46 protein-coding genes and 2 pseudogenes are annotated in these 56,867 nt (G+C 70.1%); 8 read left to right on the forward strand and 40 right to left on the reverse strand.

Translation table 11 applies throughout. The features are described 5' to 3' along the window. Nucleotides 1–37: 37 nt before the first annotated feature. Both AOK01_RS15245 and AOK01_RS15250 read right to left on the reverse strand, forming a co-directional pair. Nucleotides 38–1,204, reverse strand: coding sequence for a glycerate kinase (locus AOK01_RS15245; protein WP_213862100.1), 1,167 nt, complete (start codon nt 1,202–1,204; stop codon nt 38–40). A gap of 143 nt (nt 1,205–1,347) precedes the next feature. Beyond that, complete coding sequence (locus AOK01_RS15250; RefSeq protein WP_055511826.1) at nt 1,348–1,614, reverse strand: hypothetical protein; 267 nt, start codon at nt 1,612–1,614, stop codon at nt 1,348–1,350. 183 nt (nt 1,615–1,797) lie between these two features. Between AOK01_RS15250 and AOK01_RS15255 the strand changes: the two genes are divergently transcribed. Further along, nucleotides 1,798–2,289 carry an NUDIX domain-containing protein gene (locus AOK01_RS15255; RefSeq protein ID WP_055511828.1) on the forward strand — a complete coding sequence of 164 codons (492 nt, stop codon included), beginning with the start codon at nt 1,798–1,800 and terminating at the stop codon, nt 2,287–2,289. Between the two features lie 427 nt (nt 2,290–2,716). Here AOK01_RS15255 and AOK01_RS45060 read toward each other — a convergent pair. From AOK01_RS45060 to AOK01_RS45065, 4 genes and pseudogenes are all read right to left on the reverse strand, one after another. Beyond that, nucleotides 2,717–2,905: pseudogene (locus tag AOK01_RS45060) on the reverse strand (FtsK/SpoIIIE domain-containing protein); the annotation flags it as partial. A gap of 84 nt (nt 2,906–2,989) precedes the next feature. After that, nucleotides 2,990–3,574: a hypothetical protein gene (locus AOK01_RS43560; protein WP_157871323.1), complete on the reverse strand. Its 585-nt coding sequence runs from the start codon at nt 3,572–3,574 to the stop codon at nt 2,990–2,992. Nucleotides 3,575–3,644: 70 nt separating this feature from the next. Continuing rightward, on the reverse strand, nt 3,645–4,601 hold the full coding sequence (locus AOK01_RS43565) for a hypothetical protein (protein WP_157871325.1): 957 nt from the start codon (nt 4,599–4,601) through the stop codon (nt 3,645–3,647). Between the two features lie 226 nt (nt 4,602–4,827). Continuing rightward, a complete protein-coding gene (locus AOK01_RS45065; RefSeq protein ID WP_245702265.1) occupies nt 4,828–5,244 on the reverse strand; it encodes a hypothetical protein in 417 nt (138 codons plus the stop codon). Nucleotides 5,245–5,657: 413 nt separating this feature from the next. Between AOK01_RS45065 and AOK01_RS45070 the strand changes: the two genes are divergently transcribed. After that, entirely contained in the window at nt 5,658–5,888 is a 231-nt protein-coding gene (locus AOK01_RS45070) for a hypothetical protein (protein ID WP_063792802.1), read from the forward strand. A 277-nt stretch (nt 5,889–6,165) separates the two neighbouring features. On the opposite strand, the gene AOK01_RS46550 is transcribed toward AOK01_RS45070, so the two are convergent. The 4 genes and pseudogenes from AOK01_RS46550 to AOK01_RS45075 form a co-directional block, all read right to left on the reverse strand. Continuing rightward, the gene (locus tag AOK01_RS46550; RefSeq protein WP_079103437.1) at nt 6,166–7,485 is read right to left on the reverse strand and encodes a caspase family protein; all 1,320 of its coding nucleotides are present in this window, start codon (nt 7,483–7,485) and stop codon (nt 6,166–6,168) included. Nucleotides 7,486–7,493: 8 nt separating this feature from the next. Beyond that, entirely contained in the window at nt 7,494–7,835 is a 342-nt protein-coding gene (locus tag AOK01_RS43575; RefSeq protein WP_157871329.1) for an effector-associated constant component EACC1, read from the reverse strand. 416 nt (nt 7,836–8,251) lie between these two features. Then, nucleotides 8,252–8,812, reverse strand: coding sequence for a DUF3885 domain-containing protein (locus AOK01_RS15270; protein WP_425424738.1), 561 nt, complete (start codon nt 8,810–8,812; stop codon nt 8,252–8,254). Between the two features lie 35 nt (nt 8,813–8,847). Beyond that, nucleotides 8,848–8,952 (reverse strand): annotated as a pseudogene (locus tag AOK01_RS45075) (peptide-methionine (S)-S-oxide reductase MsrA); the annotation flags it as partial. A 272-nt stretch (nt 8,953–9,224) separates the two neighbouring features. On the opposite strand from AOK01_RS45075, the gene AOK01_RS15275 reads away from it, so the two are divergent. Continuing rightward, nucleotides 9,225–9,911: an SIR2 family NAD-dependent protein deacylase gene (locus AOK01_RS15275; RefSeq protein ID WP_055511833.1), complete on the forward strand. Its 687-nt coding sequence runs from the start codon at nt 9,225–9,227 to the stop codon at nt 9,909–9,911. 4 nt (nt 9,912–9,915) lie between these two features. Here the strand turns inward: AOK01_RS15275 and AOK01_RS15280 are convergent, their stop codons facing one another. The 8 genes from AOK01_RS15280 to AOK01_RS15315 all read right to left on the reverse strand — a co-directional run bounded on the left by AOK01_RS15280 (nt 9,916) and on the right by AOK01_RS15315 (nt 22,085). Continuing rightward, the gene (locus AOK01_RS15280) at nt 9,916–10,461 is read right to left on the reverse strand and encodes a methylated-DNA--[protein]-cysteine S-methyltransferase (protein ID WP_079103439.1); all 546 of its coding nucleotides are present in this window, start codon (nt 10,459–10,461) and stop codon (nt 9,916–9,918) included. After that, entirely contained in the window at nt 10,458–12,017 is a 1,560-nt protein-coding gene (locus AOK01_RS15285; RefSeq protein ID WP_079103446.1) for an AlkA N-terminal domain-containing protein, read from the reverse strand. Before AOK01_RS15285 ends, AOK01_RS15280 begins: the two co-directional genes overlap by 4 nt. A 154-nt stretch (nt 12,018–12,171) precedes the next feature. Continuing rightward, nucleotides 12,172–16,137 (reverse strand): glycoside hydrolase family 2 TIM barrel-domain containing protein, encoded by a 3,966-nt coding sequence (locus tag AOK01_RS15290; RefSeq protein ID WP_055511835.1) that lies wholly within the window; start codon nt 16,135–16,137, stop codon nt 12,172–12,174. A gap of 279 nt (nt 16,138–16,416) precedes the next feature. Next, the gene (locus AOK01_RS15295; RefSeq protein ID WP_055511885.1) at nt 16,417–16,926 is read right to left on the reverse strand and encodes an O-acetyl-ADP-ribose deacetylase; all 510 of its coding nucleotides are present in this window, start codon (nt 16,924–16,926) and stop codon (nt 16,417–16,419) included. 5 nt (nt 16,927–16,931) lie between these two features. After that, nucleotides 16,932–18,341: a phytoene desaturase family protein gene (locus tag AOK01_RS15300; protein ID WP_055511887.1), complete on the reverse strand. Its 1,410-nt coding sequence runs from the start codon at nt 18,339–18,341 to the stop codon at nt 16,932–16,934. 98 nt (nt 18,342–18,439) lie between these two features. Further along, nucleotides 18,440–19,285, reverse strand: coding sequence for an inositol monophosphatase family protein (locus tag AOK01_RS15305; RefSeq protein WP_055511837.1), 846 nt, complete (start codon nt 19,283–19,285; stop codon nt 18,440–18,442). A gap of 87 nt (nt 19,286–19,372) precedes the next feature. Further along, complete coding sequence (locus AOK01_RS15310) at nt 19,373–21,280, reverse strand: gamma-glutamyltransferase family protein (protein ID WP_055511839.1); 1,908 nt, start codon at nt 21,278–21,280, stop codon at nt 19,373–19,375. Nucleotides 21,281–21,389: 109 nt separating this feature from the next. After that, nucleotides 21,390–22,085 carry a DUF4232 domain-containing protein gene (locus AOK01_RS15315; protein ID WP_079103440.1) on the reverse strand — a complete coding sequence of 232 codons (696 nt, stop codon included), beginning with the start codon at nt 22,083–22,085 and terminating at the stop codon, nt 21,390–21,392. Nucleotides 22,086–22,245: 160 nt separating this feature from the next. Here AOK01_RS15315 and AOK01_RS15320 point away from each other — a divergent pair, with 160 nt between their 5' ends. Continuing rightward, complete coding sequence (locus AOK01_RS15320) at nt 22,246–22,908, forward strand: hypothetical protein (protein ID WP_055511843.1); 663 nt, start codon at nt 22,246–22,248, stop codon at nt 22,906–22,908. A 32-nt stretch (nt 22,909–22,940) separates the two neighbouring features. Here AOK01_RS15320 and AOK01_RS15325 read toward each other — a convergent pair whose 3' ends face one another. The 7 genes from AOK01_RS15325 to ggt form a co-directional block, all read right to left on the reverse strand. After that, entirely contained in the window at nt 22,941–24,503 is a 1,563-nt protein-coding gene (locus tag AOK01_RS15325) for an NCS1 family nucleobase:cation symporter-1 (RefSeq protein ID WP_055511845.1), read from the reverse strand. A 94-nt stretch (nt 24,504–24,597) separates the two neighbouring features. Further along, complete coding sequence (locus AOK01_RS15330) at nt 24,598–25,617, reverse strand: TIGR03842 family LLM class F420-dependent oxidoreductase (protein ID WP_055511847.1); 1,020 nt, start codon at nt 25,615–25,617, stop codon at nt 24,598–24,600. Between the two features lie 71 nt (nt 25,618–25,688). Beyond that, complete coding sequence (gene hydA / locus AOK01_RS15335) at nt 25,689–27,080, reverse strand: dihydropyrimidinase (protein WP_055511849.1); 1,392 nt, start codon at nt 27,078–27,080, stop codon at nt 25,689–25,691. Between the two features lie 104 nt (nt 27,081–27,184). Further along, nucleotides 27,185–28,519 (reverse strand): aspartate aminotransferase family protein, encoded by a 1,335-nt coding sequence (locus AOK01_RS15340; RefSeq protein ID WP_245702267.1) that lies wholly within the window; start codon nt 28,517–28,519, stop codon nt 27,185–27,187. Continuing rightward, nucleotides 28,516–29,358: a nitrilase-related carbon-nitrogen hydrolase gene (locus AOK01_RS15345; RefSeq protein ID WP_055511851.1), complete on the reverse strand. Its 843-nt coding sequence runs from the start codon at nt 29,356–29,358 to the stop codon at nt 28,516–28,518. The genes AOK01_RS15340 and AOK01_RS15345 overlap by 4 nt, the downstream gene beginning before the upstream one ends. Nucleotides 29,359–29,502: 144 nt before the next feature. Further along, nucleotides 29,503–31,143 (reverse strand): hypothetical protein, encoded by a 1,641-nt coding sequence (locus AOK01_RS15350; RefSeq protein WP_055511853.1) that lies wholly within the window; start codon nt 31,141–31,143, stop codon nt 29,503–29,505. 394 nt (nt 31,144–31,537) lie between these two features. Further along, nucleotides 31,538–33,364: a gamma-glutamyltransferase gene (gene ggt, locus AOK01_RS15355; protein WP_079103441.1), complete on the reverse strand. Its 1,827-nt coding sequence runs from the start codon at nt 33,362–33,364 to the stop codon at nt 31,538–31,540. Nucleotides 33,365–33,468: 104 nt separating this feature from the next. Between ggt and AOK01_RS15360 the strand changes: the two genes are divergently transcribed. Continuing rightward, complete coding sequence (locus AOK01_RS15360; protein ID WP_213862101.1) at nt 33,469–34,227, forward strand: hypothetical protein; 759 nt, start codon at nt 33,469–33,471, stop codon at nt 34,225–34,227. 489 nt (nt 34,228–34,716) lie between these two features. Here AOK01_RS15360 and AOK01_RS15365 read toward each other — a convergent pair whose 3' ends face one another. Further along, nucleotides 34,717–35,460 carry an amino acid ABC transporter ATP-binding protein gene (locus AOK01_RS15365; protein WP_055511855.1) on the reverse strand — a complete coding sequence of 248 codons (744 nt, stop codon included), beginning with the start codon at nt 35,458–35,460 and terminating at the stop codon, nt 34,717–34,719. 127 nt (nt 35,461–35,587) lie between these two features. Beyond that, a complete protein-coding gene (locus AOK01_RS15370) occupies nt 35,588–36,028 on the reverse strand; it encodes a DUF6278 family protein (RefSeq protein WP_055511857.1) in 441 nt (146 codons plus the stop codon). A gap of 235 nt (nt 36,029–36,263) precedes the next feature. Between AOK01_RS15370 and AOK01_RS15375 the strand changes: the two genes are divergently transcribed. Continuing rightward, on the forward strand, nt 36,264–38,081 hold the full coding sequence (locus AOK01_RS15375; RefSeq protein ID WP_079103447.1) for an SGNH/GDSL hydrolase family protein: 1,818 nt from the start codon (nt 36,264–36,266) through the stop codon (nt 38,079–38,081). 114 nt (nt 38,082–38,195) lie between these two features. Here the strand turns inward: AOK01_RS15375 and AOK01_RS15380 are convergent, their stop codons facing one another. The 12 genes from AOK01_RS15380 to AOK01_RS15435 all read right to left on the reverse strand — a co-directional run bounded on the left by AOK01_RS15380 (nt 38,196) and on the right by AOK01_RS15435 (nt 53,905). After that, nucleotides 38,196–38,978, reverse strand: a complete 783-nt coding sequence (locus AOK01_RS15380; RefSeq protein ID WP_055511861.1) for an exodeoxyribonuclease III — start codon at nt 38,976–38,978, stop codon at nt 38,196–38,198. 30 nt (nt 38,979–39,008) lie between these two features. Beyond that, complete coding sequence (locus tag AOK01_RS15385) at nt 39,009–39,644, reverse strand: MBL fold metallo-hydrolase (RefSeq protein WP_055511863.1); 636 nt, start codon at nt 39,642–39,644, stop codon at nt 39,009–39,011. A gap of 66 nt (nt 39,645–39,710) precedes the next feature. Next, a complete protein-coding gene (gene pcaDC, locus AOK01_RS15390) occupies nt 39,711–41,009 on the reverse strand; it encodes a bifunctional 3-oxoadipate enol-lactonase/4-carboxymuconolactone decarboxylase PcaDC (RefSeq protein ID WP_055511865.1) in 1,299 nt (432 codons plus the stop codon). 206 nt (nt 41,010–41,215) lie between these two features. Beyond that, nucleotides 41,216–42,547, reverse strand: a complete 1,332-nt coding sequence (locus AOK01_RS15395) for a sulfite oxidase (protein ID WP_055511867.1) — start codon at nt 42,545–42,547, stop codon at nt 41,216–41,218. A gap of 326 nt (nt 42,548–42,873) precedes the next feature. Then, on the reverse strand, nt 42,874–44,862 hold the full coding sequence (locus AOK01_RS15400) for an SWIM zinc finger family protein (RefSeq protein WP_425424739.1): 1,989 nt from the start codon (nt 44,860–44,862) through the stop codon (nt 42,874–42,876). A 317-nt stretch (nt 44,863–45,179) separates the two neighbouring features. Then, nucleotides 45,180–48,116 carry a DEAD/DEAH box helicase gene (locus AOK01_RS15405; protein WP_079103443.1) on the reverse strand — a complete coding sequence of 979 codons (2,937 nt, stop codon included), beginning with the start codon at nt 48,114–48,116 and terminating at the stop codon, nt 45,180–45,182. Nucleotides 48,117–48,214: 98 nt separating this feature from the next. Beyond that, nucleotides 48,215–48,796: a hypothetical protein gene (locus AOK01_RS15410; RefSeq protein ID WP_055511869.1), complete on the reverse strand. Its 582-nt coding sequence runs from the start codon at nt 48,794–48,796 to the stop codon at nt 48,215–48,217. After that, on the reverse strand, nt 48,793–49,977 hold the full coding sequence (locus AOK01_RS15415) for an ROK family glucokinase (protein WP_055511870.1): 1,185 nt from the start codon (nt 49,975–49,977) through the stop codon (nt 48,793–48,795). Before AOK01_RS15415 ends, AOK01_RS15410 begins: the two co-directional genes overlap by 4 nt. A gap of 213 nt (nt 49,978–50,190) precedes the next feature. Beyond that, nucleotides 50,191–50,997: an ATP-binding cassette domain-containing protein gene (locus AOK01_RS15420; protein ID WP_055511871.1), complete on the reverse strand. Its 807-nt coding sequence runs from the start codon at nt 50,995–50,997 to the stop codon at nt 50,191–50,193. Continuing rightward, nucleotides 50,994–52,031, reverse strand: a complete 1,038-nt coding sequence (locus AOK01_RS15425) for an ABC transporter permease (protein WP_055511873.1) — start codon at nt 52,029–52,031, stop codon at nt 50,994–50,996. The genes AOK01_RS15420 and AOK01_RS15425 overlap by 4 nt, the downstream gene beginning before the upstream one ends. Continuing rightward, a complete protein-coding gene (locus AOK01_RS15430; protein WP_055511875.1) occupies nt 52,028–53,032 on the reverse strand; it encodes a sugar ABC transporter substrate-binding protein in 1,005 nt (334 codons plus the stop codon). Before AOK01_RS15430 ends, AOK01_RS15425 begins: the two co-directional genes overlap by 4 nt. A gap of 123 nt (nt 53,033–53,155) precedes the next feature. Then, nucleotides 53,156–53,905: a GntR family transcriptional regulator gene (locus AOK01_RS15435; protein WP_055511877.1), complete on the reverse strand. Its 750-nt coding sequence runs from the start codon at nt 53,903–53,905 to the stop codon at nt 53,156–53,158. 117 nt (nt 53,906–54,022) lie between these two features. Here AOK01_RS15435 and AOK01_RS15440 point away from each other — a divergent pair, with 117 nt between their 5' ends. Next, nucleotides 54,023–55,036, forward strand: coding sequence for a Gfo/Idh/MocA family protein (locus AOK01_RS15440; protein ID WP_055511879.1), 1,014 nt, complete (start codon nt 54,023–54,025; stop codon nt 55,034–55,036). 154 nt (nt 55,037–55,190) lie between these two features. On the opposite strand, the gene AOK01_RS15445 is transcribed toward AOK01_RS15440, so the two are convergent. After that, complete coding sequence (locus tag AOK01_RS15445; protein WP_055511881.1) at nt 55,191–55,820, reverse strand: dihydrofolate reductase family protein; 630 nt, start codon at nt 55,818–55,820, stop codon at nt 55,191–55,193. Nucleotides 55,821–55,994: 174 nt separating this feature from the next. Between AOK01_RS15445 and AOK01_RS15450 the strand changes: the two genes are divergently transcribed. Beyond that, on the forward strand, nt 55,995–56,729 hold the full coding sequence (locus AOK01_RS15450; RefSeq protein ID WP_055511883.1) for a 3-oxoacyl-ACP reductase family protein: 735 nt from the start codon (nt 55,995–55,997) through the stop codon (nt 56,727–56,729). The last annotated feature ends 138 nt before the right edge of the window (nt 56,730–56,867 follow it).

Raw genomic sequence — 56,867 nt, forward strand, 5'->3', positions numbered from 1 at the left:
GGACCGGGGGTTCGGGGGCGGCGGGGGCGGGAAACACTCAGGTGAGGAAGTCCTCCGCGATACGCCCCGCGAGCTCCTCCAGAATCGGCCCCGCCTCCGCCATGCACCGCCCGACATCGGGCTCGACATCCGTCAGCGGATACACCCGCCGAAACCCGGCCCTGCCGAGCGCCTCAGGAGCAAGCGACAACCGCCCGCACACAGCGATGACCTCCTTGCCCGCGGCCCGCGCGGCAGCGGCCACCCCCGCGGGAGCCTTCCCGTGGAGGGTCTGCTCGTCCAGGGACCCCTCCCCGGTGATGACCAGCGTCGCCCGCTCCAGCGCGGGCCCGAAGCCCAGCACATCGAGCATGACCTCGATCCCGGGCCGGAACCGCGCGCCGAGCCCCACGAGAGCCCCGTACCCGATACCACCGGCGGCCCCCGCACCGGGCGCGACGGCGTACTCCGCCGCCCTGCCCCCGATCGCCTTCTCCAGGACCGCGGCGAAGTGGACGAGCCCCGCGTCGAGCACCGCCACCTCGTCCGGAGAGGCACCCTTCTGCGGCCCGTACACCGCCGGCGCGCCCTTCGGCCCGGTCAGCGGATTGTCCACGTCACTGGCGAGGACCACGTCGACGGAGGCGAGCCGGGGGTCGAGACCGGTCAGGTCCGCCGTGGCTAGCTGCCCGAGGGAACCGCCGCCGGGCGGCACGGGCTCGCCGTCCTCGTCGAGGAACCGGGCGCCGAGCGCGGACAGCATCCCGGCCCCGCCGTCGGTGGTCGCGCTGCCGCCGACGCCGAACACGATCGTCCGCGCCCCGGCGTCGAGCGCGGCCCGCAGCAGCTCCCCGGACCCGTACGTGGACGACGTGAGCGGCGCGAAGACCCCGGCGGGCAGCCGCTGCAACCCGCTGGCCTCGGCCATCTCGACGACCGCGGTGCCGTCGCGGAGCGCGAACGCGGCGGCCACCTCGCTCCCGAGCGGCCCGGCGACCCGTATCTCGTGCCGCTCGAACCCGGCGGCGACCGCCGCGTCGACCGTGCCGTCGCCGCCGTCGGCCACCGGGAGCGCCTCGACCTCGGCCCGGGGCGCGACCCGGTGCAGTCCTGCCGTCACCCGCTCGGCCACCTGCACGGCCGTGAGCGAGCCCTTGAACTTGTCCGCGGCGATGAGTACCCGCTGGATCTGGCTGCCGGTCCGGTTCACTGCAGCGTCCGCCACCTTGCGTTCCCCTTGCTCCTCGGGCCTTGCACACGTCAAGGCAGTCGCGCCGCTGCGACCCTAACCGCAGGAGGGGGCCGCTGCCCAGGGCGGTTCTCAGGACCCGGACAGCGGTCGATCAGGCTCCGGAGGGCAGCGACCGGTCAGCCGGCGTCGGTCCCGCGCGAGTCGTAGAGCTGGTGCGTCAGCGGACCGGTGCTCCCGGACGGCACGCTGATGTGCTCCAGCACGTCCTCCAGGAGATCGAGGTCCCCGGTCCGCACGCCGACGTCCCCGGTGGTGACCAGAGGCTCAGCGGGAGCGGGAGCGGGAGCGGCGGAGGCGGCACCGGTGCCGGACAGGGTGGCGACGACCGCGGCGACCGCGACGCCACCGGCCGCGAGGACCGTCGTACGACTCAACGACTTCATGGGACTCCCCACACGTAATACTCAATACCCCATACGAATAAAACCCCACGATCCTCCCATGCGACACGACACCGTAAGCATATAAAGCGGATATAACCGGCAGCAGTTCGGCACACCGGGTGTATGCCCACCGGGAGTTGACGATCACGCGGACCGCTCCGTCGATCTCGCTAGGCTGCTCCGATGACGACTCTTGACTTCGACACCTACATCGCGGGCCTCCCCCGTGTGCTCCTCGGCGCCGCCGCGCTCTTCCGTGACACCGAGGGCCGGGTGCTGCTCGTCGAGCCCAACTACCGCGAGGGCTGGGCGCTGCCGGGCGGAACCGTCGAGTCGGACGCCGGCGAGACCCCGCGGCAGGGCGCCCACCGGGAGACCCTTGAGGAGATCGGCCTGGACCTCGCGCTCGGCAGGCTGCTCGCGGTGGACTGGGTGCCGGGTGCCGGGCATCCGCCGGGCGTCGCGTACCTGTATGACGGCGGCGTCCTGACCGAGGAGCAGTTCACGTCGATCCGCCTCCAGGAGTCGGAGCTGCTCTCCTGGCGACTGGTCCCGCGCGAGGAGCTGCCCCGGTACATGCCGGGCTCCCTGGGCCGCCGCGTGGCCGCCGCCCTGGACGTACTCGCGGAGGAAACAGGAACGGCGGAACTGGAGAACGGCCACCGGGTCCACTGAGAGTACTGAGACCACTGACCGAGGTGCGGGGGTGAGAGGGCTGCCGGAGCCCGCCGATAACGGTTCGCCCCGTCCGGGCGGGCGCTCTACTCTCGGCACATGAGCAAGCCTCTCGTCGCCCTTCTCAGTGGCGCAGGTGTCTCCACGGAACAGGGCATCGGCAGAAGTAACCTCGCGCCATGACGGATGACTTGGTACAGCGAGCACACTGGGGAGACTTAGACGGCCAGAACTGGGCGGGGTTGGTCCGTCTCTCCCTCGAAGCGGAGGACGAGGAGTTAACCGCGCGGGCTGCGCGCCCGACACCGGATCACCCCGCCGGCAGCGGCACGAAGTGGCGTCCGGCCACCGGCCGGGACATCAAGAGCAGGGAAGAGCAGGAGAAGGACGCGCGCCGTTTCGTCGAGAGTCGCGGGGGCCGGTACGTGTTGAGGTCGCCCAAGGTCATCTCTGCTGTGCCGGGGTCGTTCACGCGGTGGCAGATCCGGCCGCCGAGCTGGGCGCGCAGTGCGGTGACGCCGGGGCCGAGGTCGGAGCCGACGCGTTGGCCGGCGACGACCAGGTGCAGGCCGAGCGCGGCACCGAGCTGAGCCAGCCGCAGGAGGAGGACGGAGCACAGCCCTTTCGGGCACAGACACGCCCGAGGCTGGTAGTGCTATCTGAATTGATTAAATCGCAGCGCAACTATTCACAGAACGACTCAACTCTCCTGATTTTCCTTTTCGGGCAAGATGCCGATAGCGCCAGTAAATTTTAACCCCTCGTTGGCTAGTGGGTTCGTGTCGTCGAGGACGATCAATTGAATCAACTCTCCGAACAACAGGGCTAGGCGCACAAATCGAGCTAGAGCCAGCATGACGCCTGCTTCAAATAGCCAACTTCCGAGATCATCCGACTTGGTGCGACTGTCGAGTGCATACGCTACAAGAAAGAGAGCAGTAGCTAGAACGGAACCCAAGAACACCCCGCGCCATGCGCGAGCAAGATTCTCTGGATGCCGACGCTTCAGCTCCTCTACGCGATCTCCCCGGTTGGTTAGGTACTGCGCCACCGTCACGCTAGCGAGCGTGCCAGTCAGCGAAACCACGGTGGCTGTAGCGCCATATAGGCTCGGTCGTTTTTCTGTGGGAATGCTGTGTAGCAGCACTGGTGTCGACCAAAGGAAGTGCGCAGCTAGATGCACAAAGATAACGAAGATCACAGCCGCCAGATCGTAGCCGCTACGAGACAGCCAGTGGCGCCCAAAGCGAACGAATGGATGCATGATTTTCGAGAGAACGGTCATGGCCCCACCTCCCATGTAAGGCAGACCTTAGCGCCTCCCACTGACAGTGCTCCCCACCTGTACTTATCAGCTACGCGACGCCGTCTAGCTCGCTCCGCAACTCTTCCGCGGCAGCCATGATCGCTCTGACAGCCGATGAGTTGCGGATAGGCTCTCCATCATCCCCTGTCAGCGGTACAGATTTCTTCGCCGTAATCCTTTGAGAGATGAAATCTAATTCTTCTTGGTGCGATCGTGACTCTTCGTCATAGGTGACCAATGTGGCGGATACCGACTCAGCTGCGCTCGTAACGTTTTGCAGCCTCAATGCCTCATCTTTCAGTGCCCTTCGGGCTTGGTCGTAAGCCTTACCTCTAGGTACGCGCAGCGTAACTGTGACGAAAATATCACCGTACGTTCGCCTCAGGCGCTTAAGGGTGTCAGCCATGATTTCAGAACCGACATGCTCCAAGGCTTCTGCTTTTGATGTACTGATGCGCACCTTTGTCTCGGATACGCCGTCTGAAGCGTTGAGCTTCTTGCGTTGCCCTTTGGTGAGTGCGGCTTCCACCCGGACAAGCCCCTTGGGTTCGTCGAAGAGCTTTTGCCCATCGAGTCGCAAATTCTCCAGCCACTCACCGAGCGCGGTGTGTGTAGGCGAGGACGTTGAGCCGCGGATGATGCCGGCAATATTCTTCCTATCCAGGAATACTATTACCGTCGTTTCCACCAACTCGCCTATCGAATCTGGATTAACGGGTTCTGCGGCTTCCTCTTGCCTGAGTATTTCGAGCCATGAGTTCTCGTCGCGAGGTTCCATCAGTTTCAATGCATACGTCTCATCCACCGTGAGGACTTCGCCTATGAGTCGCCGAGCTGGTCCCTGGTAGGTGCGATCTACGACACTCCGCGAGGCCAGTTTTCCCAGGAAATCCTGCCAATCGGCGTTTGGAAGTCGCACAATATCTTTTGTCGCATCTAATTCTTTCACGATGCGAAAGAAGGAAACCGTGCGTCGGGCTGCTTTCTTCTTTGATCCGCTTGACATAGCCCGCTCCCGCTAGCTCGACCAGCTGCCATACTGTGGCGATTATTCGCTTAGGGCGGGGTTAGGGTATCACCAGTTGTTCATCTAGGCACAGCAAACAGTCATGTGGATCTTCCTATCTTCTCGCCTGCGCTGATAATCCACTTCAGGCGCTGCGCCGTCTGGACGGACTCGCAGTTGCGAAAGGCAGAGACACTGAGCCCTTGCCGCTTTGTGACCCGTTAGATCAGTGGACAACGACGCCAGGTATCAGCGCCACCAGTCCAGAGAGGAAGCTGCCTACTGCTGCGAGTGTGACGAGGGCTGCCTTGCCGTCCGAGAACAACCCGGAACAGAACTCACGCACTCGTCGCCGGAGGATAAGCATCTTGAGCTTCTGCCATCGGTGTTGATGGATGTGGCAGCCCATGAGGATGCCGGTCGCGTTGTTGCGGCACCCGTCGTCGCGTCCCCTGACTGGAGCCGCACAGGTCACCGGAGCTTGAAAGAATGACCAGAGGAGCACGGCGGCAGAGAGGGTGATGATCACCACTGGCCCTGCTGCCCTGTTGATCCACGCGGCGATGAGTAGTGCGCCGGCCAGGACGCCCCACCATTGCCCTAAACCACCGAACCGACCGCTCCTTGCCCCTGAAGTCGCCATGACTGTAATCGTGGCGAGGCGCTCTGCGAATCATGCCCGCAGCGAGGTTTGTGACCGAAAGGGGCTCAAGGAAGGCTGATGCATGGCGGAGTCAGATCGCCCAAACGGTGCACACAGCTCGCCATTGCGTCGTCGTCCTGAGCAAGCGTTGGCGGCACTGCAGGTTGGGGCAGATGCGAGCGTGGCGGGCTACCGCTCAGTGTCCTCCGGTGCCGGAGTGACGCCCGTCGGGCAAGACGCCCGTTACCTTCCTCGTAGATCCCGGTTCGCCCAACCCGCAGTACCCATCCAAGTTTTTGCTGTCTGAAAGATACTGCTGGTGGTAGGGCTCAACTGGGTAGAAGCTGCATCCCTTTCAGGGCACGTCGAGGACTGCCACAAAAGGTCTGGGAGCGCGGCTTGACGTGGGTCAAATGGACGCCTACCGCCTACTCGGAGACGACGAACGCGCCGCCACCCACGCCCGCTCAGTGATCCCCATCAGCACCGGCCCCGACGGCACCGAAATCTCCCCCATGCGTGTGGCAGAGGCCCGCCTCACACTCGGAGTCGCCGCAGCTCGAACCGGCGAGATAGAAGAGGCAATCGGCATGGGCACCAAAGCCCTCGAAGCCAACCGCAAGTCCCTCCTATCGTTGCTTTAGTCGCCGATGAACTGGACAAGAAACTTCGTTCCAAGTATACCCGCGAAACGTCCACGCGCGATTTCCACGAGAGGGTCATGATCATTAAGCGGGGCGCCGCTACACCCAAACTTCCGTTCTGAAGCTGCTGTACATAAACCGGGCCCAATTTCCGTTGAGAAACCGGGTTCTTTCAAGCCACCCACACCGGGCTTTCCAGGGTAAGTTCACTTGCGCCCAAGACAGGTGGCCACGATTGCGGGAGAGCCCACGATCTGGCTCGATGAGCGAAAGCGAGCTATTTCAACGACTCGCGGGAATCCAGTTTACTTACGTCTACCTCCCACGGGACCTTAAAAACTTCCCGAAGCACTTTTTCAAGTACCTCGTCACACCCTGAGGATAGATAGTTTTGCCTACTAGCGTCATTCGAGAACACCAATTCAAGCTTCTTGCCGTCGAAGCGAGTTACTTCGGCATACTGACTAAGGAGGATCCAGGCGAAGCGTCGCCGCTCCTTTACCGCCTCGAGGATTCTTGGCCATAGTTCATCAATTGATGTAACCCCAGGTGACGTCGCCTTCTGAGGAGGTTGCTTCACTTTCGGCCACCCCCCAGGGCGGCGTGCCGCAGGAGTAGTTGCTTCCGGGGCCGCAGGTGGTGCAACAGTGTCAGCTGGCGGCCAAGCGCCCGGCTGCTGGATCGCCGGGGTCACGGTCTCGGACGTGGTCGAGCTGGGCTTGACCGTCTTAGCCGTCGGCCACCCCCCAGGCCGGCGATCCAACGCTTTTGCCGATTCGCTAGCCACTACTTGAGCGGCTTGATCACTAGTGAGCGGTCGATAAGCCTGCTCCCCTGAAAGATGGGATGCATCAAACCAGCCGACCCATTGCCTGTTCCAGGCAAGCGTCAGACCTCCAGGAGAATTACGTACTCTCCTATGAGGGAGAGGGCGCGCTTTCGCACGTAGCGAGCTGCGCAGATGGGTAAATATCGTATCCAGGTCCATAAACTTCTTAGTGGTATCCGGCACCCCATCTCGAAGTAGGCGCACCAGTTCGCCTGTAAATGCGGTAAAGCCGCTACCATCCTCTGAAATTGCTGCTTGAGTTTCCCCCGAGGCGGCAATTAGATAAGTTCCCTCAACTATCGCGTCTTCAGCTACGGAATCGACAGGATCTGCCATTACGCCAAGGGCGCTAGCGGCGTAACAGCAGTCCAGAATAACGATTCGTCGATTCGCTGTGGATTCAATGAGCGCTTCTCGAATGTCGTCATAATCCGTCGAAGTGTGCGGAGCGCCCGCCCTGGAAGTGGAACGACTGAGGCGGAACTCGCCCCTATTTGCCCCTTTGAGTCCGTGGCCAGCGTAGTACACCAGCAACGTGTCGGTTGCCTCTTCGACACACCGAAGAATCGGATCTACCAATTCCTCTGGAGTCTTTGGGTTGTGGATCGTCACACAGTGCCGAGACGGGAGATTCCATGAGTACGAGCTTGTAAGGATTTCCCTCAAGGCAGCGACGTTATTTCTCACCGCCGGGAGTTTATGCAAGCTCGTGTACTCACTCACACCAATCAGCACAGCGCGAGTCCCATGGGGGTCAGGAAGGGTCACGGAATCCGCTACTCCTCGGTGAGTGCCTGAATGATGCGCTCGATCGTGTCGTTATCACTGCCCTCGACTGTTACGATTTTTCCATCGTGTTCAATGGTTACTCGAGGGGACTTGGCCCGCGTATTCCTCCATGCTGCATAACTCAGAGAAAAAGTCGCAATCTGCCAAAAATTATCCGTGATTAGCTGGAGCGTTTCGAGGGTTCCAGCCCCCATTTCTCCAGCATCGGGATCGACGGTTACCCATGAGATCTTGGCGTGGTTTCGAATATCGGGAGTTTCCAAAAGCCATGACCGGAATGAACGCAGTTCCCCATCAGCGCCCGGGCCATCCATGCTGATTCTCATCATGGCGTCCGTCCCCTCCATCCCCTGTGCTGGTTACGTCGCAGCACACAGCTTAGATGAGGCTCCGTCACCACAAACTGGATTGCTTGTGCGTTGGAGCTGTTGCCATCTCTGCGCGATCCACCTCAAGGTCGACTCGCGGCCGCGACCACGCTGGCCCGCCGCCTGTGTGCGCGGGATTTAACTGCGCAGGTACTGCTCACCGGATCAGAGCCGGTCAGCATCGCCCTCGGTAAGGATCTTGGAACCCGGGCTGGCAAGGACTCTCAGGCCTGGCAACTACAGGAAGGGGTTACGTTCGCACAGGTGCTGTGCGCGGCCCAGGTCATCCCGATGGCATTAGAAAGGGCTGTGAACGCGGCTTGACGTGAGTCATCAAGCCGCGTTGACAGACCACTGCGGGGGAGCCGTTGCGGCTCTCAGAGGCCGGCTGGGTGGCTGGAAAGCCAGTCTGTGTGTTGGACACGCACACGGTCACGCTCTGCAGGCGTCGCAAGGATGACGTCTGCGCCGCCGTCGTAGGGATGGTGGATGCGTCGCAGTTCCGTGTCGGCAACGAAGACTTCGACAAGCGCCTCGTCCGCGACGGCTCGCAGCAGCCCGTTTAGGCAGCCGCGGTTCCACCGGTGCCGGTCGGCGTACAGGCGTGTGTGGGTGTGGAACTCCGGGTCGGGATCGTCCTGCTCCGACTCTGTCCACCAGCGGATGCCGTCGGGATGCAGTGTCTGTCGTGGCGTCGGGTAGCCCGCGGGCCCGGTCGGTGTGTTCGACCAGTCCATGGTCACCACGAACACGTCCGTGCCCGCGAACAACTCGTCGAGGATCGTGTTGTATCGGTTCAGCACGATCGTGTACTCGTCCTCGGACGCCGGGTAGCGCTTCGAGTCGGGAAGGCTGTGGAAGCGCACCCAGCGATCCACGTACCTAGTGCGAAACGTGTGAGCGACGGGAGGGCCCGACGGATGGCGTTCCCTCCACAACGCCGCCAGGAGAGCAGGGTCGATGGCGGAACTCCTCCCTTGGCCGGAGCCATACCGATCGGACAGGAAACACCGGTCCCGCCGTGGCCGTTGATGTTGCGGTCAAGATACTGCTGGTGGTAGCCGTCCGCCGTGCGGAACGTGCAGTCCACCAAAGGAGGCAGGCCTTTTCCCCGATCCCGGGGATGCAGTCTGTGAGCGCGGCTTGACATGGATCAAGCCATTGTTCCTCGCCTGGGGACACCAGCCGTTCGTTGGGCCTGTCCGGTTGGACGGAGGTAGGTCCCAGTTTTCGGGGCCCTGCGGACACGAGCAGGTGGGGAACGACTGCTTGATCCACGTCACCCTGTCCCGCTGTCGAACGGTCAGGACCTGAACCGTTGTTGCCCAGCTCGCTGTGTTACATCAACCAATGCCTTGCGACTCCGGGATTCCCGACTATCGCGGCCCCAACGGTGTGTGGCGGCGGGATCCGGAAGCGCAGCAGCTCGTGACGTACGAGTACTACATGGGTGATCCGGAGATCCGGCGCCGCTCGTGGCAGATGCGCCGCAAGAACCGGACGCTGAACGCCGAGCCGAACGCGGCGCACCGGGCGGTGGCCGAGCTGGAGCGGGCCGGGGTGCCCGTCCGGGTGATCACGCAGAACGTGGACGGGCTGCATCAGCTCGCTGGTATGCCCGCCCGCAAGGTGCTCGAACTGCACGGCAGCGCCCGGAGTGTCGTGTGTACGAAGTGTCGTGCGCGCGGGCCGATGGAGGACGCCCTGGCCCGGGTCGAGGCCGGGGAGCCGGATCCGCCGTGCCTGGAGTGCGGCGGGATCCTCAAGTCTGCAACCGTCATGTTCGGTGAGCGGCTCGACCCGGAGGTACTGGGCGAGGCGCTCGCCATCGCCAAGGCGTGCCAGGTCTTCATCGCCGTCGGCACCAGCCTCCAGGTGCAGCCCGCCGCGGGGCTCGCCGGTGTCGCCGCCGATCACGAGGCCCGCCTCGTCATCGTCAACGCCGAGCCCACCCCGTACGACGACCGGGCCGACGAGGTGATCCGGGAGCCGATCGGCACGAGCCTGCCCCAGCTGCTGCGGGGCCTGGCCGCCTGACCTGTCAGAACAGTGCCAGGTCCTCTTCTCCTCGTGCCCCTCGTGCTCCTCCGGCTCCTCCGGCTCCTCGGGCTCCTCGGGCTCCTCGTTCGAAGTCCAGCAACCGCTGTTTGCGCTCCAGGCCGCCGCCGTAACCCGTAAGGCTGCCGTCCGCGCCCACCACTCGGTGGCAGGGCACGATGATCCCCAGCGGGTTCTTGCCGTTGGCGAGGCCCACCGCTCGGGAGGCCTTCGGGTTGCCGAGGGCGTCCGCGAGTTCGCCGTACGAGCGGGTCTCGCCGTACGGGATCCTCCGGAGCTGTTCCCAGACCGAGCGCTGGAACGGGGTTCCGTCCAGGCGGAGTTGTGTGGCGAAGTCCTTCAACTCGCCCGCGAAGTAGGCCCGTAGATCCTCGGTCGCCTCGGCGAAGGGCGTGTCGTCCGGTCGTCCGAAGGTCTCCTCCGGCGGGCGGTGGCGCTGGTCGGTCATGTAGAGCCCCGAGAGGACTCCGTCGGTGGCGACGAGTGTGAGCGGTCCGTACGGGCTGTCGATGACGGTGTGCTGTTTCACGGGATGTCCTTCGGTGCTTGGCGGCGGCGCTTGGCCGGTACTTGAGGTGTTGACGGCTGATGCGGCCTGTCCGGGAGGAAGTTGATCGGGTGCGTGCCCGTCGCCCACAGGTACTGGACCGCGTACGCCCGCCAGGGCCGCCAGTCCGCGGCACGCGCCGTCAGTGCGGCGGGGGTGGACGGCAGGCCCAACTCCTTTGCCGCGTAGCGGACTCCGAGGTCGGTGGTCGGGAAGGCGTCGGGGTCGCCGAGGGCACGCATGGCGATGACCTCCACGGTCCAGGGCCCGAACCCGGGCAGGGCGAGCAGCCTGGCCCTGGTCTCCGTCCAGTCGCCCTCGACGCCCAAGTGCACGGTGCCGTCGACCAGTTGGGTCACGAGTGTGGTCAGGGTGGTTCGGCGGGTGGCCGGCATGGCCAGGGCCTCGGGGTCGAGTGCCGCCAGGGCCTCGACCGACGGGAAGAGGTGGGTGAGGCCGCCCTCGGGGTCGTCGACCGGGTCCCCGTGGGCCGTGACCAGGCGTGCCGCGTGCGTACGGGCGGCGGCCGTGGACACCTGCTGGCCCAGTACGGCCCGTACGGCGAACTCGGCCTCGTCGACCGTACGGGGCACTCGGCGGCCCGGTGCCTTGTCGACGAGGGGCGCCAGTACGGGGTCCGTACGCAACTGGTCGTCGACCGCGACCGGATCGGCGTCCAGGTCGAGCATCCGGCGGCAGCGGCTGATGGCGACGGTCAGGTCGCGCAGGTCGCTGAGGGTGAGCCGGCAGCCGATGTGGTCGGGTCTCGGAGTGAGCGCGACGACACCGTGGCCGTACGGCAGCCGCAGCGTGCGCCGGTACGCGCCGTCGCGCCACTCCTCCACACCGGGTACGGCGGTGGCGACGAGGTGGCCGAAGAGGTTGTCGGGGTTGAGCGGGGCACGGAACGGGAGCCGTAGGTCCAACACCCCTGGTGTACCGGTCGAGTTGCTGCCGGTTGCGTTGGCGCCGTTCCTGGGGGCCCTGGTGCGTAGGTCGCTCGGTGCCAGGGCGAAGACCTCGCGGACCGTGTCGTTGAAGGCGCGGATCGAGGAGAAGCCCGCCGCGAAGGCGATCTCGGCCATCGGGAGTGGTGTCGTCTCGATGAGCAGGCGTGCGGTCTGGGCCCGCTGGGCACGGGCCAGGGCGAGCGGTCCCGCACCCAGTTCGGCGAGGAGCTGGCGTTCGATCTGCCGGGTGCTGTATCCGAGGCGGGTCGCGAGCCCCGGCACACCCTCGCGGTCCACGATCCCGTCACCGATCAGCCGCATGGCGCGGGCCACGAGGTCGGCCCGCCGGTTCCACTCGGGCGAGCCTGGGCTGGTGTCGGGGCGGCAGCGCTTGCAGGCCCGGAAACCGGCCTGCTGGCAGGCGGCGGCGCTCGGATAGAACGTCATGTTCTCCGGCTTCGGCGGCACGACGGGGCAGCTGGGCCGGCAGTAGATCCGGGTGGTCAGGACCGCCGTGAAGAACCATCCGTCGAAGCGGGCGTCCTTCGACTGGACAGCGCGCACGCAGCGCTCGGTCTCGGTGTGCATCCCGTTCTGCATGTCTCCCAGCATCGCCCTTGGTCACGGCGATGGCTGGCGGAAATACGACATCTGCCTGCGCCGGGCCGCCCACGCCCGGAGGGTGCCCCTCCGGGCGTGGGCGGGTCGCCAGGACCTAGCCGGAGAACCTATCCGGGAGAACCTATCCGGAGAAGTTTCCTGCCGTCGGCCGCCGGGAGGCCGCCATCGCCTTGTCGACGTCGGTCAGGGGACGCAGCCGGTAGGTGTAGGAGTAGTCCCGGTCGGCGAAGAGCTTGTACTCGTCGTGCGTGTGCGCGCCCCAGCTGTTGTCGCCGCCGACGCCCATCTGCCGGTGGTTCAGGCGCAGTACGACCTCGTCCCGCGGGGTCAGCTGGTAGTCGTGGCGCGTACCGACCGACAGGTCCTCGGGGGTGACGTGCGAGGCGTTGACCTCGATGAGCGGTTCACCGGAGACGAGCAGCCCGGCGCCGCCGCGGTCGGTCAGGGCGGCCCAGCGGACGTCGGTCTTGTTGCCGTTCTCCTGCGGGCGGATGTAGCGCGTCCACTGCCCGGAGACGGTCCCGGAGTACAGCCCCACGTCGGTGCCGTCGTTGCGGTCCCAGTGGTTCTCCTCGGGGCCGCGGCCGTAGTAGTGCAGGTACTCAAGGCGGCCCGGCAGGAAGAGCAGGGTGCCGACCTCCGGGATGTACGGCAGGCTCGCCGCGCCCGGGTGCAAGGTGTTGTCGACCTTGATCTCACCGTTGCCGAAGACCGTGTACGTAGTGGTGTACGCGGATTCGGTGGCCGTGGGCAGGGTTCCGGCGACCTTGATCTCGACGGCCCGGTCGCGCAGGGCGCGCACGCTCACGTCCGTCACCTCGCGCCGGGCTCCGGCGTCGCGCCAGGTCTGGTTGCGCAGGTGCTGGCCGTTGCCCCGGTCGTTGTCGGTCGGTGCCCGCCAGAAGTTCGGCACGGGCCCGGAGGTGATCAGCCGGGTGCCATGGGCCTCGTACGACGTGATGACGCCGGTGCGCTTGTCGAGGGTGACGGAGAAGCCCTTGCCCCGCACCGTGACGGACCGTTCGCCGTCCTGGTGCAGCAGGGCGGGCACCTGTTCCAGCGGGACCTGCCGCACGGCCGGGCTGCCGGCGTCGACCGGGAGTTGCTGCTTGGCCACCTCGAAGCCGGCCTCGGCCCATTTCGTGCGTTCCTTGGTGGTGAAGGACAGGTGCAGGAAGTACTCCGCGCCGGGCGCCGGGGTGGCCGGGAGCCTGACCGGCACGGTGACGTCCTTGCTGCTGAGCGGCGGGACGTCCAGCTGGGCGCGGCTCAGCTTGCCGCTCCGCACGGTCTTCCCGTCGGCGACCAACGCCCAACTGCCGTCGAACTCGCGGAGGTTGGTGAACAGGTACTCGTTGGTGAGAGTGACGGCCGCTCCGGCTCCCCCGGCCGCTCCGGCTGCTCCGACTGCGAGTGACGTGCCGGACGCCGGGGCGGCGTTGACGGCCTGGTAGATCTGTTTGACCTCTGCCGCCTTGCCGGTGTGTCCGCGGTCGGCGGTGACGATGCCGTCCGCGACGAAGGCCCCGTCGTTGGGGTGGTCGCCCCAGTCGCCGCCGTACGCGAAGTACGTGCGCTCCTTCGGCCGTTTCTCGGTGACCTCGACGGTGGCCGCGTCGAACCAGAACCGCACCCCTTCGTCGTCGGGGCCGCGCCCGTCCGACGCGAGTTCGGTCCCGGACAGGGCGCGGGCGTAGACGCGGGCCCGCCGGATCGTGCCGCTGAACTCCCTGATGGGATTGTCGACGTCCATGGCGAGGGAGAGCGGCGTGGTGTCGACGGCGGGCCGCCGGGTGGTGCTGCGGGTGGCCTTGACTGCGCCGTCGACGTAGAGGGTCAGCGTGCCCGCCGCCGCGTCGAAGACTCCTGCGGCGTGGTGTTCCTCGCCGGTCCAGTCGTCGGGGAGGCGCCAGCTCGCGGCGTCCCACTGGCCGTCGCCGTGGATGAAGAACTCCAGGGTCCTGTCGGTCTGCTTCAGGGCGTACTGCGTGTCGCCCTTGGCGACGATCGGCTGGTGGTAGCCGGTCACGTGCGGGGTGAACCAGGCCTCCACCGTCAGGGAGCCGGTGATGTCGAGGCCGGTGTCGCGGGCGAAGACGGTGCTGCCGGAGACACCCTTGTGCCGGTCGAAGGTCGCGCTGCCGGCCTGGATCTCGCCGCGTACGGCGCCGGGCCCCGACTCGGTGAACAGCACCCGCGTCGGGGTCGGCTCGGTCAGGGACTGGTCGACGAAGTCCCAAATCCAGCCGCCCTGCAGCACGTCGTGGCGGCGGATGACGTCCCAGTACTTCTTGAGGTTGCCGGTCGAGTTCCCCATCGAGTGGGCGTACTCGATCATGACGTACGGGCGGGTGTCGGAGGTGTCCCGGGCGCGGGCCTCGATGCGCGCGGGGCTCTCGTACATCTCCGAGCGGATGTCGCTGACTTCAGGGCGGTCGTCGCCCTCGTACTGGATGACGCGGGTGGTGTCGTACGAGCGGATCCAGTCGTGCATCGCGACGAAGGTGCTGCCGCCGCCGGCTTCGTTGCCGAGCGACCAGATGACGACGGACGCGTGGTTCTTGTCTCGGTGCACCATGTTCCGGGCGCGGGCCACGCACGCCCTGCTCCAGTCGGCGTGGTCGCCCGGGTACTCGTCGCGGATGCCGTGGGTTTCGAGGTTCGTCTCGTCCACGAGGTACAGGCCGTACTCGTCGGCGAGTTCGTACCAGAGGGTGTTGTTGGGGTAGTGCGAGGTGCGGACGGTGTTGATGTTCATCCGCTTGACGATCTCGATGTCCCGGACGATGTCCGCGCGGGTGAGGGCGGTGCCGCGGTCGGGGTGCATCTCGTGCCGGTTGGTGCCCCGCAGGGAGACCGGTCGGCCGTTGATGCGCATCAGCCCGTCCTCGATCGCGAACTCGCGCAGGCCGACCCGGTGCGAGAGCGTCTCGACGACCCGGCCCGCCGGGTCGCGCAGCCGCAGCACGGCCGTGTAGAGGTACGGGTCCTCGGCCGACCACAGTTTCGGCGCGGGCACGGCCCTGGCGGCCTGTACGGTCACGTCCTCGCCGGCCGGGGCGGAGCCGAGGTCGACGGCCTGGTGCAGTGGGCGTGGCCAGACGGCGTGCCCGCGCGCGTCGTAGAGCTGGGTCTCGACGGAGTACGCCCCGCCGCCCTTGCCACCGGCCTCGTCACCGCCGTCCCCGCTGCCGCCGTTGTCGCGCACGCTCGCGGTGACCGACAGCTCGGCGGCCTGGTAGCCGTCGCTGAGCGGGGTGTCCAGCTTGAAGTCGCGCAGGCGCACGGCCGGTGTGGAGTAGAGGTGGACCGAGCGGAAGATGCCGCTCAGCCGGATCATGTCCTGGTCCTCCAGCCAGTCGCCGTCGGAGTAGCGGTAGACCTCCACCGCGATCTGGTTGGTGCCGGGCTTGAGGTGCGGGGTGATGTCGTACTCGGCGGGGGTGTACGAGTCCTCGCGGTAGCCGACCAGTTCTCCGTTGATCCACACGTAGTGGGCGGACTTGACCCCTTCGAAGTGCAGGAACGTCCGCCGCCCCGACCATCCCTCGGGAACGGTGAAGGTGCGTCTGTACTGGCCCACGGGGTTGTAGCGGGTCGGGGCGGCCGGTGGCTGCGGCTCCTCCCCCAGGCCGTTGGGACCCCAGTACGGATACGTGATGTTGATGTAGATCGGGAAGTCGTAGCCGTGCAGCTGCCAGGCGGAGGGCACGGGGATGGTGTCCCAGCGGCTGTCGTCGACGTCGGTGCGGTAGAAGTCGGTGTCCCGGTCGTCGGGGCGGTCGACGTAGGCGAACTTCCACTTCCCGTCGAGGCTCATCCGGTACGGCGAGCGGGCGCGGTCGCCGTCCAGCGCCTGCCGGACGTCGGCGTACGGCGTGAGCGTGGTGTGCGGCGGCTCGGCTCCCACCTCGAAGAGGTCGATGGCCCCGTTCCACTCCGGGGCGCCGTCCGCCGCCGTCGGCAGGCCGGCCGCGTGGGCGGTGGGGGACGACGCGGGCAGGGCGAGCGCGCCGAGGACGGCGGCCCCTCCCTCAAGAAGTCGACGGCGGCTGACAGGAGGCATGTGCGGGTGCGGGTGCGGCATGGCTGTGGCCTTCCTCGGTACGACAGCGGGGTGCACGAACTGAGGTTGCGTCAGATCTGGTCGAAGCTGATCGATGCGGTTGACATACGGAAGTTGATGTCAGGCCAGAATGCGACTGCTGAGGACAAAGGCACCTGGTGGGGCACAGAAAACCCTAAGACCCGAACACAATCGGAGCAATGACCCTGTCGGTCTCTGTGTGATCGTGAGGGCCGACAGGTGCCCCGTACCGGGTGAGTGGGCGCCCCCGTCGAACCTCCCCCGTTGGACCCCGTCCGGTCAGCGGACCTGGGCCGCGAACGCCTCGTACGCCTGCTCGTCGAAGAGGACGAACCTGGCCTCGGCCACCGCCGTCCGCGTGGCCCGCACCGTCCCGACCGCGATGCGGGCGGCGTCGTCCATGGGCCATCCGTAGATCCCGGCGGAGACGGCCGGGAACGCGACGGTCCGTGCGCCCAGTTCGTCGGCGACGCGCAGGGATTCCCGGTAGCAGGAGGCCAGCAGCTCGGACCGGTCCTCGCTCCGGCTGAAGACGGGCCCGACCGTGTGGATCACCCACCGGGCGTCCAGCCTGCCGGCGGTGGTGGCGACGGCCTGGCCGGTGCGCAGGCCCTTGCCGTAGTGCGAGGCGCGCAGGGCGCGGCACTCGGCGAGGATCTCGGGGCCGCCGCGCCGGTGGATCGCGCCGTCCACGCCTCCGCCGCCCAGCAGGGAGGAGTTCGCGGCGTTGACGATCGCGTCCACGCTCTGCCGGGTGATGTCGCCCTGGACGAGTTCGATGGTCGTCATGTCGGTCATGTGCTGCGCAGCTTCTTCCATACGGCCTTGGCGGCGTTGTGTCCCGACATGCCGTGTACGCCGGGGCCCGGCGGGGTGGCCGAGGAGCAGATGAACACCGCCGGGTGCGGGGTGCCGTACGGGAACAACGACACCTTGGGGCGCAGCAGCAGTTGCAGGCCCGAGGCCGCGCCGCAGCCGATGTCACCGCCCACGTAGTTGGCGTTGCGGGCTGCCAGTTCGGGCGGGCCCGCCGTGGCGCGGGCGAGGACGCGGTCGCGGAAGCCGGGGGCGAACCGCTCCAGTTGGCGTTCGATCACGTCCGTGAGGTCCCCGGTCCAGCCGCTCGGCACATGGCCGTACGCCCAGAACACGTGCTTTCCGGCCGGGGCCCGGGACGGGTCGACGACGCTGGGCTGCACGGTGATCAGGAACGGCGCGTCGGGGGCGCGCCCGTCCCGGGAGGCCGCGCGCAGGGCGGCTCCGATCTCCTTGCTGTCCGCGCCGACCTGCACCGTGCCGGCCGTGCGGGCCTCCTGCGCGGTCCAGGGCACCGGTCCGTCGAGCGCGTAGTCGACCTTGAAGACGCCCGGCCCGTACCGGTACCGCTCGTAGTACCGCCCGAAGCCCGCGATGCGGCTCAGTGCGGTGGGCGAGGTGTCGAAGACGTACGCGCGCGCGGGCGGCAGGTCGTCGAGGCGCTTGACCTCGTAGTCGGTGTGGACGGCGCCGCCCAGGTCCTTGAGGTACGCGGTGAGCGCGTCGGAGATCGCCTGGGAGCCGCCGCGGGCGACGGGCCAGCCCCGGGCGTGCGCGGCCAGGGCGAACACGAGGCCGACGGCGCCGGTGGCGAGGCCGCCGAGCGGGGCCATGACGTGCGCGACGAGTCCGGCGAACAGCGCCTTGGCCGGCTCGTCGCGGAACCTGCGCATCAGCCAGGTCGAGGGCGGCAGGCCGACCAGGCCGAAGCGGGCGAGGGTGACCGGGTCCCGGGGCAGCGCGCTGAGCGGCAGGGACATGAAGTCCCGTACCAGCGTGTCCCATTGGTGGGTGAACGGCTCGACGAGCCTGCGGTACGTGCCCGCGTCGCGCGGCCCGAACGAGGCCGCCGTCTCGGCCACGGACCGCGACAGCACGGCCGCCGTGCCGTCCAGGAAGGGGTGCGCCATGGGCAGTTCGGGCTGGAGCCACTCCAGGCCGTACCGACCGAGGGGCATCGCGCGGAAGGCGGGCGAGTTGACGCCCAGCGGGTGCGCGGCCGAGCACGGGTCGTGCCGGAAGCCGGGCAGGGTCAGCTCCTCGGTGCGGGCGCCTCCCCCGACGGTGTCGCGCGCCTCGAAGACGGCCACGGAGAAGCCGCGGCGGGCCAGCTCCACGGCAGCCGTCAGCCCGTTGGGCCCCGCACCCACCACGACGGCATCGAGCATCGACGGCACCTTCGGACTCCTTCGTCAGCCGATGGCCACTGGGCATCAGGATATGCCGGGCCGCCGACAGTCCCGCCTCAGCCCCGCGCCACGGTGGGTCAGACGCCGCCCGACAGCAGCTCAAGGACCCGGCGGGCCGTGGCCACGTCGCGCGCCGCCGTGAACGGAAGGGTGTTGCCGCCGGTTATACGGAACGGCTCCTCCGCGAGTGTCAGGTGCACGCCGCCCGCCTCCTCGACGAGCAGGATGCCCGCCGCGTGGTCCCAGGCGGCCTCCCAGGAGAACGCCGTGGCGTCCAACTCGCCGCGGGCCACGGCGAGATACTCCAGTCCGGCCGAGCCGCAGGGACGCGGGGCGACCCCCGCCGTGCGCAGTCCGAGCAGCGCGCGCTTCTGCTCGTCCGTCGTGTAGTACGGGTGCGAGGTGGCCACTTCGAGGTCGCGGCCGGCGGCGGGCGAGCCGGCCCGCAGGGGTACGCCGTCGAGCAGGGCGCCCCGGCCCCGTACGGCGACGGCGAGTTGGTCACGGACCGGGGCGTACGTCCAGGACGCGAGGACGACGCCGCCCTGGGCGAGCGCGACCAGCGTGCAGAAGCCGGGGTCGCCGTGGACGAACTGGCGGGTGCCGTCGACCGGGTCGACGATCCAGACGGGGGCCTCGCCCTGGAGCGCCTCGTACGTCATCGGGTTGGCGTGGACCGCCTCCTCGCCGACCACGACCGAGCCCGGCAGGAGCTTGCCGAGCACCTCGGTGAGGTACTCCTCGGCCTTGCGGTCGGCGTCCGTGACCAGGTCGTGAGGGCCGCTCTTCTCGTCCACCTCGTGCGCCGCGAGCTGCCGGAAGCGCGGCATGATCTCGTCGGCTGCCGCCGTGCGGACGGCTTCTTCGACGTCGGCGGTGCGGTGTGCGAGAAACTCGTCGATGGTTTCCATGTGTTCGATCATGCGTCCATGAGAACACGCACCACTGACAATTCCCGCCCGGTGGGTTCATCACGGGTGGAATCGGCATGAACAACGAGTATGCGGAGGTCAGCGGCCGACCGCGTACCCCTGCATCCCGCGCGGATTCGCCGCCGCCGACAGCACACCGGTCCGCGGGTCCCGCGCCACCGCGCACAGCCGCCCCTCGGACCAGGCGTCGCCGACCTGGACGTCGTGGCCGCGGCGGCGCAGCTCCTCGACGACCCCGAGGTCCGTGCGGGACTCGACGGTCACGCTGCCGGGGAGCATCCCGCGCGGGTAGAAGGAGCCGGGGAAGCTGTCGTTGTGCCAGTTCGGGGCGTCGATCGCGCCCTGGAGGTCGAGGCCGCCGCGGACCTCCGCGCGCAGGGCGACGGCCAGGAAGAAGTGCAGCTGCCACTGGTCCTGCTGGTCACCGCCGGGCGTGCCGAACGCCATGACCGGTACGCCGTCCCGCAGCGCGAGCGACGGTGAGAGCGTCGTACGCGGACGGCGGCCGGGGGTCAGGGAGTTGGGCAGTCCCTCGTCCAGCCAGGCCATCTGGAGGCGGGTGCCGAGCGGGAAGCCCAGCTCGGGCACGACCGGGTTGGACTGCAGCCAGCCGCCGCTGGGCGTGGCCGCGACCATGTTGCCCCAGCGGTCGACGATGTCCAGGTGGCAGGTGTCGCCCCGGGTGCCGCCGTCCGCCGAGACGTCCGGCTCGCCGGGCACGGGCGACGTCGGCGGCTTGGCCACGGTCGGCTCGCCCACGCCCGGCGCCGCGAGCGCGTCGGGCCCGCCCTCTCCGGAGGCCACCGCGCGCGCGTGGCCGCTGAGCAGCGGCGCCCGCCCGCCGGGGCTGCCCGGCCGCAGCTCGTACGAGGCCTTCTCCCCGACCAGGGCCCGGCGTCCGGCGTTGTACTCCTGGGACAGCAGCTCCGCCAGGGGCACCTCGGCCGCGTCCCCGTACCAGGCCTCCCGGTCGGCCATCGCGAGCTTGCAGCCCTCGACCAGCAGGTGCACGTACTCGGCGGAGCCGTACCGGGGCAGCTCGGGCGGCAGCAGGGCCAGCTGCTGGAGGAGCACCGGGCCCTGGCTCCAGGGGCCGGCCTTGCACAGGGTCCAGCCGCGCCAGTCGTAGGTGGCCGGGGCCTCGTAGGACGCGGACCAGGAGGCCAGGTCGGCCGCCGTGAGCGTGCCGGAGTGACGCTCGCCGCTGGTGTCCAGCGTGGGCCGGGCGGCCTGCCGCACCAGCGCCTCGGCGATGAAGCCCTCGCGCCAGATGCGCCGCGCGGCTTCGATCTCGGCGATACGGCTGCCGCCGTCCTGGGGTTCGAGCGCGGGGGCGGCGCCGGGCTCCGGAACGGCCCCGGACTCCCCGGCGGCCCCGGCCTCCCGGGTGGCCTCCGCGATCAGCCGCCGCCAGGTCGCGGCCAGGGCCGGGTTGCGGAACAGTTCGCCCGGCCTCGGGGGCTCCCCGTCCGGCAGGTACACCTCGGCGGACGACGGCCACTCGGTCGCGAAGAGCTCCCGTACGGTGTCCACGGTCTGGCCGACGCGCTCCACGGGCGCGTGCCCGTCCTCCGCGTACCCGATGGCGTACCGCAGGACGTCCGCCAGGGACTTCGTGCCGTGGTCGCGCAGCAGCAGCATCCACGCGTCGAAGGCGCCGGGCACGGCGGCGGCGAGGGGCCCGGTGCCGGGCACGAGCTCCAGACCGAGTCCCCTGTAGTGGGCGATCGTGGCCCCGCCCGGTGCCACGCCCTGCCCGCACAGCACCCGTACCTCGCCGCCGGCCGGGGCAAGGACGATCGGGACCTCTCCGGCGGGCCCGTTGAGGTGCGGCTCGACGACGTGCAGGACGAAACCCGCGGCGACGGCTGCGTCGTACGCGTTGCCGCCGTCCTCCAGCACGGCCATCGCCGACTGCGAGGCGAGCCAGTGCGTGGAGGACACCATTCCGAAGGTGCCCTGGAGCGTGGGTCGGGTCGTGAACACGGGGTAACTCCTCGCTGTGAGCGGGCCTTTGTAGTGTGCCTTTGCGCTGTGCCTTTGTACTGTGATCGGACTGCGATACGGGCGTCCGGCGATGGTACGCAGGCTCCCGCTACCGCGGTCGTGAGGGCTGCGTGGGTTGTGCGGGCTGCCAGGCGGTCGTCCCCAGCACGTTCTTCGGACCGATGTCCAGCGGGTACGGCGGCTCCACGGTCACCGTGTCGTCGCCCTTCTTCGGCGCGACGCGGAGGTACACACCGTCCGTGTTGTTCATCCGCCAGTACAGCGCCGCGTGAGCGGTCTCGCCGGGGCCGAGGGTGATCGGGCGGGGGCCGGGGTCCTCCGGTGCCATGGACACCTTGTCCGTGCCCGGGACCGTCCGTACGCCGGGGAAGGGGTCGCCCGATCCGTCCAGGACGGTGACGGCCGGATAGCCGTTCAACTCGTACGGGCGGTCACCGCAGTTGGTGACGTCGAGGCCCATGGCGCGCAGCCCCATCGCCGCGTCGCCCCGGTCGGCCTGGAAGCGCAGGCCGGACTTCGGGCAGTCCTCGGTCTGCCGGCCGGGGACGTCCGGAGACGGCTCGGGGAGCGAGAGATCGGGCCGAGGAGGGGCCGAGGACGGCACCACCACCGCCGGGCTGGGCGACGGGGCGGGCGTGCGTTCGGGGTTGCTCTCCCGGTCCAGTTCGGCGGAGAGCCCGCACCCGCTCGCTCCCAGGGCCAACAGGCAGACGAGGGCGGCGCTGTGGAACACGCGCGGGCGGCGCGCGCTCGGGCGGTACGGTCTCGGGCGTATCGCGATCACCTGCCGATCATCACACGGGACTTCGCCCCTGTGACCCCGCGGGCCTCTGCCCCTGTGACCGCGCGGCCACGGAGCGAGTTCTCACTACCTCCCTACAGCCACTCATGTGACACTGTCGTCCCGTCCGCCGTGCGGACCCCTCCGCACCGTCCCCCACGAAATGTGCGCCGTGCGATCTCTTCCTCTCGCTCTCACCGCGCGTCTGGCGCCGGTCGTCGTGCTCGCCACGGCGGGCTGGGCGCTGTCGTCCGGGCCGCTCTCCGCCGCTCCGGCCACGGAGAAGAAGGCCGCCCCCGACGGCGGGACATCACCGTCGGCACCTGCGGCCTCCGCCGCGGTCCGTACCTATCGGGACTCTCCCGCGCCCTGCGAGGGCGTGACGAAGAAGACGGTGACCTCGCTGGTGCCCGGCGCCAAGACCGCCGGAAAGGAGATCCCCTCGACCGACGAGTCGCTGCGCCGCACCTGTTCCTGGAACGCGCTCAAGGGGTTCGACTACCGCTGGCTGGACATCTCGTACGAGCTCAAGAAGTCCGACGAGTCCGCCCTGGCCGCCTACAAGCAGCGCACGACGGAGAAGAGCGGCGGCGGCAAGGTCCCGGGTCTCGGGGACGAGGCCTACTCGGTGGTGAACCTGACCACCGACGACAAGCAGCAGACACGCGAGGGCATGGTGATCGTCCACGCGTCCAACGCCCTGGTGGTCGTCACGTACAACGGCAGTGACTTCGAGTCCAAGAAGGCACCGAGTACGGACGAGATCAACAAGGGCGCCATCAAGGCCGCCAAGGAGGGGATGGCCGCGCTGGAGGCCGCCCAGTAGGGGCGGTTCCCGGCGCGGCCGGCCACCCCACGTCAGACGCCCTCCCTCTCGGCCCGTTCGAGCCGTGCCAGGGGTGCCATCAGCGCGACGTACAGGACGAGCGACGAGGCGAGGCCGACCGCCCATCCGTAGTCCGCGAGCGGCTTCAGGAACGGGACGAGTCCGTCCACCGGGAACGGGCCCAGCTTCGCGCCCTCGGCGTCGACGTTCGAGTACGAACCGCCGACGGCGAGGACGCCGCCGACCGCGAAGGCCAGCACCGCCCGCCAGTTCCAGCCGTTCGTGTACCAGTAGCGCCCGCCGGCCGTGTAGAGGTCCGCGAGATGCAGGACCGTACGGCGGACGATCCAGTAGTCGGCGATCAGGATGCCCGCGACCGTACCGAGCAGCCCGCCGACCACACCGAGCCAGGTGAAGATGTAGAACTCCGGGGTGGAGATCAGCTTCCACGGGAAGATCAGGACGCCGATGACACCCGTGATCAGCGCGCCCGTACGGAAGTTGATGAACTTCGGTGCCAGGTTGGACAGGTCGTACGCCGGTGAGACGACGTTCGCCGCGATGTTCACGGAGACCGTGGCGATCAGCACGATGAAGAGCGCGAAGACCAGACCGAACGCGTTGTCCGTCTTGGCCGCGAGGGCCACCGGGTCCCAGATCGCCTCTCCGTAGACGGCCTCCGAGCCGGAGGTGACGAGCACGGCGAGGACCGCGAAGAGCGTCATGGTCGTCGGCAGTCCGAGGCTCTGCCCCCAGGTCTGCGCCTTCTGACTGGCGCCGAAGCGGGTGAAGTCGGGGATGTTGAGCGACAGGGTCGCCCAGAAGCCGATCATGCCCATCAGCGACGGGAAGAAGACCGGCCAGAAGTCGGCGCCCCAGCCGAGCTTCGAGGGCTGGTCCAGCAGCGCACCGAAGCCGTCGGCCTTGACGGCGATCCAGATCAACAGCACGAACGCGCCGACGATCACGACGGGCGCGGCCCAGTTCTCGAAGCGCCGCAGGAAGTCCATCCCGCGGTAGATGATGGCGATCTGCACCGCCCAGAAGAGGACGAAGCACAGCCACAGCGGCCATGGGTTGCCCGCGATCCGCCCCGCGTTCTCCCACTCGCCGCCGGTCAGCTTGGAGCCGAGGGCGAAGACGCCGCTGCCGCCGATCCAGGTCTGGATGCCGAACCAGCCGCAGGCCACGGCCGCCCGGATCAGCGCCGGGATGTTGGCGCCGCGCAGCCCGAAGGAGGCGCGGGCCAGTACGGGGAAGGGGATGCCGTACTTGGGTCCGGCGTGCCCGGTGGCCAGCATCGGCAGCAGCACGATGACGTTGGCCAGCGCGATCGTGAAGACGGCCTGCTTCCAGTCCATGCCGAGGGCGACCAGGCCGGAGGCCAGGGTCCAGCTGGGGATGCAGTGGGCCATGGAGATCCACAGCGCCGCGAAGTTGTACGTCGTCCACTTGCGCTCGGAGACGGGGACGGGGCGCAGATCCTCGTTGGCGAAGGGGCTGTCGGCGGGGAAGGCGCCGGGGCCGAGCTCGATCCGGCCCTGGGCGTCGGCGGACTGGGATATCGGTGGCCCCGTGGGGACGGTTTCGGTCATGGGCAGGCCAATCGATGAGGGGACGGGAAAGGCCGTGCGGGCGGCGCGGTCCCCTTCCCGGGGAGGTGGGAAGGGGACGACCTGGAGACCGCCGTCAACGGTTGACGGCGGGGATGACCGTTGATCCGTACGCCTCGATGACCGCCTCCTGAGCGTCATGCATGTCGTACAGGGCGAACTGGTCGACGCCCAGCTCGCGCAGGGCGTTCAGCTTCGCGATGTGCTGCTCGGCCGTGCCGATCAGGCAGAACCGGTCGACGATCTCGTCGGGTACGAACCGGGTGTCGGGGTTTCCGCTGCGCCCGTGGTGGGAGTAGTCGTAGCCCTCGCGGGACTTGATGTAGTCGGTGAGTTCGTCGGGCACCGCGGCGGAGTGTTCGCCGTACTTGGAGACGAGGTCGGCGACGTGGTTGCCGACCATCCCGCCGAACCAGCGGCACTGCTCACGCGCGTGGGCGAGCGCCTCGGGCGAGTCGTCCTCGGTGACGTACGCGGGCGCGGCCACACAGATCGTGACGTCGGCCGGGTCGCGTCCGGCCTCGGCCGCCGCGGTCCGCACCGCCTTGACCATGTACTCGGTGAGATACGGGTCGGCGAGCTGGAGGATGAAGCCGTCGGCCTCCTCGCCGGTCATCTTCAGGGCCTTGGGGCCGTACGCGGCCATCCAGACGGGGAGTTGGGCGCCGGGCCCGATCCACGGGAACCTGATCACCGTGCCGCCGAGGTCGGCCTCGTCGCCGCTCCCCAGCGCCCGGATGACCTTCATGGCCTCGCTGATCCGCGCGAGGGTGTTGGGCTTGCGGCCGGCCACGCGCATCGCCGAGTCGCCGCGGCCGATGCCGCAGACCGTGCGGTTGCCGAACATGTCGTTGAGCGTGGCGAAGGTCGAGGCGGTGACCTCCCAGGTGCGGGTGCCCGGGTTCGTCACCATCGGGCCGACCTTCAGCTTCGTGGTGTTGGCGAGGATCTGGCTGTAGATCACGAACGGCTCCTGCCAGAGCACGGCGGAGTCGAAGGTCCAGCCGTACGTGAAGCCGTTGCGCTCGGCCCGCTTCATCAGGCTGATGACACGGGAGGCAGGGGGGTCGGTCTGCAGGACGAGTCCGAAGTCCATCGGCACCACTCCTCATTCGGATTCGGGCGGCCTCAGTCTCAGTTCGCGCCCGGTTCGCTCTCAGTTCGCGCTCAGTTCGTGTACTGGCAGATGCCCCGCGGCAGGTAGACCCCGTGCCCGGCCTTCCCCACGTACGCACGGTTGTCGATCACGGGAACCCCGCGCGACAGGACGGTCTCGACCCGCCCCACCACGCGCTTGCCCTCGTACGCCGAGTAGTCGACGTTCATGTGATGCGTCTCGGCGGACATGATCTGCTCGGCGTCGGGGTCGTAGATGACGATGTCGGCGTCCGCACCCGGCGCGATCGTGCCCTTCTTCGGATACAGGCCGAACATACGGGCAGGGGCGGCGCAGGCGATCTCGATCCACCGGCGGCGGCTGATGTGCCCGTCGACGACGGCCTGGTGGAGCAGGTCCATGCGGGTCTCGACACCCGGCATGCCGTTGGGGATCTTCGAGAAGTCTCCCCGGCCCATCTCCTTCTGCCCCTTGAAGCAGAACGGGCAGTGGTCCGTGGACACCACCTGCAGATCGTTCGTCCGCAGCCCGCGCCAGAGAGCCTCCTGGTGCTCCTTCGGGCGCAGCGGGGTGGAGCAGACGTACTTGGCGCCTTCGAAGTCGGGCTCGGCGAGGTTGTCGGTCGACAGGAAGAGGTACTGCGGACAGGTCTCGCCGAACACGGGCAGCCCCTCGTCCCGCGCTCTCGCCAGTTCCGCGACAGCCTCCTGGGCCGACACGTGCACGACGTAGAGGGGGGAACCCGCCACCTGGCTCAGCTTGATCACGCGATGCGTCGCCTCCGCTTCGAGGAGCGCCTTGCGGACTTCGCCGTGATGACGCGGGTCCCGCTCACCGCGTGCCAGTGCCTGCTCCACGAGCACGTCGATCGCAAGACCGTTCTCCGCGTGCGTCATCACAAGACCGCCGTTGGCACCGGCACGCTGCATGGCGCGGAGGATCTGGCCGTCGTCGGAGAGGAAGACCCCCGGGTACGCGGTGAAGAGTTTGAACGAGGTGACGCCGGCCGAGACGAGTCCGTCCATCTCCCTGAGCGACGACTCGTTCACATCGGACATGATCATGTGGAACGCGTAGTCGATCGCGCACTGCCCGTCCGCCTTTTCGTGCCACGCGTCGAGCCCTTCGCCGAGAGATCCGCCCTTGGACTGGATCGCGAAGTCGATGATCGTGGTCGTGCCGCCCCAGGCGGCGGCCCGGGTACCGGTCTCGAAGGTGTCGGAGGCGAAGGTGCCGCCGAACGGCATCTCCATGTGCGTGTGGCCGTCGACCCCGCCCGGAATCACGTATTTCCCGGTGGCGTCGATGACGTGGTCGGCCTGCCACCCATGGCTGTCATGGGTGGCCATGGCCACGACGCGGCCACCGTCGACGAGCACGTCGACGTGGAGTTCGTCGGAGGCCGTGATCACCAGTCCGCCGGTGATGAGCGTGCGTGCCATGGCTTCTGCTCCATTCGCGTCAGTCGTACTGCGACCGTGCTCGGCCCTCTCCCGTCAGGCCTCTCCCGTTCCCAGGCCTCTCCCGTCGGGCCTTCGCGCCCGGCTCACCCGCCCTGCCGCAGGCCCCTCCGCAGAGCGCGCTCCAGCATCGCGGCGCCCTCCTCGGCCTCCGCGGCGGTGAGCGACAGGGGCGGGGCGATGCGCAGGACGCTGGTGCTGTGGCCGCCGCCCTTGCCGATCAGCAGGCCTTCCTCGCGGGCCGCTTCGAGCACGGCGGCGGCCGCGTCCGAGTCGGCCAGGTCGGTGCCGGGCTGCACGAGTTCGACGCCGACCATGAGCCCGCGGCCCCGCACCTCCCGTACGCCCGGGAGCTGCGCGGCGACGGCCCGCAGCCGCTCGATGAGCGGTCCGCCGACCCGGCGGGCGTTGCCCTGGAGGTCGTGTTCCAGGAGGTACGTGAGGTTGGCGAGGCCCGCGGCCATCGTGACCTGGGTGCCGCCGAAGGTCGAGATGGAGTTGGAGTCCAGGCAGTTCATGATCTCGGCGCGGGCGACGACCCCGCCGATGGACATGCCGTTGCCGATGCCCTTGGCGAAGGTGAGGATGTCCGGCGGGCCGTTCTGAGCGTGCGCCTGCCAGCCCCAGAAGTGGTCGCCGGTCCTGCCCCAGCCGGTCTGCACCTCGTCGGCGATCCACAGGATGCCGCGCTCCTGGAGGACCTCGCGGAAGGCCGCGTACAGGCCGTCCGGCGGTGAGGTGAAGCCGCCGACGCCCTGGACGGGTTCGGCGATCAGGGCCGCGGGCGCGCGCACATGGCCGAGCAGGTCCTCCAGGTCGGCGACACAGGCAGCGATGAACTCGGCGTCGTCGAGATGGGCGTACGGGCCGCGGGTGCGGACGCCGCCGTGCACGTACAGCGTCTGGAGGGGTGACAGGCTCGTCGGCGACCAGCCCTTGTTGCCGGTGATGCCGACCGAGCTGAACGAGCGGCCGTGGTAGCTGTTGCGCATCGCCAGGATCTGGTTGCTGCGGCGGTACGCGGTGGCCAGGAGCAGCGCGGTGTCGTTGGCCTCGGTGCCCGAGGTCGTGAAGAACACGCGCGCGTCCGGGATGCCCGACAACGCGGCGATCCGCTCGGCCAGGTCGACCATCGGCCGGTTGAGGTAGAGCGTGGAGGAGTGGTTGATCCGGCCGGCCTGCTCGCTGACGGCCTTCGTCACCTCGGGCAGGGCGTGCGCGGTCATCGTGGTGAGGATGCCGCCGAAGAAGTCGAGGTACTTGTTGCCGTCGGCGTCCCAGACGTGGCGGCCCTCGCCGTGGGTGAGCTCCAGGGGGTCGGCGTAGTAGAGGGCGAGCCAGTCGGGCAGGACGGCCTGGTGGCGCCCGCGCAACCCCTTCTCCGGGCCTCCGGACGGACCGCGGGGAACGTCTGTCGTCACGGCTGCACCAGTCCTTCGTACGCGTCGGGGCGGCGGTCCCGGTAGAAGGCCCACTGCTGGCGGACCTCGTCGATCAGGTCGAAGTCGAGGTCGCGGACGACGAGTTCCTCGCCCTTGTCGCTCGCCGGCTCGCCGACGAACTGGCCTCGCGGGTCGACGAAGTACGACGTCCCGTAGAAGTCGTTGTCCCCGTACTCCTCCTGGCCGACCCGGTTGATCGCGGCGACGAAGTACTCGTTGGCGACGGCGGCGGCCGGCTGCTCCAGCTGCCACAGGTGGGCGGAGAGGCCCCGGGAGGTCGCCGACGGGTTGTAGACGAGCTGTGCGCCGTTCAGGCCGAGCTGGCGCCAGCCCTCCGGGAAGTGGCGGTCGTAGCAGATGTAGACGCCGACCTTGCCGACCGCGGTGTCGAAGACCGGCCAGCCGAGGTTGCCCGGTTTGAAGTAGTACTTCTCCCAGAAGCCCTTGACCTGGGGGATGTGATGCTTGCGGTACTTGCCGAGGTAGGTGCCGTCGGCGTCGATGACCGCGGCGGTGTTGAAGTAGAAGCCGGACTGCTCGACCTCGAACACGGGGACCACGACGACCATGCCGGTCTCGCGTGCGATCTCCCGCATCCGGGTGACGGTCGGGCCGTCCGGTACGGGTTCCGCCCAGCGGTAGTGCTCGGGCTCCTGGACCTGGCAGAAATAGGGGGCGTTGAAGACTTCCTGGAATCCGATGATCTTCGCGCCCTGACGGGCCGCCTCGCGGGCGTGCTCCTCGTGCTTGGCGACCATGGATGCGGTGTCGCCGGTCCAGGTGGCCTGGACCAGAGCGGCGCGTACGACATTGGCCATGAGCTGCTCCTTCGACGTGACGTCAGAGAGCTTCTACGCCCGTAGACACTTGGCGTAGAGCCATGAAAGTAAGCCTCGCCGCCGCACTGGGCAAGACCATCGCCGTTAACCGCCGGAGTCGATCATGTTTCACACCCCGGTGGGTCAGCCTCCGGCGGTGTGGCCCGCCACGCGCAGCGCGTGGATCAGGTCCCAGTGGCGTTGTTCCGAGACGTTGCGGGCCGCTTCCAGAAGGAGCGGAGCGAGGAGCTCCGGGTCGGCGTCGATGCTGCGGACGGCTTCTTCGGGGCTGCGCACGCGGACGTACGCGTCCATGAGGGTGCGGACCTCGCGGTGCCGGCCCTCCTCGACGAGAGCCAGGACGGCCTTGCCTATCTCCGGGGCGGGGCGGACGACGCCCTGGCGCAGCATCTGCTCACCGTCCGCCGTGCGGCCGGCCGCCACCAGCGCGTCGGCCGCGGCGACCAGCCGGTCGGCGGGCAGGGAGACCACCTCCCAGAGGAGGGTGGCCCAGTCGGCGCCGAGACCGGCCCGGTGCAGTTCGGCGGCGAGGAACGGAAAGCGGGCCGCGGGCCAGTACGCGGCCTCGACCAGCACGGCGTGCGCCTCGCCGGTGCGGCCCTCGCCCCGCAGCCGGACGAGTTTCGCGACGGTCTCGACCGTGGTCCGCCGCGCCTCGTCGTCCAGCGCCTCGCGCCGTGACCTCGGCCGCTCGGCGTCCTCGCCGCTTCCGGCGTAACGGGCTCCCCGCCGGGCGGGCTCCACGGGCTGCGGCGCCGCCGGCGGCGTCGGCTGCGGAGCCGGCGCGGGGGGTACGGCGAGGTCCGCGCCCTCTTCCCCGTCCGTCAGGCCGGCGAAGCGGGCGCCGCCCCGGGCACCACCGCGGAGACGGCGCTTGGAGCGCTGCTTGGGCACCGGGGGTGCGGAGGCCTCAGCGGCTTCGGGGGACGCCGACGCGGATGGAGAGGCGGCGGGCCCGACCTCGGTGTCGGTGACGACGTCGGTGTCCTGGCCGGTGTGGGCGTCGGTGTCCGGGGCGTCGTCCTGCCGTGCGGCGCGGTCCGCGGAGGCGTCGCGCCAGAGGTCCGGCCAGTCGTCCTCGTCCGGCGCCGGTGCCTGCGCCCGCGTCTGCGTCTGCGTCTGCGTCTGCGTCTGCGCGGGTCGCTGGGCATTCGCGCCGTCGTCCTGGTGGTCCCGTGGCTCGTCGACCCAGACGGCCTCCCCGCCGTCGGCGACGGGCGGCATCGAGAGGGACTCCCGGCCGTGTCCGCCCACCGTTCGCCGGTCCAACTCGTCGATACGGGCGCGGATCTCGGCACAGCGGGCCGTCGCGCGTTCGTGGTCGTCGCGCGCCCAGGCCAGGTCGAGGCGGAGGGAGTCGGCCTCCTCCTGGGTGCCTGCCGCGGGGAGCGACCTGCCGAGCTCCGAGAGCCGTTCGGCGGCGTAGCGCTGTTCGCGCAGCATGACGTCGAGCCGGTCGCCGAGGGCGTCACGGCCGCCGGACCGCGCGTCGTACGCGGCGAGGGAGGCGCCGTGCAGCACCCGGGCCCGCTCACCCTCCTGGGCCGCGGCCCGGTCACCGTACTCGGCGGCCACGTCCTGAAGGATGGCCTGTACGACGTCCCAGGGCGGCACCTCCGAGCCGTCCAGGCACGCCCGCATCCCGTCGGGGTCTCGCTGCCAGAACACACCGCACCAGCCGGCGCCCTGGTCGAGCCGGGACAGCAGGCCACTGAGGTACTGCGCGAACTCCCGTACCTGGCCCGGGAGTTGTTCCACTGCCATTGCGTTCACCCCACACCGGACCGGAGTACTCCGATCCGGTAGAAAACACCATTCGTGTTACGGAAGCGCTACGACGAGTTTTCGACCTGGACGCAGAGTGCGGTTACCACCCCGGAACGTGATGTGAGAGAACGGGCGGTGACGTGGGGTCACCTGCCGCGTCGGCCGCGTCGCGCCGGGGATCAGCGGGGGTCCGCACCATGCGGTCACCCTAATACCCTCGACCGTTGTTCGAACAGGCACCGAGGGGCCACACCGGCCTGCTCGCCCGCCCGCATACGAACGGTTCGCGGGCCGGGTGCGCTCGATCCCGTCGAGTGCGCCCGGCCCGCGACCACGGTCAGCGTCTTCACGAGCTCAGTAGATCAAGATCTCCTGAGCAACGAGCCGGCGTCTATCGCGCCGGCCGCACCACCATCGCCGAGCCGCCGCCCCTGCGCTCGGGCTCCGCGGCGGCCAGCCACTTGCCGTCCGGCAGGCGCTGGACACCTGTCGCCGCTCCGATCTCCGGGTTCTGGCGGAACCCGTGACCGATGGCTTCCAGCCGGCCCCGCAACGGGCTGTCCCACAGGCCGGGTTCGAGTTCGGTGGTCGTCTGGTTGCGCTGGCTGGCGCGCGGGGCGGCGATCGCGTCGACCAGCGGGAGGCCCCGGTCGACGAAGCCCGTCAGCGTCTGCAGGACCGTCGTGATGATGGTCGCGCCACCGGGCGAGCCGAGCGCCACCACCGGCTTGGAGTGACCGTCGAGCACGATCGTCGGCGAGATCGACGAACGCGGACGCTTGCCGGGCCCGGGCAGGTTCGGGTCGTGCACGTCCGGGCTCGCCGGGGCGAAGGAGAAGTCGGTCAGCTCGTTGTTGAGGATGAACCCGCGGTCAGGGACGGTGATCCCGCTGCCGCCGGTCTGCTCGATGGTGAGGGTGTACGCGACGACGTTGCCCCACTTGTCGGCCGCCGTCAGATGGGTCGTGTTCTCCCCCTCGTACGTCGTCGGCGCGGCCTTGCCACCGGCCCCGCACGCCGCCGGGTCGCGCGGGTCCCCCGGCGCCAGCGGACTGGTCAGCACCGCGTCGTCCTTGATCAGGCACTCGCGCGAGTCGGCGAACCGCTGCGAGAGCAGTTCCTTCGTCGGTACGTCCTCGAAGGCGGGGTCGCCCACCCAGCGCCCCCGGTCCGCGAAGGCGATCCTGCTCGCCTCGATGTAGCGGTGCAGGTACTCGACGTCCGAGGCCGTCGAAAGGTCGGTCTTCTCCAGGATGTTGAGGGCCTCGCCGACCGTGGTGCCACCGGAGGAGGAGGGCGCGATGGAGTAGACGCCCAGCCCGCGGTACGAGGTTTTCGTGGGCGCCTGCCGCTTCGCCCGGTACTTCGCCAGGTCCTTCGTCGACAGGTTGCCCGGGCGGGCGTTGTACCCCGAAGCGGGGTCCACCGGCGGCTCGTTCACCGTGTCGACGATGTCCCGGGCCAGCTCGCCGCGGTACAGCGCGCCCACTCCCTCGCGGCCCAGCTTCTGGTACGTACGGGCCAGGTCGGGGTTCTTGAACGTGGAGCCGACCACCGGCAGCGAACCGCCCGGCAGGAACAGGTCGGCCGTGTCGGGGAAGTTCCTGAACCGCGCCTCGTTGGACGCGGTCTGCGAGCGGAACGTGTCGTCGACGGTGAACCCTTCCCGGGCGAGCCGCTCCGCGGGCCTCAGCAGCGACCCGAGGCCCTTGCTGCCCCAGCTGCCCAGTGCCGTCTGCCAGGTGGCGGGCGTGCCGGGCGTGCCCACGCCCAGACCGCTGGTCACCGCGTCGGCGAACGGGATCGGCTTGCCGTCCTCCAGGAAGAGCCCCGAGTCGGCCGTCAGGGGCGCCGTCTCCCGCCCGTCGATGGTGTGTACCGTACGGGACTTGGCGTCGTAGTAGACGAAGTAGCCGCCTCCGCCGATGCCCGACGAATACGGCTCGGTGACGCCGAGGGCGGCTGCCGTGGCGACGGCCGCGTCCACCGCGTTGCCGCCCTTGCGGAGGATCTCCACACCGGCGGCCGAGGCGTCCGCGTCGACGCTCGCGACGGCTCCGCCGTATCCGACGGCGACCGGCACCTTCTCCGCCGTCCCGGAGCCGCCGCCGGAGCCGGCCCCGGCGGCCCCCGAGGACGGCGGCGCCGCCCCCACCGACGACACCACAGCGGCCGATACCGCCAGCACAGCAAGTCTCCGCGCGACCGAGCGCCCCATCAGTACCTCCAGTCAGCAACCGTCCGCGCAGCGTAACTTCCCCGGCGGCGCCGCGTCAGGTGACACTCGAACACCGATGCGCCCGCCCGCTAGCATGCGCGCCTATGACTGACGACGTGCGGAACATCGTCCTGGGGGTGCTCGCGGCGGGGCTCAGTGCCTCGTTGGGCTGGGTCGCCCGGACCTATCTGTGGAAGCGGAAGCTCCGCCGCAAACAGGCCTTCTTCGGGCTGCCCGACCACTCCGAGTCGCTGCTCGTGGTCAACCGCGACGCCGGCAGCCCCGATCTGGCCGTGCACCGCTACGACGTGTTCGCCCTCCTGGAACTCGCCGCGCTGATCAAGGACTGCAACGCTCACACCGACGTGATCACCCAGGACGCGGCCCGGCAGGGCTTCGGGGAACGCACGGAGTTCTGCGTCGGCGGCCCCGGGTCGAACCGCCGTATGGCCGCGCACATGCAGGCCATGCTGCCGGGGGTGCGCGTGAACACCGACCCGGAACCGGGTCCTGACCGCCTCGCGTTCCAGATAGGCACCGAGCGCCACCGCATGGAGCCCGGCCAGGCCGAGTACGTACTGCTCGCGCGGCTCACCGCCGGTCAGCCCGGCGTCAGCAGGCCCGTGTTCCTCTTCTGCGGGCAGCGTGCGATCACCAACCAGGCGGCGACGCGGTATCTGGCCCGCAACCACGAGCGGCTGTACCGCAAGCACGGCAACAGTTCCTTCGTCCTTCTCCTGAAGGTCGTGAACTCCCAGGCGTACGGGCCGGATGTCGTCGAGCTGGTCGCCGACGTCACCCGTGCCGCACAGACCCCGCTCCCCACACCCTCGCCCACGCGGAGCACCCATCGCGCTTCCTAGGCCCCCGCCTGCCGCACGTGCCTCACATGACGTGGGCCCACCCTCGATCACGTGGGCCCGCCCGGTGACGAGCACAACCCGACCGGCGCGCAGCTGACCTTCTCCTCACTCGCGGCCGACGCGTCCTGCGTGTCGGTCCCGCTGCGCGAGCAGTGATCTCCGGCTGCTGCCGGACGGGCCATTGCCCCTCGCTACCGCGTGCCCGGCAGCAGCGTCCCTGGGTCGGCCGAGGCGCCTTCGACAGCCTCTGTCACCGGGGATGAACGACAAAGCGTAGTCGAGCCCCGGCGCGGCGGATCCCCCGGCACGGCGGAACTTCCCGTCGGCGCCGGAGGCGGGAACGACTCGGCCGGGCGGACGGCGAGTTGGGCCCCGCGACGGGGGCCGTGGGGGGCGTGAGGAGCGTGGGAGGCGGTCGCGGGGCAAACGCCGGGCGCCGGCGTTTCGGGGCGCACACGTGCCGTACGGTTCATGATCACGTTCCGCCGCTCAGTGTGTGAGGATTTTGGAGAGGAAGTCCTTCGCGCGGTCACTGCGCGGGTCGGTGAAGAACTCCTCCGGAGTGCGGTCCTCGACGATGGCGCCGTCGGCCATGAAGACGACCCGGTTGGCCGCCGAACGCGCGAAGCCCATCTCGTGGGTGACGACGACCATCGTCATGCCCTCGCGCGCGAGCTGCCGCATGACCTCCAGCACTTCGTTGATCATCTCCGGGTCGAGCGCCGAGGTCGGCTCGTCGAAGAGAAGCACCTTGGGGTCCATGGCCAGGGCGCGGGCGATGGCCACGCGCTGCTGCTGGCCGCCGGAGAGCTGCGCCGGATACTTCGACGCCTGCGAGACGAGGCCCACCCGGTCGAGCAGTTCGAGCGAGCGCTTGTCGGCCTGGGCCTTGTTCCGGCCGCGTACCTTCATCTGTGCCAGCGACACGTTCTGCAGGACCGTCTTGTGCGCGAAGAGGTTGAAGGACTGGAAGACCATCCCGACCTCGGCGCGGAGCCTCGCGAGTTCCTTGCCCTCCTCGGCCAGCGGCTGCCCGTCCAGCTTGATCTCGCCCGACCTGATGGGCTCCAGACGGTTGATCGCCCTGCAGAGAGTCGACTTGCCCGACCCCGAAGGGCCGATGACCACGACCACCTCCCCCTTGCCCACGGTGAGGTTGATGTCGCGCAGGACATGCAGCTCTCCGAAGTACTTGTTGACGTCACGCAGCTCGATCAACGGATCGACGGCCATCCTCAGCCCTACCCACTCTCAGCTGTGTCGCGATTGCCGAAAGCTATCGACATAAGAGCGGAGCTAAGGCGCGACACGCACTTTTCGGGCATTAGCCGTATTTACACTGCCGGCGCAGGTCGACGTCTCACGTTTCCGCCACCTCGGCGTACAGCTGCGAGAGTTCGGGAACTCCGTTGGCCGCCCATTCATGACCCGACACGACCACATCGACCTCCCGGCCCGACAGCAGCCGCACCACGGGGCGCCCGCCCGGCCAGACCTCCCAGACGGCACCGGGGACCGTACGGATGATGACCGTACCGAGATAGAGGCCGGCGTCGTTGCCGAGCCAGGGCAGGCTCTCCTCGTCGTCCCGCCAGCGTGGCAGCAGTTGGTCGAGCGCCTCCAACGAGGCCGCCGAGTCGTCGAGTTGAATCCCCGCCCGATGGGCCTGGGAGCGCAGCAGCTCGCATTCGGAGAGCAGTTCGGCCACCCCCTCGTGGTCGCTCTCGCTGTCCGAGAAGATCACGGCTCCCCTCTCGGGGCCCCGCTTCTTGCGCCAGTTGCCCAGGAAAGGGATGTTCATACGCCCAGCCTTTCATCCGTATCGCCCGGCGCACCACAGGGCGCGCTGAACGCCTGTTCGCAGGGAGTTCTCCGGCAGTTCGCACCTGCCTCATTGACGAGTCCCTGACGTCTCTTTAGCTTCACGGTGCATCTGTAGGTTCACGGTGAGAGGAGTCGGTGTGCGCCGACGTGTGTGGGGTACCGCCGTCGCTCTGACTCTGCTGTGGGCGACGACGGCGGCGACGGTGACGACGATGACAGTGACGGTTCCGGCGTCAGCCGCGTCACAGACCGAGTCACAGGCCAAGGAGCGGCCACTGCCCCTGGACCAGCTCTTCGACAACACGGCCGTGAGCGACGACGCACGGCCCGCCGGGGCGGACTTCGACGGCTCGGGCGGTTCCCTGTCGGCGCAGGACCTGACCGCCGCGGGATGGACACCGGGGCGCTCGCTGACGGTGCAGGGCGCCGGCCTGACCTGGCCCCGCCGGGCACCGGGCGAGCCCGACAACGTACGCGCCGACGGCCAGTCCGTACGGGTACGCGGCCACGGTGACGCGCTCGCCTTCCTGGTGGCGGGCACGGGTGGCGGCGAGGAGAGCGGCACGGGCGTGGTCCGGTACCGCGACGGTTCGCGTGCGTCGTACCGGCTGACCGCGTCGGACTGGCGCGGCGGCCCGCTCGCCACCAAGGCCGTCGCCCTGCCGCACATCAACACGCCCGGCGGCCAACTCGCCGAGAAGGCACGGCTGTACGTGGTGACCGTGCCGCTCGCCCGAGGGCGCGCGGTGGACTCCGTGGAACTGCCGCGCACCGGCGACCTGCATGTGTTCGCACTGTCGGTACGCCCCGAAAGCCGTGGCTGGACGGGGAGTTGGGCCGCGTCGGCCTCCGGCTACACCACGGTCGGGCCGTGGACCGACCGGACGCTGCGCCTGGTGGTGCACACCTCGGCGGGTGGCCCGCGGGTACGGATCCGGCTCGACAACACCTTCGCGGCCACCCCCGTACGGATCGGCGGCGCGACGGTGGCGGTGCAGGCGTCCGGGGCGAGCCCGCGCGGCGCTCCCGTGCCGCTGACCTTCCGGGACTCCGGAGGCTCCGAGGGCGTCGAGGGCGTCGAGATCCCGGCAGGCGCCCAGGCGTTCAGTGATCCGCTGGGCTTCGACGTGCCCGCGGACAGCAATCTGCTGGTGAGTTTCCACCTGCCGGGGACGGTGACGGCGGCACCCGTGCACAGCCTGGCCGTCCAGCAGTCGTACGTCAGCGAACCCGGCGACCACGCGGCGGACGCGGCCCCCGACGCGTACACCTCGACGATCCTCAACTGGCCGCTGCTGACCGGTGTCGACGTGGCTGACGGGCGGGGTGCGGAGCAGGGCGAGGGGGGAGGTGACGGGCGAGGTGACGGGCCCGGGTCCGTCGTCGTGCTCGGTGACTCGATCACGGACGGCGAGAAGTCGACGCGGGACGCCAACCGGCGCTGGCCCAATCTGCTGGCCACCCGGCTCCAGAAGCAGAGTGTGGTGCCGCGCTATGGGGTCCTCAACCATGGGATCTCAGCGAACCGTGTGGTCACCGACCGGTATCCCGGTGACGGTGTCTCCACCGACACCGGCGGCGTGAGCGCGCTGCACCGCCTCGACCGGGACGTTCTCGCCCAGACGTCGGCGCGTACGGTCGTCGTCTTCCTGGGAGTCAACGACGTCCGTTGGGGCGCGCGTGCGGAGCAGGTCGTCGACGGGCTGCGGGAGGTCGCCGAGCGGGCGCGTGGACGTGGGCTGCGGGTGGTGGTCGCGACGATCGCGCCCTGTGAGGGGGAGGCACGGTGCACTGCCGACGTCGACGCGGAGCGTGTTGCCGTGAATCAGTGGATTCGGTCCGGCGTCGGCGCCGGTTCCGACTTCGGCTTCGGCTCCGGCTTTGACGGGGTGCTTGACTTCGATGCGGTGTTGCGGGATCCGGGGCATCCCTCAAGAATGCGCTCCGCTTATGACAGTGGGGATCATCTGCATCCTGGGGATGCGGGGCTTGCCGCGCTGGCGGAGTCGGTGGATCTGGGGTTGCTGTAAGGCCGGGGACAGGCCCGGGTGCCCTTTTGGGACAGGCCAGGTTGTGTCTCGGGTGCGGGCCCGGACGTGGCTGGGCGCGCAGTTCCCCGCGCCCCTTACGGGGCCCCGCCCTCCTTACGGGACGTCCAGGTCCACCACCACGGGGGCGTGGTCCGAGGCGCCCTTGCCCTTGCGTTCCTCTCGGTCCACGTAGGCGTCGGTGACCGCCTTCGCGAAGGGGGCGTTGCCGTAGACGAGGTCGATGCGCATGCCGCGGTTCTTGGGGAAGCAGAGCTGGCGGTAGTCCCAGTACGTGTACGGGTGCTCGTACTTGAGGGGGCGCGGGACCACGTCCGAGAGGCCGGTCTCGCGCAGGGCGGTGAGGGCGGCGCGCTCGGGCGCGGTGATGTGCGTGGCACCGTCGAAGGCGGCCAGGTCGTAGACGTCGTCGTCCGTCGGCGCCACGTTGTAGTCGCCGAGGACCGCGAACGGGCGGCTGCCGCCCGCGTCACCCGCGACGGCCGCTCTCAGCGCCTCGAACCACTGGAGCTTGTACGCGTAGTGCGCGTGGCCCACCTCGCGGCCGTTCGGCACGTAGACCGACCAGACGCGGAGCGGGCCACAGGTCGCCGAGACCGCCCGGGGCTCCTCGGTGCCCTCGTAGCCGGGGTCGCCGGGCAGGCCCTTGACCACGTCTTCGAGGCCCATCCGGGACACCACCGCCACTCCGTTCCACCGCCCTGTCGCGTTCACCGCCGACTCGTAGCCCAGCTCGCGGAGCTGCTCGGACGGGAACTGCTCGGCGGTGGTCTTCGTCTCCTGGACGCACAGCACGTCCGTGCCGCTGCTCTCCAGCCAGGCCAGCAGCCTCGGGAGTCGGGCGGTGATCGAGTTCACGTTCCAGGTGGCGATACGCATGGTTCCCAACCTACCGGGCGGCTCCGACAGTCAGAGGTCGGCGCTCTCGCCCGGCGCCAGCCGCAGGTGCTCGGAGCCGCCCAGAGCGCCGATCTGGCTGTCGTAGACGGGGCGTGCGAGGTCGGCGAGCAGCATGTCGTGGATGTCGTACGCGCGCTGCGGCTTGACCTCGCGGACGTAGTCGATGACCTCGGAGATCTTGTTCCAGGGGGCCATGACGGGGAGCATCAGCGTCTCGACCGGGTGGTCGGGGAGGGTGAGGGCGTCGCCCGGGTGGAAGACGCGCCCGCCGTCGAGGAGGTAGCCGACATTCGTGATGCGCGGGATGTCGGGGTGGATCACTGCGTGCAGTTCGCCGTGGACCTGTACGTCGAAGCCCGCGGCGGTGAACGTGTCGCCGTGGCCGACGGTGTGCACGCGGCCCGGGAACGCGGCCGAGAGCTGGTCGGCGACCGACTTCAACGTCCAGATCTCGGCCTCGGGGTTGGCTTCCAGACCGGCCCGCAGGTGCCCCTCGCTGAAGTGGTCGGGGTGCTCGTGCGTGACGAGGACCGCGTCCGCGCCGACCGCGGCGTCCTCCTCGCTGAAGACACCGGGATCGATGACGAGTGTGCGGCCGTCCTTCTCCAGGCGGACGCAGGCGTGCGACTTCTTTGTGAACTTCATGCTTCCCATCCTGCCCCCGGGCGCCCGCGCGGGCTCAGTGAGGGTCCCTGTCCCACCTTCCGGGGCTCACTCCTGGGGCGTGGTCTCCTCGCGGATGACCTGCTGGGCCACCTTGAAGGCACTGTTCGCGGCCGGTACGCCGCAGTAGACGGCCGCCTGGAGGAGCACTTCCTTGATCTCGACCGGCGTCAGGCCGTTGCGGAGGGCGGCCCGCGTGTGGAAGGCCAGCTCGTCGAGGTGACCGCCCGCGACCAGGGCGGTGAGCGTCACACAGCTGCGCGAACGCCGGTCGAGGCCCGGCCGGTCCCAGATCTCGCCCCACGCGTAGCGGGTGACGAACTCCTGGAAGTCCCCGGAGAACTCGTCGGCCTGGGCCAGCGCCCGGTCCACATGGGCGTCCCCGAGCACCTCCCGGCGGACCTTGATGCCCGCGTCGTACGGATCCGACCTGCCCAGCACCGCCTCGGGCTGCGGGGCCGGCGCGATCTCGGCGACGGGCGACATCTGCTGCTGCACGACAGGCACCGGGCTCGCCTGGGGAACCACGACCGCCATCTGTCCGGTGGACGAGTCGTAGGCCGGCTGCTGCCAGGCGGTGGAGAAGTGCCGTACGAGGAGATCCGTGACCGCGGCGGGCTGCTCCACGGGGACCAGGTGGGAGGCGCCGGGTACGACGGCGAGGCGGGCGTCCGGTATCCCGGCGACCAGGGTGCGGGCCTCGGCGGGGCCGGTCACCTGGTCGTCCGAACCGACCAGGACCAGCGTCGGCACCCCGATCCGGCCGAGGTCGGCGCGGATGTCGAACGCGGCGAGCGCCTCGCACGCGGCGATGTAGCAGCCCGGGTCCGTGGTGCGCACCATCTGCACGGCCCACTCGGTGATCGCGGGCTGCGCCGCGGCGAACCCGGTGGTGAACCAGCGCTCGGGGGACGTCCGCGCGATGGGGTCCAGGCCGTTCGACCGTACGATCACGCCGCGCTGCCGGAACTCGTCGGCCGTACCGAAGCGCGGGGAGGCCGCGATCAGTGTCAGCGAGGCGACGCGCTCCGGGCGGCGCAGCGCCAGCTCGGCGCCCACCGCGCCGCCGAGCGCGCAGCCCGCGTAGCCGAACCGCTGGACGCCGAGCCCGTCGAGGGTGGCGAGCAGCCGCTCGGCGAGCTCGGTGACCGAGCCCGTCGGGTGCGCGGGCGCGCCGCCGTGGCCCGGCAGGTCGAAGCGGAAGACCCGCCACTGCTTGGCCAGCTCCGGGACCTGCCTGTCCCACATGTGCCAGGTCGTGCCCAGTGAGGGACCCAAGATCAGGACGGGCGCGTCTTCCGGACCGTCGAAGCGGTATTGAAGGGTGTTGGTCTGTGCGTCGCTCACCCGACTTACGCTCCCACATCTCGCTGGTCCTCACGCCCCTGGGTCGGATCCTCGCGCAAGCCGTGCACACGGTGTGACGGCCTCGCGAAGATCCTCGGCACCGGGCTTCACATTCCGTCGCCCCCGCCGCCCGAGCATCGTACAGACGCATTCTGAGAGACCCGTGGGCCTGGCTCGACAGGGAGCCGCGGGGCCGGGTGCTCGGCTCAGACGGCCCGGACCGGGTGACGGACGACCGCGTCGAAGAGATAGCCCTGGGTGTTGTGGACGGTGGTCTCCGGCTGCGTGCGGCCCGTCGTGTCGGTGGCACGGGCCAGGAGGATGTACTCCCCCGGGGCCGCCGGACGCCAGTCGGCGGACCAGCGGACCCAGTCGGCGCGGCGCGGGGCGTCGTGGAGACGGGCGCGCCGCCAGGTCGCGCCGCCGTCGGTGCTCACGTCGACGCGTGCGACGCCGCCCGCGCCCGACCAGGCGCGGCCGGTGAGCCGGTGGTCGGCGGTCGCGTCCAGGCTCGCGTTCCACGGGAGTTCGAAGGCCGACTTGAGCGTCTGGCGAGTGAGCGGGGCGCTGCCGTCCGCCGGGTAGGCGTCTCCGAACAGCCGGTAGAAGTCGGTGTTCCAGGGGGAGTACAGCGGCTGGGCGGAGACCTCGATGTCACCGACCCACTTGATCGACGCGATGCCGACCCAGGACGGTACGAGGACCCGTACGGGAGCGCCGTGGTCCGGCGGGAGGGGCTCGCCGTTCATCTCGTACGCGAGCAGCACGTCGTCCAGGGCCTTCGACAGGGGCAGCGGGCGGCGGACCCGGCCGAGGTTCGTGCCGTCCGCCGTGACGTAGTCGGGGTCGAGGCCGCGGGGCAGGACGTCCACGGCGTCACGGCGCAGCCCGGCGCGGCGCAGCACCTCGCCGAGCCGTACGCCGCGCCAGCGGGCCACACCGATCGCGCCCAGTGTCCAGGCCGTGCCGGACGCGGTCTGGCCCTGCTGGGTCGTGAAGAAGCTGCGGCCGTTGCCCGCGCACTCCACGAACGCGCTGCGGGTGGCGGCGGGCAGGCGTTTCAGGTCGTCGAGCCCGAACTCGGCGGCGCGGCCCTTCGCGAGGCCGTCTCCCCAGACGGTGAGCGTCCAGGTGTGCGCGTCGAGGACGGGGGTGGAGGTGTGGTTCCGGACGAAGAAGCGGTCCGTGGGGGTGTGGTGGCCGGTGCCGGCCAGCGCCTCGAATCTGGTCTCCGCGTTGGTGCCCCTGTTGGTGAACCAGGCCTCGGGGAGGGGCTTGACGATTCCCGGAGCGGTCTCGGTGCCTCCGGGAGCGGCCAGGGCGGCGGAGGCGAAGCCCGTGGAGGCTGTCGTGGCCAGTCCAGCGGCGGCGAGCAGGCGGAGCAGGTCCCGGCGCGCGATGCCGTCGGCCCGGGCTTCACCCGCGAGCCATTGACGAAGCCTGCGACGGTCGTAGACGGACTCGTTGAGGGACTCGGCGGAGAGCGACTCGGTGGAGGCCTCGGACGAGGTGTCGGAGGGTGCGTCGGTACGGGGCATGGGTGGGCTCCTGCCTCTCGGACGGTTCACGGGCATGCGTGCGAAGGGTGTGGGGGCGCGCGGCAGGTACGGCAGAGCGCGCCGGAACTCATGGGCCTGAACGTGCCGGGCGGCGGTCAGCGTTGCTCGGCGACCTGCTCGGCGACGTGCTCGGGGAGGATCAACAACAGCCGTGCGACGTACGCACGCGGAACCGCGGGGCGGGGCGGCACTGGCTGAGGATCATGGACGCCATCGTACGAGGTGCCGCGCCGGCGCGAGGAAGAAACGGGGTGGTCGCGTCAGGGTGGTCGGGGCGGGGTGGTCGGGTGGTCCGGTCGCGGTGCTCAGAGGTCGGTCGGTGAGCCGAGGCCGGTGAGGGCGCCGACCGGGTCGAGGTCGGGGGTGCCCCGGGGCCACCAGTCGTCGTGGCCCGGTTCCGACTCGTACGCGTACCAGAGGCCGTCGTGGCCCAGGCGGAGTTGTATGTGGCCGTGAGGGTGGGTGAGGTGGTTGTGCCAGGGCCGGAAGGCGGGGAAGTCGGCCGCGAGGAGGAGCGGGCGGGCCCGGTCGAAACGGCCCGCGGGCGGGTCCCAGGCCTCTTCGAGGACGGCGAGCCCTTCGAGCCCGCCCTGGCGCCATGCGGCGACCGCGCGGGCCAGGTCCGCCGGGGTGCGACGCGCGGCGGTGGCCAGGGACGCGTAGAGCGCACGGGTGGTGGCGGTGAGGCCGGAACCCGGGCGGGTGGCGGCGATCCTGACCGCGTCCTGCCAGAGCGTCAGCTCGGCGAGCGGATCACGGCCCGTGGTGAGCAGGGCGTGCGCGCGGGAGGCCGCGTCGGACGCCAACTGGTCCAGCGCGAACGGGTCGGGGCCGCCGGGCGATGCCGGATAGGCCGGCGGCTGCTCCGGATGCGCGGGCGGCGGCAACGGGGCCGGCAGGGGCGGCAGCACGCGGCGCTCGACGGCCTCGCGGGCCGGCACACCGGGAAGTTCCGGTGCCTCGGCGGAACGGGCCGAACGGGCGGCCAGGGTCGCGTTGCGCCGGGACAACTGGTCCAGCAACTCGCGCTCACCCCGGCCGCGCAACAGGAGGAGGACGAACGGGTCCTCGTCCAGCAGCCGTGCGGTCTGGTAGCAGAGGGCCGCCGCGTGTTTGCAGGGGTGGCCGGAGTCGGGGCAGCTGCAGCGCGGTGCGAGATCGCCGGGGCCGGGGAGCAGGTCCACCCCGCTGTCGGCCAGTGCGTGCGGCAGGTCCTTGTCGAGCAACGCCGCGATGTGGGACGGCCGTTCGGCGGCGGCGTCGAGGAAACGCTCCCAGTCCTCGTCCGAGAGCGTACGCAGCCTGATCTGTACCCGGTACGGCCGCGGACGGCTCCCGTGCACATAGGCGAGTACGAGCCCTGGGGTGACGGTGATGGCGTCGACGTGCCCCTCCCCCGCGTACGCCTTGCCCCGCCCGAGCCGCGCCGCGTCGAGCGCCATCTCCTCCAACGCGGCGACCCACGCGTTGCCCCACCAGGTCTCGGCGAACCCCCCGCCCTCGCCCTGCGGCCGCGCCGCCAGAGCGGGGAAGGTACGCCGCAGCTCACCGTCCCGGGCCGGGGCGGCCATGGAACGGGAGGCCGCGGGAGGGTTTTCGGGCGTTGCGGGCCAGGTGGCGGGCGCCGGGGCGGCGTCGGCGTCCAGGGCCGTCACCGGCGCGGCCGTGGGGTCCGTGGTGGCTGTGGAGTCCGTGGCCGGTTCGGCGTCGGGCTCGTCCGCCGACGCCTCCCTCTCCAGCCGGGACGACAGTTGGAAGGTGTTGCCCAGCCGCTCGGCCATCTCCCGGACCCGTGCCGCCGCCTCACGGCTCGACGCGGCCGGGTGGGGGCCGGACGCGGCGGGGGCCGCGCCACCGCGTCGCCTGCGGGCGCCGACGCCGGCCGCCTCAGCGGCAGTCCGCTCCCGCTCCGCCTGGGTGCGCGCGGCGCGCAGCGCCTCGCGGGCCACGTCTCCGGGGCGCGAAACGCCGGAGGGGGCCTGGGCCCGCCCGGTCACCGGCGGGGCCGAGTCCCCACCGGGTCCACCGTCCGACGACTCGTCCTGCGGAGCGGAAGCCCCGCCGGGCGGTCCGGCCTCCGTCGGGGCGGCTCCAGCGGCGGACCGACCGGCGTCCGTGGGTGTCCCGGCGGCAGCGTCACCGCCGCCACGGCCCGCGGCACGCCGCAGTGCCTGGCGTGCGATGTCGCCCGGCCGGGGACCGGGTGCTGCGGCGAGGCCGGGCGCTGCGGCGTCTTCCGCGGTTCCACGCCGCCACTCGGCACCCGCCGGACGCGCGTCCGCAACCGGTGGCACGACTGGTTCAGGGCGCTCGTCCGGCGCCGAACCCGGGCCCGGCGCGACAGAGCGCGTTCCCGCCGGGCCCGGCTCCGGGGCGTCGGCAGCACCACGTCGGGCTTCCCGCAGGGCACGCCGAGCCGCATCGGCGGGTCGCTCCCCGCCGTCCGGGCAGGGATCGTTCACCGGTGACACCTCGCTGGCCCGCGCCGCCTCCCCAGCGGCCTGCGGAGCCTCCTCACCTGCGGGCGCGCTCCCCTCGGGCGCGGGCCGGTCCACCCCGTGGGACTTGTCCGGGCGGTCGCCGCCGTCATCGCGCCGAACCGTCGGAGACATCACGTGGACCTCCGCAGTGACACCAGGTCGGACAGGTCGCGGTCGGTCAGTTCCGTCAGGGACGCCTCTCCGGAGCCCAGAACCGCGTCCGCCAGGGCCCGCTTGGCAGCGAGCATGTCGGCAATGCGGTCCTCGACGGTGCCCTCGGTGATGAGGCGGTGCACCTGGACGGGCTGGGTCTGGCCGATGCGGTAGGCGCGGTCGGTGGCCTGTTCCTCCACGGCGGGGTTCCACCAGCGGTCGAAGTGGATGACATGGCCCGCGCGCGTGAGGTTGAGACCCGTGCCGGCCGCCTTCAGCGAGAGGATCAGGATCGGCGTCGCACCGCTCTGGAACCGGTCCACCATGTGTTCGCGCTCCGGCACCGGCGTGCCCCCGTGCAGCAGTTCGACGGGGACCGCGCGCGCCGCGAGGTGGCTGGTGATCAGCCGGGCCATCTCCACGTACTGGGTGAAGACGAGCGCCGAGCCGTCCTCGGCGAGCAGCGTGTCCAACAGCTCGTCGAGCAGGGCCAGTTTGCCGGAGCGGGCGGCCTGGCGAGCCGTGCCCGAGCCGCTGGGCAGTCCGTCCGGCGGCTCCTTCAGATACAGCGCCGGGTGGTCGCAGATCTGCTTGAGCGCGGTGAGGAGCTTGAGGACGAGGCCTCGTCTGGCGATGCCCTCCGTGGTCTCGATGGCGAGCATCGACTCGCGGACCACGGCCTCGTACAGGGAGGCCTGTTCGCGGCTGAGGGGGACGGGGTGGTCCGTCTCCGTCTTCGGCGGGAGTTCGGGCACGATACCCGGGTCGGACTTCTTGCGCCGCAGGAGGAAGGGCCGGATCAGCCGGGCGAGGCGGGCCACGGCCTCTGTGCTTTCACCGTTCTCCACGGCGCGCGCGTGCCGGGCGCGGAAGGACTTCAGCGGGCCGAGGAGCCCGGGAGTCGTCCAGTCGAGCAGGGCCCACAGTTCGGAGAGGTTGTTCTCCACCGGTGTGCCGCTGAGGGCGACCCTGGCCGGTGCGGAGATCGTCCGCAGGGCCTTGGCCGTCGCCGAGTACGGGTTCTTGACGTGCTGGGCCTCGTCCGCGACGACCATGCCCCACGGCTGCCGGCCGAGCCGCGGCGCCGTCGACCGCATCGTGCCGTACGTGGTCAGGATGAAGCCGCCGGTCAGGTCCGCCAGGGAGCGGTCAGGACCGTGGAAGCGGCGCACGGGCACACCGGGGGCGAACCGCTCGATCTCCCGCTGCCAGTTGCCGAGCAGCGAGGCGGGGCAGACGACGAGGGTCGGCTCGGTGCGCGCCCGCTTGAGGTGGAGGGCGATGACGGTGACGGTCTTGCCGAGCCCCATGTCGTCGGCGAGGCAGCCGCCGAGGCCGAGCGACGTCATGAGGTCGAGCCAGGCAAGGCCGCGGAGCTGGTAGTCCCGCAGGGTCGCCACCAGGCCGGGGGGTGGTTCTGCCGGCCGCAGTCCGGCTGTCAGGCGGTCGCGCAGCGCGGCGAGCGCTCCGACCGGTACCGCCTCGACACTCTCTCCGTCGACCTCCACGCTGCCGGTGAGCGCCGCGGAGAGTGCGTCGACCGGGTCGAGCAGGCCCAGTTCGCGCTTGCGGGCCTTGCGGACGAGGGCAGGGTCGACGAGCACCCACTGGTCCCGCAGCCGGACGACGGGACGGTGCGCCTCGGCGAGGGCGTCCATCTCGGCCTCGCTGAGCGGATCGCCGCCCAGTGCCAGCTGCCAGCGGAACTGGAGCAGTTCCTCGCTCTCGAAGAAACCCGTGCCGTCCGTGGCCGAGCCCGGCGCGGGGCGGACGACCGCGGCCGCGCTCAGGTCCTGGGCGAGGTCGCGCGGCCAGTGCACGGCGACGCCTGCCGCGCCGAGGCGGGTCGCCGCGACGCCGAGCAGGTCCGACAGCTCGCCCTCGGACAGGGCCAGTACGTCCGGCACGTCCTGCGCGGACAGCCGGTCCAGGGGAGGCCACACGCGGGCGGCGCGGCGCACGGCCAGGGCCGCGTCGACCCGGGCTCGTGGGCCGAACGTGGCGTCCGCGGCGCCGGCCCACAGGGTCGCCGCGTCGACGACGAGGGTGGGGTCGGCGAGGCTGTGCACCTGGACGACGGCCGCGCCGGCCCGCCGCGCGTCCTCGCTGTCGTCGAAGAGCTCGTACGCGGACAGGTCGAGGCGCAGGGAGATCCGGACCCCCGCGTCCATGCCCGCGGCGACCTCCGCCGCCCAGTCCTGGGCGCCCGGCAGTCGCTGGGCGCCGCTCGCCGCGAAGGGTTTCCCGGCGGCGTACGGCGCGGCCGGGGTGCGGGGCAGGGCGTCGGCGACGGCGTCCAGGAAGGCACGTGTCAGCGCTTCCGGTTCGGGCAGCCGGAGCGGGCCGCGACCGGGCAGGGGGACGGCGTGTCCCTCGTACGGAAGGGCCCCGGCGACCGCTCTGAGGTGGGCGATGTCGTCCGGGTCGAGGGGGCCGGCGCGCCACGCGTCGAACCCGTCGGGCGTCAGGCCGGGCAGCAGCCGGCCGCGCGCGACGAGCCGCAGCGCGTGCAGGGCGGCGGCGCCCCAGCAGGCCGTGGCGGGATGCGCGGCGGGGTCCCGCCTGGCCCGCACGAGCAGGGGCAGGGCGTCGGTGACCGGGAGCGTCAGCGCGGGTACGGACAGTCGTCGTGTCGCCGTTCTCCCTGTCCCGTGCCGCCGGACGACCGTGAGCTCGGTGTTCGGAGCGGGGACCGGGGTCTCGCCGTCCGGGTCCCAGAACGCGATCCGTCCGTCACGGGGCAGCGCGGCGGGCAGGAACACGGCGGCCAGCCGGACGGACACCTCGGGCCCGGTGCCGGTACCGACGTCGGCACCGGTGCGGGTGCCGGAATCGGCACGCGTCTCATCCGCATACCTCGGTCCCGCACGCGTCTTCCCCGTACGCGTCTCCTCCGTATGCGTCCCCGCGCTCATACTCCCGGCCACCTCCCTCGCCCCGGACGGCTCGATCGATCGTCTTCGACTCTACGGGCCGGGTCTGACAATGCCGCTCGGCGGCGGAGGCGGGGCGGTCAGGGCGTCGTTCTGGAGACCACGTAGACCATGGGATGGCCGGGCTTCGCCCAGTCCACGACGATGTGATGCGTGGGCGTCGGGTTCTTCCGCTCGTGGTTCAGGCCCGACCAGGGGCCGGGGCCGGTGAACTCCCAGCCGACGACCCGCCGGTCGCGGGCGCTGATGACGATGTCGTCCTTCTCCAGGGCGTCCAGGCTGGTGCCGATGGTGACGAGGAACTTCTCCAGGCCCTCGTCGCTGGTGAGGAACTGGACGTAGAGACGGCTGGTCTTCCAGTTGTTCGTCTCGTAGTACGCGACCTCGGCCGAGTAGCCGGGGATGGGCACCTGGTACAGGCGGCGCTGAACACGGGAGGGCCAGCCCGGGGTGAGGCCGGTCGCCGAGTACTTCGCCTCCTTGTCCCTCCCGCTGTTGCGGCTCTGGTTGGCGGAGATCATCAGGTAGCCGGCCGGGACGCCGATGAGCAGCACGATGATCAGCAGGGTCAGGGCGCGGCGGCGGATCTTGTGGCCGCGGTCCTCGGGTGGCCGCGGTGGCTCGTCCGGGGGCGACGCCTGGCGTGGCAGTGAGGCCGTCACAGTGTCTCCTGTGCGTCGCGGCGCGACTCGGCGTACCGCTCGTAGCGTTCGTAGCGCTCGACCCGGCGCCGGTTGGCGCGCCGGAAGCGGCGGGCGACCAGCCGGGCGAGGTCGGCGGCGCCGACCATGCCGGCCTCGGGGCCGAGCTGGGCGCGGGCGATCCGGGCCTCGGGGCGGTAGCCGCGGCCGGTCAGCTGGCGCCGGAAGGCGTCCCGCGCGGGGCCGATCAGCAGGTCGTCGGCCGCGCTGACGCCGCCGCCGATGACGAAGCAGGAGGGGTCGAGGGCAGCCGCGAGGTTCGCGATGCCGACGCCGAGCCACTGGCCGATGTCCTGGAGCAGCTCGATGCACATCGCGTCGCCCTCACGGGCCAGCTCGGTGATCATCGGGCCGGTGATCTCGGCGATGTTGCCCTTGACGTGCTCGATGATCCCGTAGGCCACCGGGGAGTCGGCGGCGGCGAGTTCGCGGGCTTCGCGGACCAGGGCGTTTCCTGAGCTGTACTGCTCCCAGCAGCCGCGGTTGCCGCACGGGCAGCGGTGGCCGCCGGGCACGACCTGCATATGGCCGAACTCGCCCGCCACGCCGAACTTGCCGCGCTTGACCTGCCCGTCCTCCAGGATGGCGCCGCCGATGCCGGTGCCGAGCGTGATCATGACGAGGTGGTCCTCGCCGCGGCCCGCGCCGAAGCGCCACTCCGCCCAGGCGGCGGAGTTGGCGTCGTTGTCGACCAGGACGGGGACGGCGAGGCGGCTGGAGATGCGGTCCCGGAGGGGTTCGTTGCGCCACGAGAGGTGCGGTGCGAACAGGATGCGGTTGCGTTCCGCGTCGACCCAGCCGGCCGCGCCGATGCCGACCGCGTGCACGTCGTGCCGGTCGGAGAGGTCCAGGACCAGTTCGACGATGGTGTCCTCGACGACCCGGGGGCTCTTGGACTTGTCGGGGGTCTCGGTGCGGACCTTCTCCAGGATGTTGCCGTCCGCGTCGACGACGCCCGCCATCACCTTCGTACCGCCGATGTCGATGCCGACGGTGGGAACGCGCGGTGCCGTCAGGTGGGAACGGCGCTCGCGCGTGCCCACGGTGCGCAGGGCGGTGGCACGGCGGGAGCCGATGGGGGCGCCCGCGGCTCTGGCGGAGCCGAGCGCCCTGGGCAGGGCGAGGTCGCGGTAGGTGCTCATCGCGCCGATTCTGCCCCACGCTGCCGCTTGGCTGCACGGCGGCGTTCTTCGCTGCGCTCTGGCCGCCCTGGGATGGTGCCGGTCCGTTGCAGGCCGCGGGCCCGTCGTGGCTGGTCGCGCAGTTCCCCGCGCCCCTGAAAAACCTCGTGGCTGGTCGCGCCCACGCGGCCGAGCCGCAAAACGACACAGCCCCGCGCCCCTGACGGGGCGCCCCTAGGATCCTCCGCCCGCCAGCTCATGGCGCAGGTCGTCCAGTTCGTTGCCGCCCGCCATTTGGCGGGTCAGTTCTTCCAGGGTGATGTCGTCTCGGGTGTGGTTGCCTGCCATCGTGCCGCGTTTGAGGAGGACGAAGCGGTTGCCCACGAGGTACGCGTGGTGGGGGTTGTGGGTGATCAGCACAACACCCAGGCCCGCATCCCGTGCCGCGGCCACATATTTGAGGACCATGCCGGACTGCTTCACGCCCAGCGCCGCGGTGGGCTCGTCGAGGACGAGGACCTTGGCGCCGAAGTGGACGGCGCGGGCGATCGCCACGCACTGGCGCTCACCGCCCGACAGCGTGCCGATGGGCTGGTCGACGTCGCGCAGGTCGATCCCCATGCGCAGGAGTTCCGCATGGGTCGTGCGGCGCATGAGGTCGACGTCCAGGCGCTTGAAGGGGCCGGAGCCCTTACGGGGCTCGGAGCCGAGGAAGAAGTTCCGCCAGACCGGCATCAGGGGGACGACGGCGAGGTCCTGGTAGACCGTGGCGATACCGCGGTCCAGGACCTCCCGCGGGGACGCCGGGCGGGCGTCCTCGCCCTCGATGCGGAAGGTGCCCGCGTCGTGCCGGTGCAGCCCAGCGATGATCTTGATCAGGGTCGACTTGCCGGCGCCGTTGTCGCCGAGGACACAGGTGATTTCCCCCGCGTGGACCTCCAGCGAGACGCCCTCCAGGGCGCGGACGTTGCCGTAGTACTTACTGACGTCGTCGAGCTCGACCAGGGGTGTACGCCCGGCGCTGTCGGTGGGATTTGTCATGCCGTGGCCTCCGCGCGCTTGCGGACCCAGGCGTTCAGCAGGGTCGCGAGGAGCAGCATCGCTCCCAGGAAGAACTTGAACCAGTCGGGGTTCCACTCGGCGAACACGATGCCCTTGTCGGTCATGCCGAAGATCAGCGCGCCGACCGCCGAGCCGATGGCGGAGCCGTAGCCGCCGGTGATCAGGCAGCCGCCGATGACGGCCGCGATGATGTACGTCAGCTCCTTGCCGACGCCCTCTCCGGACTGCACGGCGTCGAAGGAGAAGAGGAGGTGCTGCCCGGCGATCCAGGCGGCGAAGGACACTCCCATGTAGAGGCCGATTTTGGTCGCGCGAACGGGGACGCCGACCGCGCGGGCCGCTTCTTTTCCGCCACCCACTGCGAAGATCCAGTTGCCGACGCGGGTACGCAGCAGGATCCAGGAGGCGACGGCCACCAGGCCCAGCCACCACAGGATGGTGACCTTGAAGTCGACGCCGCCGACGGTGAGGACGGAAGCGAAGAGTGCCTTGGCGGACCCGAAACCCTCCATGTCGGCGATCGTCTTCGTGGAGACGGTGCCGCTGATCAGCTTGGTGAAGCCGAGGTTCATCCCGGTCAGCATCAGGAAGGTGCCGAGCGTGATGATGAAGCTGGGCAGCCCGGTGCGGGTCAGCATGAAGCCGTTGAAGAAGCCGATCGCGAGGGTGACCAGGAGCGACACCCCGACGCCCACCCAGACGTTCGCAGTCAACCGGTAACTGAACATCGACGAGATCAGCGCGGACGACGTCACCATGACGCCGGCCGACAGGTCGAACTCGCCGCCGATCATCAGCAGCGCGACGGGCACCGCCATGATGCCGATCGTGGAAGCCGCGTACAGCACGGTGCTCAGCCCGGCCACCCGGACGAAACTGTCCGCGACCAGCGCGAAGAAGAGGAAGACGGCGAGCGCGCCGACCACCGAGCCGAGTTCGGGGCGGCCGAGCAGCCTGCGCAGCGGCGAGGTCCGCAGCAGCCGTTCGTCCGTCGTGGGGACCGTCGTCGTCATCGGGTCCCCCGGTCCGCGTAGCTCTTCAGCTCGGCGGCCTGGTCCTTGGTGACGATCTGCGGTCCGGTGAGCACGGGCCGGCCGCCGCCGAGCGTGTCGGCGTTGTACTTGTGCAGCCAGAGCAGGTCCACGGCCTCGTAGCCCTGGAGGTACGGCTGCTGGTCGACGGCGAATCCGAGGGTGCCGTCATCGAGCGCGGCGGCGACCTTGGCGTTCAGGTCGAAGGTGTCGATCTCGGCCTTGCTGTCCGCGTCCGCCTTGGCCTTCACCGCGGTGTCCGCGTAGGGCGCGCCGAGCGTGACGACGGCGTCGACGGACGGGTCGGCCTGGAGCTTGGCGCCGACGGAGGACTGGACGGCCGACATGTCGGTGCCCTCGACGTACAGGTTCTGCACGGTGCCGTCGAAGGTTTTCCGCACACCCGCGCAGCGCTGCTCGTGGCCGACGTTGCCCTGTTCGTGGAGGACGCAGAGGGTCTTTTTCCGGCCACGTCTGTTCAGCTCGTCCCCGACGGCCTCGCCGGCGATCGTCTCGTCCTGGCCGACGTGGGTGAGCGCGCCGAACTCCTTGGACTTCTCGGAGCCGGAGTTCACGGTGATCACGGGGATGCCGGCCCGCACGGCGCGCGCGACCGCGCTCTTCACGGCGTCGGGCTTGGCGAGTGTGACGACGATGCCGTCCACGCCCTTGTCCACGGCGGCGTCCACGAGCTGGGCCTGCTGCTGGCCCTCGTCGTCGTGCGAGTACAGAAACTTGATGTTGTCCTTGTCGGCGGCCTGCTGGGCGCCGCTCTGGACGATGTCCCAGAAGGTGTCGCCGTCACCCGAGTGGGTGATCATGGCGACCGTCCACCGGGGCGTGTCCACTGCGGCCCCGCCCCGGGCCGACGCCGCCTTGCGGGCGTCCTCGGCGCGCTTGCCGCCGGTACTGCTGCACCCGACCAGGGTCGCGCCGAGCGCCCCTGCCACCGCGATGCCGACCCAGGTCCGAAACCGTGCCACGAGGCCGTGCCCTCCTTGCTGCTGATCCGCTGATCCACCGTGTTCGATATGTGGAACAACCAAGTATCGGACACGGTGAACTGGAATCCGGACAGCAGGGGTTGTCGGCGCTGCCGCGCGCGGTCAGGAGCGTACGAGGAGCTGGAACTCGAAGGAGTAGCGCGAGGCGCGGTAGGTGTGGGAGCCGAACTCGACGGCACGGCCCGTGTCGTCGAAGGTGGTGCGCTGCATGGTGAGCAGCGGGGCGCCGGCCGGCTCGTCGAGGCGCTCGGCCTCCACGGCGGTGGCGGCGCGGGCTCCGACGGACTGGCGGGCGCTGTGCAGTGTGATGCCCGCGACACGCATCAGCCGGTACAGGCCGGTGGCCTCCAGCTGTGAGCTGCCGAGTTCGAGCAGGCCGGGGGGCAGGTGGTTGCAGAGGTACGCCATCGGCTCGCCGTGGGCCAGCCGCAGCCGCTCCACCCGGTGCACGTCACTGCCCTCCGCCACGGCCAGGGAGGCCGCCACCTCGGCCGTCGCCGGGACGACGGTGTTGACGAGGACGCGGGTCGCCGGACGCTGCCCTGCCGCCTCCAGGTCGTCGTAGAGGCTGCTGAGTTCCAGCGGGCGTTTGACCTGGCTGTGCACGACCTGGGTGCCGACGCCGCGACGGCGTACGAGGAGGCCCTTGTCCACGAGCGACTGGATGGCCTGGCGGACCGTGGGCCGGGACAGACCGAGGCGCCCGGCGAGCTCGATCTCGTTGCCCAGCAGACTGCCCGGGGTCAGGGCGCCCCGCTCGATCGCCGCTTCGAGCTGCTGGGCCAGCTGGAAGTAGAGCGGCACCGGGCTGTTCCGGTCGACGCTGAGCTGGAGCGGCGCGGTCGGGTCCACATCTGGTTTGGGCACGGGGCCGAGCGTAACTCCGGCGCATGATGACGGGAAGTTGTGAAGTTCGATTGTCCGGACAAAGCGTTGACAGGGTGTAGGGTCCGCCCTCAGTTTGGTCCCATGCGCATCGGACTCATCGGGACGGGTCGTATCGGTACATTTCATGCGACCGCCCTCAGCCGCCACCGCGAGGTGGGCGGCTCCCTCATCGTCACGGACGCGGACCCGGCACGGGCCCGCCGACTGGCGGACCGCTTAGGTGCCACCGCGGCACCCGGCGTGGACGAGATCTTCACCTGGGGTGTGGACGCCGTGGTCATCACCGCGGCCACCTCGGCACACGGCGAACTGATCGGTCGGGCGGCACGGGCCGGACTGCCCGTGTTCTGCGAGAAGCCCATAGCTCTCGACCTGGCGGGCACACTCACGGCGATCACGGAGGTCGAAACGGCCGGCACGGTTCTGCAGATGGGCTTCCAGCGGCGTTTCGACTCCGGCTACACGACCGCGCGCGAGGCGGTGCGCTCGGGCCGGCTCGGCCGGCTGCACACCGTACGCGCGATGACGTCCGACCAGTCGCCGCCGCCGGCCGCGTTCCTGCCGCTCTCCGGCGGGCTGTACCGGGACACGTTGGTGCACGACTTCGACATGCTGCGGTGGGTGACCGGGCGCGAGGTCACCGAGGTCTGCGCGATGGGGTCGGACGCCGGGCCCGCGATGTTCCGCGAGGCGGGTGACATCGACACGGCGGCCGCCGTCCTCACCCTGGACGACGGCACGCTCGCCACGGCGACGGCGACCCGGCTGAACGGCGCCGGGTACGACGTACGCATGGAGCTGGCCGGGGAGCTGGACCAGATCGGGGTCGGGCTCGACGACCGCACGCCGATCGCCTCCACGGAACCGGCGGGGCCACCGGCCGCGACCAAACCGTGGACCGGGTTCCTCGAACGGTTCGGCCCTGCGTACGAGGCCGAGCTGCACGCGTTCGTCGAGGTGGTACGCGGTGAGCGGGCCAACCCGTGCGACGGGCGTGAGGCGCTGCACGCACTGCGGATCGCGGAGGCCTGCGAGCTGTCGCGGCGCGACCGGCGGTCCGTTTCCCTGGCGGAGATCCCGGGCGGCCGGGACTGACGACGGCAACGACCGGGCCGGGACGCCTGGGGGTGCCGCCGGGGCAAGCGTGCGGGCACGCAGGCACGCAGGCACTCTCGGCACGCAGGGCGTCCCGGCGTCCGGCCCCGGAGTGCGCTATCGCCTCCTGCCGCCGGACGACGGGGCCCGTGCCCTACGCGCTCTCCTCCGGAAGTTCGAAGGTTCCGTACTCCGGGCGCCCGGCCAGGTCGTACGTGTGGATGGCCACACCCTTGCTCGTGACACGGGCCGCGATGTGCCGGAACGCGGTCGGTACGGCACCGTCGGCGAAGAGGCGGCGGCCCGTGCCGAGGACGACGGGGAACGTCAGCAGGTTCACCGTGTCGATGAGGCCCAGGGCCAGCAGGGACTGGGCGAGAACCGCGCTGCCGTGGATCTGCAGCTCCCCCTCGGTCCTCTCCTTGATCTCGGTGACCTCCTTGGCGAGGTCGCCGCCGATCACGGTGGTGCCGGCCCACTCGGGCTCCTTGAGGCTCGCCGAGGCCACGTACTTGGGCAGGGAGTTGAGCTTTCCGGCGATCGGGTTGGCCGGGTCGGTCACCTTGGGCCAGTACCCGGCGAAGATGTCGTAGGTGCGGCGGCCGAGCAGGAAGGCGCCCACACCGGCGAAGACCCCGTCGACGAACTGCCCGAAGTCCTCGTCGTCGTACGGGAAGGACCAGCCGCCGTGCACGAAGCCGCCCTCGCGGTCCTCGTCGGGGCCGCCGGGTGCCTGGTGGACACCGTCCAGGGTGACGAACGCGGTGAGAGTGAGCTTGCCCATGACGGGTTCCTTCCTCGAAAACGGGTGTCCTGTCATCAGCTCAGACCCCCCGGACGCCCACAACTCATCGGTGAGGTCGATGTCCGTTCACCGCCGGTGTTCGGGGGCCGCGACCGCTGGGATGGAGCCATGACCTCACAGACGACGACTCGGACAGCTCGGACGACTGAAGGAATGGCGAACGGAACCGTGGCCCTCGTGACCGGCGGCAGCCGTGGGATCGGTGCGGCCACCGCCGTACGGCTGGCCCGTGAGGGCGCGGACGTGGCGTTCACGTACGTGCGTGACAAGGACGCCGCGGACGATGTCGTGGGCCGTATCCGGGCGCTGGGGCGGCAGGCGCTCGCCCTCCGCGCGGACTCCGCGGACCCGGCGGAGGCGGCCGGCGCCGTGGACCGCGCCGCGGAAGGGCTCGGTGGCCTCGACGTCCTGGTGAACAACGCGGGCATCGGGCTGCTCGGCCCATTGGAGAGCCTCTCCCTCGCCGACATCGACCGGGTGCTCGCCGTGAACGTACGCGGCGTCTTCCTCGCCTCCCAGGCGGCGGCGGCCCGGATGGGGCGTGGCGGGCGGATCATCACCGTCGGGTCGTGCATGACACAGCGCGTGCCGGGGCCCGGCGGCACGCTGTACACCACCGGGAAGTCGGCCCTCGTCGGGCTGACGAAGGCGCTCGCGCGGGAGTTGGGGGCGCGGGGGATCACTGCGAACGTCGTTCACCCCGGGCCGGTCGACACCGACATGAATCCGGCGGACGGGCCGTACGGGGAGGGGCAGGCCGCGATGACCGCGTTGGGGCGGTTCGGGACGGTGGAGGAGGTGGCGTCCGTGGTGGTTTATCTGGCGGGGGTGGATGCCGGGTATGTCACGGGGGCGGAGTTCTCTGTGGACGGGGGGCATGCGGCCTGACGCCGCCGGGGGTGTTTTTCGCCCCCGCCGCCCCTACCCATTCCCGTCACTGCTGGGGGCTGCGCCCCCAGACCCCCGCTAAAAGATTGCGCAGTTCCCCGCGCCCCTGGGGAGGTACCTCTAGGGGCGCGGGGAACT

It is taken from the genome of Streptomyces aurantiacus (genome assembly GCF_001418335.1).
GTDB classification, from domain to species: Bacteria; Actinomycetota; Actinomycetes; order Streptomycetales; family Streptomycetaceae; genus Streptomyces; species Streptomyces aurantiacus.

Coding starts and splice junctions, on each gene's coding strand:
- AOK01_RS15250 (WP_055511826.1), bottom strand. CDS start 1,614: ATGAAGTCGTTGAGTCGTACGACGGTCCTCGCGGCCGGTGGCGTCGCG.
- AOK01_RS15255 (WP_055511828.1), top strand. CDS start 1,798: ATGACGACTCTTGACTTCGACACCTACATCGCGGGCCTCCCCCGTGTG.
- AOK01_RS43560 (WP_157871323.1), bottom strand. CDS start 3,574: ATGACCGTTCTCTCGAAAATCATGCATCCATTCGTTCGCTTTGGGCGC.
- AOK01_RS43565 (WP_157871325.1), bottom strand. CDS start 4,601: ATGTCAAGCGGATCAAAGAAGAAAGCAGCCCGACGCACGGTTTCCTTC.
- AOK01_RS45065 (WP_245702265.1), bottom strand. CDS start 5,244: ATGGCGACTTCAGGGGCAAGGAGCGGTCGGTTCGGTGGTTTAGGGCAA.
- AOK01_RS45070 (WP_063792802.1), top strand. CDS start 5,658: ATGGACGCCTACCGCCTACTCGGAGACGACGAACGCGCCGCCACCCAC.
- AOK01_RS43575 (WP_157871329.1), bottom strand. CDS start 7,835: ATGATGAGAATCAGCATGGATGGCCCGGGCGCTGATGGGGAACTGCGT.
- AOK01_RS15275 (WP_055511833.1), top strand. CDS start 9,225: ATGCCTTGCGACTCCGGGATTCCCGACTATCGCGGCCCCAACGGTGTG.
- AOK01_RS15285 (WP_079103446.1), bottom strand. CDS start 12,017: ATGCACACCGAGACCGAGCGCTGCGTGCGCGCTGTCCAGTCGAAGGAC.
- AOK01_RS15290 (WP_055511835.1), bottom strand. CDS start 16,137: ATGCCGCACCCGCACCCGCACATGCCTCCTGTCAGCCGCCGTCGACTT.
- AOK01_RS15295 (WP_055511885.1), bottom strand. CDS start 16,926: ATGACGACCATCGAACTCGTCCAGGGCGACATCACCCGGCAGAGCGTG.
- AOK01_RS15300 (WP_055511887.1), bottom strand. CDS start 18,341: ATGCTCGATGCCGTCGTGGTGGGTGCGGGGCCCAACGGGCTGACGGCT.
- AOK01_RS15305 (WP_055511837.1), bottom strand. CDS start 19,285: ATGATCGAACACATGGAAACCATCGACGAGTTTCTCGCACACCGCACC.
- AOK01_RS15320 (WP_055511843.1), top strand. CDS start 22,246: ATGTGCGCCGTGCGATCTCTTCCTCTCGCTCTCACCGCGCGTCTGGCG.
- AOK01_RS15325 (WP_055511845.1), bottom strand. CDS start 24,503: ATGACCGAAACCGTCCCCACGGGGCCACCGATATCCCAGTCCGCCGAC.
- AOK01_RS15330 (WP_055511847.1), bottom strand. CDS start 25,617: ATGGACTTCGGACTCGTCCTGCAGACCGACCCCCCTGCCTCCCGTGTC.
- hydA (WP_055511849.1), bottom strand. CDS start 27,080: ATGGCACGCACGCTCATCACCGGCGGACTGGTGATCACGGCCTCCGAC.
- AOK01_RS15345 (WP_055511851.1), bottom strand. CDS start 29,358: ATGGCCAATGTCGTACGCGCCGCTCTGGTCCAGGCCACCTGGACCGGC.
- AOK01_RS15350 (WP_055511853.1), bottom strand. CDS start 31,143: ATGGCAGTGGAACAACTCCCGGGCCAGGTACGGGAGTTCGCGCAGTAC.
- ggt (WP_079103441.1), bottom strand. CDS start 33,364: ATGGGGCGCTCGGTCGCGCGGAGACTTGCTGTGCTGGCGGTATCGGCC.
- AOK01_RS15360 (WP_213862101.1), top strand. CDS start 33,469: ATGACTGACGACGTGCGGAACATCGTCCTGGGGGTGCTCGCGGCGGGG.
- AOK01_RS15365 (WP_055511855.1), bottom strand. CDS start 35,460: ATGGCCGTCGATCCGTTGATCGAGCTGCGTGACGTCAACAAGTACTTC.
- AOK01_RS15370 (WP_055511857.1), bottom strand. CDS start 36,028: ATGAACATCCCTTTCCTGGGCAACTGGCGCAAGAAGCGGGGCCCCGAG.
- AOK01_RS15375 (WP_079103447.1), top strand. CDS start 36,264: ATGACAGTGACGGTTCCGGCGTCAGCCGCGTCACAGACCGAGTCACAG.
- AOK01_RS15380 (WP_055511861.1), bottom strand. CDS start 38,978: ATGCGTATCGCCACCTGGAACGTGAACTCGATCACCGCCCGACTCCCG.
- AOK01_RS15385 (WP_055511863.1), bottom strand. CDS start 39,644: ATGAAGTTCACAAAGAAGTCGCACGCCTGCGTCCGCCTGGAGAAGGAC.
- AOK01_RS15395 (WP_055511867.1), bottom strand. CDS start 42,547: ATGCCCCGTACCGACGCACCCTCCGACACCTCGTCCGAGGCCTCCACC.
- AOK01_RS15405 (WP_079103443.1), bottom strand. CDS start 48,116: ATGAGCGCGGGGACGCATACGGAGGAGACGCGTACGGGGAAGACGCGT.
- AOK01_RS15415 (WP_055511870.1), bottom strand. CDS start 49,977: ATGAGCACCTACCGCGACCTCGCCCTGCCCAGGGCGCTCGGCTCCGCC.
- AOK01_RS15420 (WP_055511871.1), bottom strand. CDS start 50,997: ATGACAAATCCCACCGACAGCGCCGGGCGTACACCCCTGGTCGAGCTC.
- AOK01_RS15425 (WP_055511873.1), bottom strand. CDS start 52,031: ATGACGACGACGGTCCCCACGACGGACGAACGGCTGCTGCGGACCTCG.
- AOK01_RS15440 (WP_055511879.1), top strand. CDS start 54,023: ATGCGCATCGGACTCATCGGGACGGGTCGTATCGGTACATTTCATGCG.
- AOK01_RS15445 (WP_055511881.1), bottom strand. CDS start 55,820: ATGGGCAAGCTCACTCTCACCGCGTTCGTCACCCTGGACGGTGTCCAC.
- AOK01_RS15450 (WP_055511883.1), top strand. CDS start 55,995: ATGGCGAACGGAACCGTGGCCCTCGTGACCGGCGGCAGCCGTGGGATC.